General features: G+C 38.7%; 45 protein-coding genes (1 of these 45 running past the window's edge). 38 read left to right on the forward strand and 7 right to left on the reverse strand.

Translation table 11 applies throughout. The annotated features are described in order from the left end of the window. The first annotated feature begins 165 nt into the window (after window positions 1-165). From ABS768_RS07315 to ABS768_RS07345, 7 genes are all read left to right on the forward strand, one after another. On the forward strand, window positions 166-1,245 hold the full coding sequence (locus ABS768_RS07315; RefSeq protein ID WP_408074306.1) for an SMI1/KNR4 family protein: 1,080 nt from the start codon (window positions 166-168) through the stop codon (window positions 1,243-1,245). Window positions 1,246-1,626: 381 nt separating this feature from the next. Then, window positions 1,627-2,208, forward strand: a complete 582-nt coding sequence (locus tag ABS768_RS07320) for a helix-hairpin-helix domain-containing protein (RefSeq protein ID WP_408074308.1) — start codon at window positions 1,627-1,629, stop codon at window positions 2,206-2,208. Between the two features lie 3 nt (window positions 2,209-2,211). Continuing rightward, entirely contained in the window at window positions 2,212-6,009 is a 3,798-nt protein-coding gene (locus ABS768_RS07325; protein WP_408074310.1) for a zinc ribbon domain-containing protein, read from the forward strand. Between the two features lie 4 nt (window positions 6,010-6,013). Beyond that, a complete protein-coding gene (locus ABS768_RS07330; RefSeq protein ID WP_330443879.1) occupies window positions 6,014-6,679 on the forward strand; it encodes a DUF1266 domain-containing protein in 666 nt (221 codons plus the stop codon). 15 nt (window positions 6,680-6,694) lie between these two features. Continuing rightward, the gene (locus ABS768_RS07335) at window positions 6,695-8,962 is read left to right on the forward strand and encodes a tetratricopeptide repeat protein (protein ID WP_408074312.1); all 2,268 of its coding nucleotides are present in this window, start codon (window positions 6,695-6,697) and stop codon (window positions 8,960-8,962) included. 26 nt (window positions 8,963-8,988) lie between these two features. Beyond that, on the forward strand, window positions 8,989-10,959 hold the full coding sequence (locus ABS768_RS07340) for a tetratricopeptide repeat-containing sensor histidine kinase (protein ID WP_408074313.1): 1,971 nt from the start codon (window positions 8,989-8,991) through the stop codon (window positions 10,957-10,959). A 2-nt stretch (window positions 10,960-10,961) separates the two neighbouring features. Continuing rightward, the gene (locus ABS768_RS07345) at window positions 10,962-11,600 is read left to right on the forward strand and encodes a response regulator (protein ID WP_408074314.1); all 639 of its coding nucleotides are present in this window, start codon (window positions 10,962-10,964) and stop codon (window positions 11,598-11,600) included. Here ABS768_RS07345 and ABS768_RS07350 read toward each other — a convergent pair. After that, the gene (locus ABS768_RS07350) at window positions 11,597-12,577 is read right to left on the reverse strand and encodes a hypothetical protein (RefSeq protein ID WP_408074315.1); all 981 of its coding nucleotides are present in this window, start codon (window positions 12,575-12,577) and stop codon (window positions 11,597-11,599) included. The two genes, ABS768_RS07345 and ABS768_RS07350, sit on opposite strands and share 4 nt — an antisense overlap. Window positions 12,578-12,738: 161 nt before the next feature. Between ABS768_RS07350 and ABS768_RS07355 the strand changes: the two genes are divergently transcribed. Further along, a complete protein-coding gene (locus ABS768_RS07355) occupies window positions 12,739-13,134 on the forward strand; it encodes a hypothetical protein (RefSeq protein ID WP_408074317.1) in 396 nt (131 codons plus the stop codon). Window positions 13,135-13,216: 82 nt separating this feature from the next. Here ABS768_RS07355 and ABS768_RS07360 read toward each other — a convergent pair whose 3' ends face one another. Then, window positions 13,217-13,939 (reverse strand): hypothetical protein, encoded by a 723-nt coding sequence (locus ABS768_RS07360; protein ID WP_408074318.1) that lies wholly within the window; start codon window positions 13,937-13,939, stop codon window positions 13,217-13,219. 130 nt (window positions 13,940-14,069) lie between these two features. Here ABS768_RS07360 and ABS768_RS07365 point away from each other — a divergent pair, with 130 nt between their 5' ends. The 5 genes from ABS768_RS07365 to ABS768_RS07385 all read left to right on the forward strand — a co-directional run bounded on the left by ABS768_RS07365 (window position 14,070) and on the right by ABS768_RS07385 (window position 18,291). Beyond that, entirely contained in the window at window positions 14,070-14,528 is a 459-nt protein-coding gene (locus ABS768_RS07365) for a hypothetical protein (RefSeq protein ID WP_408074319.1), read from the forward strand. 3 nt (window positions 14,529-14,531) lie between these two features. Continuing rightward, entirely contained in the window at window positions 14,532-15,059 is a 528-nt protein-coding gene (locus tag ABS768_RS07370; protein ID WP_408074320.1) for a hypothetical protein, read from the forward strand. A 75-nt stretch (window positions 15,060-15,134) separates the two neighbouring features. Beyond that, window positions 15,135-16,037: an alpha/beta hydrolase gene (locus ABS768_RS07375; RefSeq protein ID WP_408074322.1), complete on the forward strand. Its 903-nt coding sequence runs from the start codon at window positions 15,135-15,137 to the stop codon at window positions 16,035-16,037. A gap of 66 nt (window positions 16,038-16,103) precedes the next feature. Continuing rightward, window positions 16,104-16,934, forward strand: coding sequence for an ATP cone domain-containing protein (locus ABS768_RS07380; RefSeq protein ID WP_408074324.1), 831 nt, complete (start codon window positions 16,104-16,106; stop codon window positions 16,932-16,934). A gap of 1 nt (window position 16,935) precedes the next feature. After that, window positions 16,936-18,291, forward strand: coding sequence for an MBL fold metallo-hydrolase (locus ABS768_RS07385; protein ID WP_408074326.1), 1,356 nt, complete (start codon window positions 16,936-16,938; stop codon window positions 18,289-18,291). Window positions 18,292-18,299: 8 nt separating this feature from the next. Here ABS768_RS07385 and trxA read toward each other — a convergent pair whose 3' ends face one another. Genes trxA through ABS768_RS07400 form a run of 3 tightly spaced genes read right to left on the reverse strand, consistent with a single transcriptional unit; the run spans window position 18,300 to window position 19,834 of the window. Then, the gene (trxA, locus tag ABS768_RS07390; RefSeq protein WP_408074327.1) at window positions 18,300-18,608 is read right to left on the reverse strand and encodes a thioredoxin; all 309 of its coding nucleotides are present in this window, start codon (window positions 18,606-18,608) and stop codon (window positions 18,300-18,302) included. A gap of 15 nt (window positions 18,609-18,623) precedes the next feature. Beyond that, window positions 18,624-18,917, reverse strand: a complete 294-nt coding sequence (locus ABS768_RS07395) for a chaperone modulator CbpM (RefSeq protein WP_408074328.1) — start codon at window positions 18,915-18,917, stop codon at window positions 18,624-18,626. A gap of 8 nt (window positions 18,918-18,925) precedes the next feature. Further along, window positions 18,926-19,834, reverse strand: coding sequence for a DnaJ C-terminal domain-containing protein (locus tag ABS768_RS07400; protein ID WP_408074329.1), 909 nt, complete (start codon window positions 19,832-19,834; stop codon window positions 18,926-18,928). 254 nt (window positions 19,835-20,088) lie between these two features. Here ABS768_RS07400 and ABS768_RS07405 point away from each other — a divergent pair, with 254 nt between their 5' ends. The 21 genes from ABS768_RS07405 to ABS768_RS07505 all read left to right on the forward strand — a co-directional run bounded on the left by ABS768_RS07405 (window position 20,089) and on the right by ABS768_RS07505 (window position 48,549). Beyond that, a complete protein-coding gene (locus tag ABS768_RS07405) occupies window positions 20,089-20,757 on the forward strand; it encodes a DUF4255 domain-containing protein (protein ID WP_408074330.1) in 669 nt (222 codons plus the stop codon). Between the two features lie 40 nt (window positions 20,758-20,797). Then, window positions 20,798-22,732, forward strand: coding sequence for a phage tail sheath C-terminal domain-containing protein (locus tag ABS768_RS07410; RefSeq protein WP_408074331.1), 1,935 nt, complete (start codon window positions 20,798-20,800; stop codon window positions 22,730-22,732). A gap of 35 nt (window positions 22,733-22,767) precedes the next feature. Continuing rightward, entirely contained in the window at window positions 22,768-23,208 is a 441-nt protein-coding gene (locus tag ABS768_RS07415; protein ID WP_408074332.1) for a phage tail protein, read from the forward strand. A gap of 6 nt (window positions 23,209-23,214) precedes the next feature. Further along, window positions 23,215-23,670 carry a phage tail protein gene (locus ABS768_RS07420; RefSeq protein WP_408074333.1) on the forward strand — a complete coding sequence of 152 codons (456 nt, stop codon included), beginning with the start codon at window positions 23,215-23,217 and terminating at the stop codon, window positions 23,668-23,670. Window positions 23,671-23,688: 18 nt separating this feature from the next. Beyond that, window positions 23,689-23,865 (forward strand): DUF5908 family protein, encoded by a 177-nt coding sequence (locus ABS768_RS07425; RefSeq protein ID WP_408074334.1) that lies wholly within the window; start codon window positions 23,689-23,691, stop codon window positions 23,863-23,865. Next, complete coding sequence (locus ABS768_RS07430; protein ID WP_408074335.1) at window positions 23,862-24,635, forward strand: CIS tube protein; 774 nt, start codon at window positions 23,862-23,864, stop codon at window positions 24,633-24,635. The genes ABS768_RS07425 and ABS768_RS07430 overlap by 4 nt, the downstream gene beginning before the upstream one ends. A 6-nt stretch (window positions 24,636-24,641) precedes the next feature. Then, window positions 24,642-26,327: a phage baseplate assembly protein V gene (locus tag ABS768_RS07435; protein ID WP_408074336.1), complete on the forward strand. Its 1,686-nt coding sequence runs from the start codon at window positions 24,642-24,644 to the stop codon at window positions 26,325-26,327. A 2-nt stretch (window positions 26,328-26,329) separates the two neighbouring features. Next, entirely contained in the window at window positions 26,330-26,620 is a 291-nt protein-coding gene (locus ABS768_RS07440) for a PAAR domain-containing protein (RefSeq protein WP_408074337.1), read from the forward strand. Window positions 26,621-26,634: 14 nt separating this feature from the next. Further along, entirely contained in the window at window positions 26,635-27,048 is a 414-nt protein-coding gene (locus ABS768_RS07445) for a GPW/gp25 family protein (protein WP_408074338.1), read from the forward strand. Window positions 27,049-27,055: 7 nt separating this feature from the next. Then, window positions 27,056-30,163 (forward strand): baseplate J/gp47 family protein, encoded by a 3,108-nt coding sequence (locus ABS768_RS07450; protein ID WP_408074339.1) that lies wholly within the window; start codon window positions 27,056-27,058, stop codon window positions 30,161-30,163. Between the two features lie 6 nt (window positions 30,164-30,169). Then, window positions 30,170-33,190: a hypothetical protein gene (locus tag ABS768_RS07455; RefSeq protein ID WP_408074340.1), complete on the forward strand. Its 3,021-nt coding sequence runs from the start codon at window positions 30,170-30,172 to the stop codon at window positions 33,188-33,190. 9 nt (window positions 33,191-33,199) lie between these two features. Further along, complete coding sequence (locus tag ABS768_RS07460; protein ID WP_408074341.1) at window positions 33,200-36,187, forward strand: hypothetical protein; 2,988 nt, start codon at window positions 33,200-33,202, stop codon at window positions 36,185-36,187. A 24-nt stretch (window positions 36,188-36,211) separates the two neighbouring features. After that, the gene (locus ABS768_RS07465) at window positions 36,212-36,808 is read left to right on the forward strand and encodes a hypothetical protein (RefSeq protein ID WP_408074342.1); all 597 of its coding nucleotides are present in this window, start codon (window positions 36,212-36,214) and stop codon (window positions 36,806-36,808) included. Further along, window positions 36,808-38,268, forward strand: a complete 1,461-nt coding sequence (locus tag ABS768_RS07470) for a contractile injection system tape measure protein (protein WP_408074343.1) — start codon at window positions 36,808-36,810, stop codon at window positions 38,266-38,268. Before ABS768_RS07465 ends, ABS768_RS07470 begins: the two co-directional genes overlap by 1 nt. Window positions 38,269-38,279: 11 nt before the next feature. Beyond that, window positions 38,280-39,446, forward strand: coding sequence for an eCIS core domain-containing protein (locus tag ABS768_RS07475; RefSeq protein ID WP_408074344.1), 1,167 nt, complete (start codon window positions 38,280-38,282; stop codon window positions 39,444-39,446). A 12-nt stretch (window positions 39,447-39,458) separates the two neighbouring features. After that, the gene (locus tag ABS768_RS07480) at window positions 39,459-43,676 is read left to right on the forward strand and encodes an eCIS core domain-containing protein (RefSeq protein WP_408074345.1); all 4,218 of its coding nucleotides are present in this window, start codon (window positions 39,459-39,461) and stop codon (window positions 43,674-43,676) included. Between the two features lie 9 nt (window positions 43,677-43,685). After that, window positions 43,686-44,660 (forward strand): hypothetical protein, encoded by a 975-nt coding sequence (locus tag ABS768_RS07485; RefSeq protein ID WP_408074346.1) that lies wholly within the window; start codon window positions 43,686-43,688, stop codon window positions 44,658-44,660. An 8-nt stretch (window positions 44,661-44,668) separates the two neighbouring features. Then, window positions 44,669-45,946, forward strand: coding sequence for an ATP-binding protein (locus ABS768_RS07490; protein WP_408074347.1), 1,278 nt, complete (start codon window positions 44,669-44,671; stop codon window positions 45,944-45,946). 124 nt (window positions 45,947-46,070) lie between these two features. Next, window positions 46,071-46,499 (forward strand): hypothetical protein, encoded by a 429-nt coding sequence (locus ABS768_RS07495; protein WP_408074348.1) that lies wholly within the window; start codon window positions 46,071-46,073, stop codon window positions 46,497-46,499. Window positions 46,500-47,122: 623 nt separating this feature from the next. After that, window positions 47,123-47,911, forward strand: coding sequence for a sensor histidine kinase (locus ABS768_RS07500; protein WP_408074349.1), 789 nt, complete (start codon window positions 47,123-47,125; stop codon window positions 47,909-47,911). 2 nt (window positions 47,912-47,913) lie between these two features. Then, a complete protein-coding gene (locus tag ABS768_RS07505) occupies window positions 47,914-48,549 on the forward strand; it encodes a response regulator (RefSeq protein ID WP_408074350.1) in 636 nt (211 codons plus the stop codon). Window positions 48,550-48,613: 64 nt separating this feature from the next. Here the strand turns inward: ABS768_RS07505 and ABS768_RS07510 are convergent, their stop codons facing one another. Together ABS768_RS07510 and ABS768_RS07515 are read right to left on the reverse strand one after the other, a co-directional pair. Beyond that, window positions 48,614-49,657, reverse strand: coding sequence for an aldose epimerase family protein (locus ABS768_RS07510; RefSeq protein ID WP_408074351.1), 1,044 nt, complete (start codon window positions 49,655-49,657; stop codon window positions 48,614-48,616). Between the two features lie 47 nt (window positions 49,658-49,704). After that, window positions 49,705-50,370, reverse strand: a complete 666-nt coding sequence (locus ABS768_RS07515; RefSeq protein WP_408074584.1) for an NUDIX hydrolase — start codon at window positions 50,368-50,370, stop codon at window positions 49,705-49,707. A 249-nt stretch (window positions 50,371-50,619) separates the two neighbouring features. On the opposite strand from ABS768_RS07515, the gene xylE reads away from it, so the two are divergent. The 4 genes in view from xylE to ABS768_RS07535 are tightly spaced (at most 45 nt apart) and all read left to right on the forward strand, a layout consistent with a single transcriptional unit that may run on beyond the window. Beyond that, window positions 50,620-52,239, forward strand: coding sequence for a D-xylose transporter XylE (gene xylE, locus ABS768_RS07520; RefSeq protein WP_408074352.1), 1,620 nt, complete (start codon window positions 50,620-50,622; stop codon window positions 52,237-52,239). A 26-nt stretch (window positions 52,240-52,265) separates the two neighbouring features. Then, entirely contained in the window at window positions 52,266-53,759 is a 1,494-nt protein-coding gene (locus tag ABS768_RS07525) for a xylulokinase (RefSeq protein ID WP_408074353.1), read from the forward strand. Between the two features lie 2 nt (window positions 53,760-53,761). Continuing rightward, on the forward strand, window positions 53,762-55,084 hold the full coding sequence (xylA, locus tag ABS768_RS07530; protein ID WP_408074354.1) for a xylose isomerase: 1,323 nt from the start codon (window positions 53,762-53,764) through the stop codon (window positions 55,082-55,084). 45 nt (window positions 55,085-55,129) lie between these two features. Next, on the forward strand, window positions 55,130-57,671 hold the 5' portion of the coding sequence (locus ABS768_RS07535; RefSeq protein ID WP_408074355.1) for a SusC/RagA family TonB-linked outer membrane protein. The gene runs 569 nt beyond the window's last position; 2,542 of the gene's 3,111 nt are visible here — the first part of the coding sequence; its start codon is at window positions 55,130-55,132; the stop codon falls past the right edge of the window.

Genomic DNA, 57,671 nt, shown 5'->3' on the forward strand with positions numbered 1-57,671 from the left:
AAAAGTAATCAAGTACAGGCCATAAACCTGAACCGATATAAAATTAAAATCCCCAACCGAATGGTTGGGGATTTTTTGTTATTAATAAAATCACTGCAATCAGGGATAAATAACTAAAGAGGCTGTTATAGTTTTACCTTATCATTTTGGGATAAAATATAACGCATGAAAAATTCCGGTATAACCACATCTTACTTTTTAGAATATAATAACAACCTTAAAAAAACTCAGTGGAATGATATTACCTTCTTTCCAATAGAAAGCTATGCTCTTTCGGGTAAGGAGTTATTGGATTCTGATACAAAACCTGGCACTTCAGAGATACTTGAATTTAGGGACAATCTAATTCAGGTATTTTCCATGCAGGTTGAACAAAAGGTAGAAAGATTATTCCTTATTGCTCCAAAAGAAATTTCGGGTATATATTACGGTTTCCTATTCCTTCAAAACAAACAGATATTACCTATAAAGATAGTCGGTTCTCCTCTGTTCTACAAATGGATGGAAATTGTTTTAAGAGATGATTATGAAGACAGAGATATGCAGTCACTACTACAGTTTGCGTCAAATGAATATTCCATAATAAGCATTGGTGGGTCAATAAAAATGAACAATCGCATTTTTAATGAAACAGGAAAATACCTTTTTGATAATGCTCCTAAAAAATACAATGAGGCTAAACTGGCAAAAGAGAAAGCTAACTACATGACAAAGTACTATCAGCCGGAAAGCCATGTTGATACAACTGCCATTAAAACTGCTTTTGACCAGATGATGAAACAGTTTAATCCTGCTTTTGCTCCACCTGCCGACAATGAAGAAGTTTATGAAGAGTTTGAAAAAACTGCAGGATTTGCTTTCCCTAAAGCTTTACAGGAATTACTCAAACTACACGATGGTATAGAAGATATCCCCTTTTTAACCGCCGAAAATATTTTAGAAGAATGGATTAACTGGAAAACCATTTATGACGGCTGGACATTGGGAGAACTAAAGAAAAGTCCGGATCGTAAAAAGAAAGTTCTGGGATTATATGTTACGCCATACTGGGTACCTTTTTTTGATTTGGAAGACGGTAACTTTATGGCTATGGATTTTGCTCCTGATAAAAACGGAACTCCGGGACAGATTATAGCATTTGGTGCTGACTATGAAAAAGGGGAATGGATAGCCGATAATCTTGCAGCTTTTTTAGACACTTTCAAAATTGACTATGATGATGACAATGAAGACTATGATTACTAAAACTTCATATATAAACATGGTTCTATTTAGTAATAGCTGGTAAAATCATACGATAGTAAAAACTTAGTAAAAATAGAGTTACTACTGATAGTATAAAATGAATTGGTTATTGCCCCCATCAATACCAAATGATCATTATATGACTTGTAAATACTATCTCAAAAATTTCATTTCAGGTTTTTATCATCTAAATAACGGGTAGGATATCGTTTTAAAAAAATATCAGTACAATAAGGGTAATAGATTATTCCTAAAATCAAAATTGCAATGCATTATTACCCACTACCCCCTTATCACTGAATTCAGGGATAAGCAAAAGTACTTCGTAATGGTGAAAAACCTGTTTGCGTTTTAAAATACTTTTATAAAAAAAATTCAAGCATGGATACAACAAACTCATTACCTAAACTTTTAAAGAATATATTAAAGTCAAAGGGACTTAACAACGACCATTTAACCGCACTTGCCGAAGCCGGTATACAACAAAAAGCCGATTTTGAAATGATTGGCGACACCCAAACACTTATAGACATTACCGGACTTGACGAAGAAACTGCTGATAAAATTATGCTATGGGCAGTGGATGCAAAAACACAACAGGAAGTTATCACACAACAAGAGAATGAAACCGCACAACAGCAACCTATAGTAGTAGAAAGTGCCGATGTGGTTAAGTGTGTACACTGTGGCACCAAGCAACCAAAAGATTATAAAACCGGAGACCTATGTTTATCATGTGGTAATCAGGCAGAACCGGTATTAAACTGCCATTGGTGTTTTAGCTCGGGGCCGGGTAAATTCTGTCGTTCCTGCGGTTCGGAGTTTGTACCTTCTGCTGATTTTGAAATAGCACTATTCCTTAAACGCGAAGGCGAGTCTAAAAACGCTATTGTAAAAATGGTGAAAGAAATGACTCCGCAGGAAAAAGAAAACATGTGGGCAAGAATTCGTAAAAACCGATAAATCATGGCCGAAGTCATTTATTGCGAAAGCTGCCATACTAAGCAGCCTAACGACTGGCAACAAGGAGATTTATGTATAGAGTGTGGAAGCTCGGTGCGTGCAGACGTACGCTGTGTTTGGTGTGCCGACCTTACTCCTTCATCAGGTAACTTCTGTAAACATTGTGGTACCGAAGTAATGGAAGATAAATATTTTGGTCCTGCCAGGATATTAAAAAGCCTTGGTGTAAGTCAGTTAGAACTGCCTGCCAAAGTTAAAGAATTGACTGATGTAAAGTTGTCACAGCATCAGCAAACCTACAATAAGCACTACAAGGTTATACAGTTTTCCAAAGAGCAGGCATATATGCTGGAGCCTTATCTGCTGGTAAAGGGTGATTATGCCGTGATGAGGGTGGAAAACGATATGATTTCCCAAATACCATTTCCGGATAATACCCTGAAAACCTTTGATGAGTTGCTTAAAAAGGATATTACAGTTGAAAAACTACTCCAAGATCCATTAAATAATTCGTTATCATCTACCGTGTTCAGATTGGCCGAAATAGCCAACAACCGTGAATATCCTTATAACTTTCATCCCTACTGGTGCAAGCGCGTACTATATGAGGTGGCAGATCCTGAATTTCCCGTTCGTATGGAAATGGCATTATGGCTTTCGCACCCTAACTCGTTTGACCACCGTTTTAGCTGGGAACCTATAAGGACTAATGACTGCACTAAACTTAAAGATAGTAAAACCTCCCTAGATGTATTTCTTGATGTTTTACTACCTGTACTTGATATTGCCTATTTAAAGCCTTATGCAGGGGTAGCGCTTGTCCATTTACTGGACAAACTGGAAATGAGCAATCATATACAATATGACTATTTTACCCAAATAGCTAAAGAAGCGCTGGATCATCATGACCCTGATTTGGTTTTAGGAGCCGCCCTGCTGTTTAATGATAAGGAGAAAATTATCCTTATTTCCAAAATGGATAAACCGGCGTGTTATAATGCCTATTCATGGTTACTTACAGACAACTCTGATTCGTATGAAAAGATATTAACCGATTCAAAGTTCAATGAGCATCAGCTAATCGCATTAATTGATTTTGTTAAGCAGGATGATATTAATTTTCAAAACGAACATGGGAAAAACGTTATAGGCGTATATCCTGATGCATTTACACAGGCAGCAAATGCGCTGATAAGGGAATGGGGTAACACAACCCTGTTTGGTAAACTGTTTAGCACCTATAGTGATGATAAAATCAATAGTTATTTAAACTATGCGGCACGCTTCTCTACTCCTACTCAGGAGGAATGGGATACCCTAATACACTTCTGCAAAAACAGAGATGACAGGGAGGGTTTAACCAAAATACTTTCCCATAGGGTAAAGAAAGACATAAACTACACTGAAGCGGCCAAAATGTTTTTTGATGTACCGCAATGCTACAGTGATGAGGAAAAAGGATATGAATTTATCGCATCGTGGTTGCCTGTTGTAGAGTCAGGTTACTACCCTGATGCAGAGGATATACAGAAACTGATAAACTTCCTTCGTTTTACTCAAACCTTCCTGCAATACAGGGCTTTTGAAAAGGTATTTGTACAAAGGATTTTTGAGGTGTTCCGTTTGCTGATTGTGTATTCTGAAACGGCTTCGGTTCCGCTTAGTAAATATATAATACATGCCAGCCTTGATATAAGAGACTATATTAATGCCGACTATTTTGGGCACAAGGCCTATCTATACGGATTATTTAGGGAAACTTATGTGGCAAAATCGCCCGAAGACGGTAACTATTACTCCTACCCTTTCCAGATAGACAAGGATTTTATCCGTAACTTTTTTGATGATGATAACGAAAAACTAGTAAACAGCTTTGTTAACATACTACCGGTAGGTGCTGGTTATGGTAATAATGCTTTTGACCTTATGAGCAACTGGATATTAAAAAATCCGTACGGTTTACCAACGAGTGTCATTGAAGGAAAAAAGGTAGACTTTACCCTTGGTTATAAAATACTTGATGTCTTTAAAGAAAGTATGAAATTTATTAAGGAACAGGGTAAGGAAATCCTTAACATGCAGGCCAACGGAAGTTATCCCTTTCTTAACTTATTACACCACAGGCAATGGGACGGTAACGATGTGTTCCTGTTTTATCATAAAACAGATGAGGCTGATGGTATAACTATAGAAAAGTGTTATGACAGGTTTGTGGAGTGGCTTACAAGAGATAATTCGGTAAACTTCTATACAGAGGTAATGGAAAAATACGGTAAGCACTGCTTAACGTTTAACGATACTAAAAAAACGCCGTTATCGCTGTTAAAGTTGTGGTACAACCAAGCTGACACCAATACCATACCTACTGAAATTGTAGAGTTTTATAATGAGCAGTTCTCTATTTTACTACGTGAGGAATATAGAAAGGAACTCCCAATAATGCAGCATAAAGGCATAGGATACCATATCAGCTTTTATTATGTTACAGAAAAGCTGTTTAAAGGCGAAGAGGAGTTCTTCAAATGGTTTATGAGCCATTATGGTAACGGGCTTAACGATCCGTTAGTGCGATTTGTATTGTTAGGGTTAAACCATGCGCCGCATTCCCTAAAAAATTACATAGCCGAAGAAAGACGTCTACAAATACACCGTGCCCTTATATACCTTGCACATAATGCTTATAAAGCCGACACCTATATACAGGAAACCTATATCAGGATTATTTATAATCTGCTTATAAACTTAAACGAAGGCACTGATGATATTGACATTATTGTTGATATATGGGGATTAAAGGATGTTCATTATTCCATATCTGAAGAATGTGACGAATATGCCGAAAAGATATTTATAGGAAATGAAAACGATCCTTTAACCAAAGAGCAGCTACCTAATCTGTATAATTATTTAAATGACTATTACTATAGTAGTGGTAAAGATGTAAAATGGGTTTCCAGCGTACTTAATATACACCATAACAGGGTTATTGATTACTTTAATAACTGTGAGGAAGACAGCAGCATAGTTCTAACCAAAATCTTTGAGTTATTGATGCGTTTTATGGACAAGGATGGTTTGTTACCCGAAGGAGAAAATGTACAGAAAAAGATTTGCAAAGATATTAGCGCCCATATTGCCAAATTAATAGAAGGTATTGATAACGATAAATTCCCTAAACCATTAGTAAAATACTTATATGAATATGTAACATCGGGTAAACTAGATTTCTTCCTTCAGGCGAAAATCGAAAATTATATAGAGAAGTTATATGAGTATCATTTTGATGAGGAAAAAGAAGATGATGAGGACATTTATACTAACACGGTAATAACATCTTCTACTAAGAAAACGGTAAATACTGCCGAAGCTATGGCTGCACAATCCTCATTGGTTGCCGAGCTAAGTACGTTTATGGCTACGTTTACGGTTACAAGGGAAAACATGCAAAAGGTAACCCAATATATAAACGGTTATAAAGACAGTGATACCGATAACCCTATGATTATAACCCCACTAACCATAAAAATAGAAGAGTCCAGAAACTGGCTTGCCGAAAATACCGATGTTGCCATGGAACTGTATCAGGCCATTTATATGGCTATACTGGATACAGATACTGAAATGGGTGCCCAATATTCCAATTTTGGAGCAATGTGCCGTATGGTATTCGGGCAGTTGGTTAAAAATACCATGTTTGCCCCTTCTTACCAGCAGGGGCTTGAAGCAATGGCCAACTCGGGTGCATACAGTCAAATTTTTACCGATGGTCTAAAACAGGTAGCAAACGAATTAAAGGGATAATGCAATGAGTACAAGTACAACAGAAATAACCGAAGAAATACAGGAACAGTTAAACCTATCGGCTGTGCTTATGGAAAACTTTCATAAGAACATAAAACACGACTCATGGTTTGGACTGGATCCCGAAAATGAAACCCATAAATATCTGGCTAAAAAACTCCTGAAAACCTATAATATAAAATCGGCAAGAGAGCTTCGCAACAGTGTTTATATTCATGAAGTTATCAGGAAAGCCTCTAACAACTTTCGTGATATAGCCTGTAAACTCAGGATATACAGTGAAGAAGAATATATCAAGCTATTAGAGAATCAAAAATATGTTATTGACCGAAACTATTACAGGATAGTATGGCCGCATCGTTTTTCGTTATATAAAACTTCCCTTGCCGGATATGATTTGGCTATGGCAGTATTCCTGCTTCGTATGGGTGGAGCTTCGGGTTTTATTGATGAAACCGAAATGGAATTAAGGCTTACAGATATTACCACCAGTGTAAAAAAGATTTTTAATAACTGGGATTCGTTTCATGAAAATGTACTTATAGGGCATCAGTTCATGACCGCAAATATGGCTTCGGATATGGCTTTTTTTGCCAACAGCGAACAATCGGTACTGCAAAGCCTCAGATATTTAAAAATCACTAACCCTCATTGGTTTACACAATGGTAATTTAAATTCATAACCATGGAGAACACATTAGAAAATTATATAGAAGTGGCTGAATTAGCCTATCGTGAAGGCCGTTGGGAAGAGGTTAATAAAGCTATAAGAGCCGCTCAGGAAATGGTTACCGGTAACGAAGGAAATATTGATGATTTAATAAGAATCCGTTTTTACCGCATAGGTATTATTTACTGGACTATTTATGACAATGATTTGGACATAGAGTTCATAAAAAAATACAGTGACTTACTGGAAAGACATAACACAATCACCCTACCCGACTATCAGTTAATATGCAGTTTTTACAATGAATGCCCTGAAGAGATTATGCAAAGGGCACTGCTAAAATATCCAGATGATTTAAGCCTGCTTAATGCCTATGCAAAAAAACTACAAGAGCTTGGTCAGCATAATAATGCTATTATAATACTGGAGCATTTAACCGAGCTGTATCCGGAAGCTTCATTTGCACAGTTAATGTTAATGCATAGCAGAGAACAGCTGTTAAAAGTAGTAATGGAGCAGTCTGAAAATATAAGTACAGATGAGGATATAGCCAGCAGCTGTTTTGACCTGGCTATTCAAAGTTGTAACATGACTGCTATTGATGAGCTGAAAGAGTATCATATTATAAACCAACAGAATAAAAAGCTTATCCATCTTGATATACAAACGTGTATATACAGGAAAGGGTTTGACAAAGTTTCCAAAAAATGGCAGGAAGGATGGAGAGATAAAGAGCTTGATTTTAACTCTGTTTTGTTACTGGCAAACTACTTTCATGCATACAGTGCTTATGGATTGGTAAAGGAAGTACTGGAAGGCTACTCTTTTACTGATTTAGAACAGATGGAACAAATAAACGAGTTTAATGACCTTGCTGCCTATTGGGAACTTGCCAACATTAATAAGGTTCAAAACCGTATTATGTATAACTTTTTCCTTGCAAATGCATACCATTATACTGGAGAAGCCGAAAAAGCGGCACACTACGTAAATGCGGGGTTGGAACTCGATCCAAACAATGCATTTTTAACAGTGCTTAAAAGTAATGCACAGCTTACTGTAGATAAAGATCCGGTAGAAGCATACAATACACTTAGTACAGCGCATTTACAGGGATTACCTCCTAAAACCTACTACCAGCAGCTTACTATTTTTTACAGACTGATGGCCGACTGGAACAATGTAATCAAAACAATTAACCAGTATGAGGTTAGAAACGTACCTAACGAGGCTACCATTTTTTATAAAGCCGATGCTTTTGCTCATTTGGGCTACCAGATAAATGCGTTGGAATGCCTTGAAGATGGTGTAAAGTATTTTAGCCATACACCTTATATCATCCCTATCTATCAGTTAAGAATGATGATTTACAAGAGTCAGAAAAAGTATAAACTGTTTTTTGACGATGTGAAACACAAACTTTCCTACTGTAGTAAAAAAGGGAATGAATACTGGAACACCATTAACCAATGTGTTGAGATTATATTTATTATTGGCGATTATCGCCGTTGTTATGAATATGCATCTGAAGCTTACAGGAACAACAGGCTACATACGCAACTGTTACCTATACTGCAATGGCTCATCGCTTTTGATTATGATGATTACCAGGAAATTCCGGAGGTGCCCGAAGTAACCAATGACAGTGTTATCAACAACCCTCAAACTCCTATGGATTATTTTGGTAATGCATTACGATTTTGGATAATGGGTTTCAACCTGGCATCGGCACAGGCTTTTGAACAGACCGGTGATATGGGCTGGGAAATCGTATATTGTTACAAGCGTGCCTTTTGGCGTGCCTGCAGAAGCGAAGGACACGAGGAATATACATTAGAATTATATGATAAAATAATGGCGTATGACCCAACCCAAAGGGAGTGGCTTATAGATTACCGTTATGCTTATATACTTTACACACTTAAAAAGTATGAACAAGCCATCAAAGCCTATAAAATGCTAATGGAATACTATCCTAATACGGCATTTGAAGAGGAAAAAGATTACAATCACAATGCGGCAGTTCTTTTAGATTGCGAAAGAAACTTAGGTAATATAGAAACTGCAACACGTTATACCAGTATGCGAATGAGCTGGCAAACACCACAAAAAACCGACTGTAAACGCCTGCAGGTAATGGCTGATGAGCACTATCCTGAAGAGTTGTTTCTTAGGTATAATCTTTTACGATTAAGTGAGGAAATAGAAACCGGATTGTCGCAAAATGAAAAAGAGAGTTTAAAGGATATTAAAAGAACGTTAAAGTCGGAGTATTTTTCCTAAATCAATTAAATTTGTGACTCTCATATATGCCAAGAATAGCCTGTAAAATATCTGTTTTAATCTGCCTTTGCTTACTGATATACGGTAACGCATTTGCACAGGAAACCCCTATTGATAAAAAAATAGATTCTTTACAGGCTATTTATAAAACTGAACTCAACAGTAATCCCAAAAAAGCGAAAAAAGCAGCACGGGAATGGCTAAAGCTTAGCGAAAAAAGCGGTTCTTCACTAAATGAAGCAAAAGCCTATTATGCCCTTGGTAACCTTGGCTCCATTACCGGCGATTATAACGCTACTATAGCCAACATAAACAAAGCCATTGAGATTTTAAAAAAGCTCGATTTTGAACAGGGGCTTCCGGCGTGCTATAACATTTTGGCATTGGGCTATAAAAACACAGGCAACTATCCAAAGGCTATGGACAACTTTATGCTGTGTATTGACTTTGCTAAAAAATCAGATAACAAACAGCAACAGGCCAATGCCTATCAAAACATAGCAACACTATACATCCTTCAGAAAGACTATAAAAAAGCAAGTGAAAACCTGGATAGGGCAGCCAATTTGTATCGTGCTCTTGGTGATGACGATGGCGTACTTATAACCCTTTTTAATTTTGCCAATATATTGAAGGAACAGGGACGCTATCCCGAAGCTTATAAACACTACCAAACCGTTTTAAAATACCGGGAGCGTGAGGGCAATAAAGCTGCCATAGCTTATGTTAAAATAAACCTGTCGCAGCTTTTGGTAGTACAAAAAAAGTATAAAGAGGCTATTCCTGAACTTAAAAAAACACTTGCCCTACTGGAACAGCTCAACTTCAGTTCAGACATGGCTATTGTGCTTAACGATTTGGGATTGTGTGAAATGAAGCTTAACAATACCCAACAGGCCATTAACTACTTTCAAAGGGCTTTGGACATAAGTGAGGAAAAATCATTACTTAGCTATAATGCTAACTTCTATAAAAACCTCTCTCAGCTATATGAAGAGCAGGAAGACTATAAAAATGCATTACTGTACTACCAAAAAGGAATTAGTACCGAGAATAAAATCAATTCGGTTGACAAAGAAAAATATGTAGCCGGACTACAGGAGCGTTATGAAACCGAACTGAAGGAAACCCGAATTGCCCTGTTAGAAAAAGAACAGAAACTGAATGAGGCCGAACTGCAAAAAGCCGAACTTACCGTAAAGCGCCAAACCGTACTACGTAATGCCTTTGTAGCAGGGTTTATACTGGTACTTATCACTCTTATTATACTGCGTTATTTTTATGTACTGCGTTTAAGGGTACAAAAACAATTGGTAGTACAAAAGGAAGAAAATGCCAAGCAGGAAATCAATCAGCTTATAAAAGACCATAAAATATCGGTTATTGAGCGCTATCAGGAAGGACAGGATGAAGAACGTGCCCGCCTGGCAAGAGAAATACACGACGGTATAGGCAGTGACCTTGCCGGTATTAAAATTGCTTTTGAGCATTATGCCGGTGATAAAAAAGATAATCCGCAAATAAAACGCATGCTGCAAAGCATAGATAATGCCTGCCGTGACCTTAGGAGCCTGTCACACCAGTTACACCCCCTTCCCTTTTCAAAAATTGGGTTTGCGAGTTTTTTACGTGACTTTTTAGGGCAGTTAAGCCTGCGTTCTGGATTAAAAATAACAGCTTTCTTTTACCCGGAGCAAGAAATAGATAACCTACCGGATGACTTACTTGCCGATGCCTACCGTATTGTACAGGAACTGGTAAACAACATACTGAAACATGCCAATGCCACCACAGCAGAAGTACAGCTAACCAAACACGAAGACTACCTCAACATTGTAATAAACGATAACGGAACGGGCTTTACCAAAAATAAAAAACAGGGAATTGGACTGCGTAACATAAGCGAGCGTATTGAAAAAGTACATGGTACTATTGATATAGACAGCTCTGCCAACAGTGGAACCTCAATAACCATTAATATCCCTATAAAAGAATAAACATGAAAACAGTAAATATCATTATAGCAGACGATCATCTTATGTTTTTAGAGGGGCTTCATACCATTTTAAATGAAATGCCGCAGGTTAAGGATGTACACCTGGCTACCGAAGGGAAACAGGTAATGAGGCTGTTAGGACAGTTTGAAATCGACCTGATTATAAGTGATATCAATATGCCTAAAATGGATGGTATTGAACTGCTTACAGAAGCTAAAAAACATAAATCGGATATAAAAATCATTATGCTTAGTATGCTGGATAACCACCGTACCGTGCACAAGGTAATACAAAAGGGAGCCGATGGTTTTGTACCTAAATTTACCAGTAAGGAGGAACTTCAAAAAGCTGTAAGAACTGTTATAGATGGTGAACAATTCTTTTCAGACATCATCAAACAACGCTATATGGAAAGTGTATTTGAACGAAAAAAATACAAAGACATCGAGCTTTCTCAAAGGGAGAAAGAAGTACTTAAACTACTTGCCGATGAGCTTACCTCAAAAGAAATATCAGAAGCTTTATTCATATCGGTAAACACGGTTGAAACCCACCGTAAAAACATACTGCTTAAAACAGGTGCTAAAACCACTACAGGAGCCGTTAAGTTTGCTATTGAGTCGGGATTATTTGAAGATTAATAATATTCGGCAGGGAGGTTCTTCCCTATCCTTTCCAGTTCATCCATGTAGGAATCAAAAACAGTACGTTTCTCTACAAACTGTTTTTTGACGGTTCTTGTATTGAGGTCATAATACACAAATATAAAAGCAATTACAGGATCCTGCCATCTCCCCTTATCATTAGGTACCGTACCTTTCTTTTCAAGGAAGTTTACCCATACTCCCTCGGCAAAATCAGTCTGTCTTAAAAAAAACGCATTCGTACCATGCAGTTGCAGGTCAAAATTATTACTGTTAAGGTAGTTTGACATTTCGGGCTTTAATGCCTCTTCTATTTTAGTATAGCTTTTACTTTTTCGCCATACTCCAAAACGCTGCCCTGTAAACTTATCTGACTCCGAATCAAAATCAACTTTAAGTGTTAGTCCGTTTACCTCTTCCATATCAAAAACAACCCTATGGGTATTACTTACTACTAAACTGTCCTTGTATAAATTTAGCTGCTGTTCAAAATCATCAGTAATACTTTTAACCTCACTTACCTCTGCCCTATGATTAAAAAAAGCTGTCGTTTCAAAGTAACCAAAGTCAATTTTGCTCAGTCTGTCTTTAAAGTGTTCTCTAATATGCTCTCTGGCGGTATAATCTGTTTTAGCATCCTTATATTGTTCGGGGATTGTTTTATGATAAACTGTTATGCTTTTTTCATCTTCTTGCGTTAGTATTTTCTTCGCATCAAAATAACTTACAAACAGTATTTCGGGGCGGGCTTTCTCATACACAACAACTCTAAACATATTGGGGTTCATGTTTCCTTCATTAAAAAAGCGGTCCAGCTCCTCAAAACCCAGTTCCCCCTTAAAATTCTTTTCTAAATATTGGGTTAGGTTTTCGGCTGCCGTTTTTTTACTCACTCCGCCCATAAGGCTTGGTATACACCCTCGACACACCACCAAAACAGCTATAATTACAAATACATATATCATTTTTCTCATAGTCTTAATTTACAAAACCAAGCTACGGCAAAACCTTAAGTGTCTAATCCCTGAATTCCGTGAGTAAAATATTTACCGTAAAGAGGTCATGTGTAGCAGTAACTGAGAAGCTAATTTTGGCAGTAGTAAAATATTTGAAAATCAATAAAAAAATAACATTTATGGGATTACAGGAAAAAAAAGCCATCCAAGGCATTAAAGAGCAGTATTTCGATAACTATCAAAATGAGCTTAACGAGATTGTAGGTAAAGAACTTCCTATTGACATCACTTGGGACTCTTTTGATATGGAAGCTATCAAGTTTATACCAAGCGTATGTTTACAGCGTACGGTAGATGCTTTTAAAGAACTATGTTCTGACACGGTAGGTAAAGAAGCCGTACAGGAAAGCATAACTAAAATTGTAGTAAACAATATACCTGCCGAAGGTGCTGAGGAAAAGAAAAACCTTAACCTTAACAGCGGTATCCTAACAATTGAAGCAAGTTATGGAGGGCATCATAGTGGTTATTATACAGATACAACTATAAGAGAGTACCTTGAAAACAACCTATAGTAGTAGTTTTTGTTGTTTCTAATCCTTCATATAAAAAGCTCCTGAAATTCAGGAGCTTTTTAATTTATATCAACTTTGTATTTTATAAGCACTTTTCCATCATTTCCTGCAGCATAATAGCCGATGGTATTGTTTGCCAGTTTCTCTCCAAGTTTACAGTTACTAACATCTCTTCTCCGTTAAGTATTACTTTATTCTCTGTACCAAATTCATAAACCAGTTTCTTTACACTTTCTGCAAAAGCTTCCCTCCCTAAATTATCGGCACAAATACATGCCACAGCATTTTTAAGGGTACTTAAAAACTCTTTAGCATAGTACTTATCGGTATCGCGTGGCACTTCGGGTTTGTTCCATTCTATTATCACGTCATGCGGAACTTTAAGGGCAATTTTAAGTGCCGCTTGGGTATCTTTTATTGCTTCTTTTAATTTAAGCATGGTAGGCACATCACCTTCGGCTGGTACAAATGGAATTTTCCCATCTGAGAACAGGTAGGCGTACTTGTTTGCTCTACTTACAGTTATTCCGGTAACGATACCATAATCAATATAATTAAGCTCTGACTGGTTATCAAACCAGTTGCCTAAAAGTATAGCCCTATCGTCTTTATTATAATCAATAAAGTAACCGGCATACGAACCTGATGCTCCTGCTGTTATCCTTACCTGCGGAATATCGGGATTATCGCTATCTCTCTCTTTTTCAACTATCTGTTGTAGTATTTCTATAATTTTTGTCGTTGGCATAGCCGGAAGTTGCAACATTGTTTTAAAGTCCATTTCAATATATAATTTAGAGTTCATCACAAAATTCAGGCTTTTAAAAACGGCTTCCCTCACGGTATTCGGTGATATATAAACTTCATTGTCACAGTGTACTGTAGTACAATTGGTTCGGTTTAATTTTGTACTACAGCCCCTAAAAACAGAAACAATGATGAAAAGGATACAACTAGCTATAACAATACTGATGCTAACAGCAGTGAGCTGTAAAACACCCGAGGAGAAAAGCACAGCTACAGGTCAAATAAGCTTCCTTAATTTCACTTTTACCGGATATACAGAAGACGAACTCAATAACATAATGATTTATGAGTATGACAGGAAAAAGGTAAAAGACTCCTTTGCTCTAGAAGCTATACCGGCGCTGTCACTGGAAACAACAAAATACTGGGGAAACATACAACGTAATATGCCTTTAAATAACAGTTATGAAGTACGTATTGATAACCAAACGGCCTTTAAACTGGATAGTCTTACCATTAAAAAAGAAATTACAAACCCTATGCTTCATAGTGAAGAAAGCTGTTTTTTAGAAAGCTATCACATTAATGGTGAATACTTTATAAATAATACCGTAATTTTAGAAAAGAAAAACGATTTACGATCATAAGCTATGATACATTTAATCAAAACGACCATATTAGCCTTAACTATGCTGTTTAATCAGGATGTAATGGCACAACAGGAAAACGACTGTGTAAGGGGTGCTGCCGAACCTACTCTTACCAATAAATACTTTAGTAATCATAAGTTTACCCTGCAAAGTGACGGACTTTCTGCCATAGAAACTGCTTTACTGCCCAACGGCAGTATATTAAAGGTATACAACGAAGGTTGCGAATATGTAAACATTACTTTTGAGTTTAAAACCCGGCTGATATCTGATTCCATACAGGAAAACTATATAGAGGCCATTCGGTTTATGGAAAGTATTTATCCTTATATCAATGTACCTCTTGATGTAGAAAGTGGGATTCATCTTTTAAAGCATGAAACCGAACAGGGCGCATCGCTATCCTACAATCAGGAAATACCCTATGGTATTGATGATTTTCCCGAATGTGTTGTGCTAAACTACGTAGAAAAAATAAACGATACAGAACAACTGATGAGCCTATCGTTTATACTCGGCCCTCTGTAATGGTCAAATTAACCAATAATATTTTTTGAGATACGCGAGTAAATATTTAATTTCCCATCTCAAATTACAACCATTATGAAAACCGCATTTTTACTACTGGCAGCAATATTTACAATTAATGTTACTGCCCAGCAGGTTATTCCTTTGTACAAAGATTCAATTCCCAACAGCATACCAGGCGAAAATAAAGAAGAGACTAAATACAGTGGCTTCCTGCTTACTCAAAACGTATCAATCCCTACCCTTACGGTATTTAAGCCTCAAAAACAATCTGATAAAAAATCGGCTGTTATTATTTGCCCTGGTGGCGGATATGCCGTGCTTGCTACCGGACACGAAGGTAAAGATGTAGCCGAGGCATTAAATAAAATGGGGGTTACGGCATTTATGCTAAAATACCGCCTACCAAACGATACCATTATGAAAGATAAAAAAATAGCTCCGCTACAGGACGCACAGCGTGCTATACAAATGGTTCGTGAAAATGCCGAACTATGGAACATCGACCCGAATAAAATAGGCATATTGGGCTTTTCTGCCGGAGGACATCTTGCCGCCACAACCTCTACCCAATTTGAAAGAGAAGTTATTGCCAATCCGAAACATACTTCCCTCCGTCCTGACTTTTCCATACTGCTATACCCTGTTATCAGTTTTACCGACAGCCTTACACATATGGGTAGCAGGATAAACCTCATTGGGAAAAATCCTTCAAAACAACTGATTGAACAATACTCAAACGAATTACAGGTTACGGCCAAAACCCCGCCTGCATTTTTGGTTCATGCTGCCGATGACGGTCTCGTACCTGTAGGTAACAGTATTGCTTATTACGAAGCTTTACTAAAAAACGGAGTGCTGAGTGAAATGCTTTTGTATCCGCATGGTGAACACGGTTTCGGAATGATAAACCGCTCCACCGACGACCGATGGATGGATAATCTTAAAAACTGGATGAAGTCAGGTAACTTTTTATAATATCAACACAATCCCGTCATAGTAATGACGGGATTTTTTCATTACATTTATAGTAAGATTCCTATTATGAAGGTAGTAAAAAATTCAGGGCATATTGTTGAGTTCAATCAGGATAAGTTAAGGCACTCCCTGTTACGGTCGGGAGCCCAACCACACAAGGTGGAGTTTATACTAAAAGAGATAAACAAAAACCTTTATGATGGTATAAGTACAAAACAGATTTATAAAATGGCTTTCAGCCTTCTTAAAAAAGAGGCTAACGTGCACGCTGCAAAATACAACCTGCGTAGAGCTATAGAGATGTTAGGTCCTGCCGGATTTTTCTTTGAGAAGTTTATAGCCCGCCTATATGCTTCCGAAGGGTTTGCCGCAACTACAAATATTACCTTACAGGGAAAATGTGTTACGCATGAAATTGATGTGGTTATCAAAAAGGAGGATAAGGTTGGGATTGTAGAATGTAAGTTTCACGGTAGTCGCGAAGTACGGTCGGATGTTAAGGTCCCTATGTATATACTCTCAAGGTTCAACGATGTAAAATATAATACGCATACTATTTTCAAAACTGAAGAAACTATTGATAACTGTACCATAGCTACTAACACTCGCTTTACAGGAGATGCGGTAGCTTTTGCATCCTGCTCGGGGTTATCCCTTTTAAGCTGGGATTACCCTGAAGCGAACAATATTAAAACCAAAATAGATAATAACTGCCTGTACCCTATAACCTGCCTTACATCTCTTACGGCAGCCGAAAAAGAAAAACTGCTCATACTGGATATACTACTGGTAAAAGAACTGGTTAATAACACTGAAAGCCTTGATAAGATAGGACTTAGTGCCAACCGTATGAGAAATGTTATAAAAGAAGCTTCGGGCATTTGTAATTATATATGATATGAAAATAAAATTCCTAGGTGGGGCAGGTACGGTAACCGGCTCCAAAACACTTGTAGAGAGTAATGGTATCCGTTTTCTGTTAGATTGTGGACTTTTTCAGGGATTAAAGGCACTGCGTGAACTTAACTGGGAAGTACTGCCCGTACCTGCCGAAACCATAGATTATGTATTGCTTACACACGGGCACTTAGATCACTGCGGATGGCTGCCCAAACTGGTAGCACAGGGGTTTAAAGGAAAAATATACTGTACAAGGCCTACCAAAGAGATATCAAAACTGATATTACTAGACAGCGCCAAGATACAGGAAGAAGAAGCCGCAAAAGCCAATAAAAAGAAATTCTCTAAACACAAGGTTGCAAAACCGCTATATACTGTAGAACAGGCCGAAGAGGTATTCCCGCTATTCAGGGTTATAAAACCTAACGAAACTTTTAATATTGATGCCGAAATCTCGGTTACCTATACCAATGCCGGGCATATTATAGGTGCCTGTAGTATAACGGTTGAGGCAGAGGGTAAAACACTGGTATTTTCCGGCGATGTAGGCAGGGATAATGATGTACTTATGTTTCCTCCTACCAAGCCTAAAAAAGCTGATTATGTGTTTTTAGAAAGTACCTACGGAAACAGGCTTCATCCTGACACCGACCCTAAACTGGAACTGGAAACCTATATCAACAATACCTTTCATAAAGACGGTACGGTTATTATACCCGGTTTTGCGGTAGAAAGGGCGCAGTCTATTATGTACCTGCTATGGGAGCTTAAAAAAGAGAACAGAATACCCGATATACCTTATATACTGGATACTCCTATGGGGGCTAATGTACTGGGGGTTTTTAATGAAAATCCGCAATGGCACAAACTTTCGGCTCATGAGTGCATAGAAATGACAAAAATGTTCTCTGTTATAACCGATTATGAAGACACTATAAAAGTAATATTTGATAACAGGCCTAAGGTTGTGATTGCCGCGAGTGGAATGGCTACAGGAGGACGTGTACTGTCTTACTTTGAACGTTATATAGGATTACCAAATACAACTGTAATATTTGTAGGCTATCAGGGCGAAGGTACCCGTGGACGCAAATTATTAGAGGGATATGAAACCATCAAGATATACGGACAACATTACCCTGTAGAAGCTAATATACTACAGATTGAAGGCTTATCGGCACATGGCGATCAGCATGATTTGATAAACTGGCTTTCAGCGTTAGAAAACAAGCCCGAACGGATTTTTCTTGTACATGGGGAAAATGAACCTGCCGATGAGTTACGCATAAAAATAAAGGAACGTTACGGCTTTGAGTGTAACATTCCTTTTATGCATGGTGAAGCCGAAATTTGATTTCGCCCTTATACCTTTGCGTGTTGGTTTATCGTCCTTATAATATCATCCTTTTGTAACACCCCTGATTGCCTCCAGAGCATCTTACCGTTTTGGAACAGCATAAGTGTAGGAACACCCTTTACCTGAAACTGAGGGTTTGCCATTAACTGTTGATTTTTATCCACATCTATTTTGATAATGGTAATCTTATCGCCCATATCGGTTTTTACCTCGTGTAGTATGGGTGCCAGCATTTGGCATGGTCCGCACCAAGTTGCAAAAAAGTCGACCAGTACAGGTTTGTTTCCGCTTATAAGTTGATTAAATTTATCCATAGTTATTTCGTTTTATCAGGGTTCGTAAAATCGTAATCTGTTTTTAAGGCCTTCAATTTCAGTTTGCATGTTCTTCATTTTTTGCAGCAAATGAAAAACAGCATCCAGTCCCTCCATATTAATATTAAGTTCATTGTGCAGCCTTATCATTCGTTCTGCTTCGCTTACCTCGCCTACAGGCAGGCACTCTTCCTGCTCTATTGTAACTACCTTTACCAGGTTGTATTCCTGTAAAGTATCTATAAAAGTTATTTCTATACTGTGGTGCTGACAAAATACCTTTACCGGTATGTATTCGTTACTTTCCATTGTCCTGATTATTTAGATTCGTTAGACAATTCTTTAAACAATTCCTTTTGCTTATCCGTAAGGTTTGTAGGTATCTTAACGGTATAGGTAATATACAGGTCACCAAAGCTACCTTCTTTCTTATACACGGGGAAACCTTTTCCTTTAACCCTAACCTTTGTACCGTTTTGTGTACCGGGGCTTACCTTCAGCTTTATGGTACCCTCCATAGTTTCAAACATCATCTCTCCGCCAAGTACTGCAGTGTACAGGTCAATTTCCTTATCGGCATATAAATCATCACCTAACCTTTTAAAGTTTGGTGTATTTGTCACGGTAAATGTAATATACAAATCACCGTTAGGGCCACCATTAGCGCCTTTACCTCCCTGCCCCGTCAGTTTAATTACCTGACCGTCGGCCACACCTGCCGGAACGGTAATCCTGAGGCTTTTGCCGTTTACGGTAAAGGTTTGTTTATGGGTGGTATAGGCCTGTTCCAGTGTCAGGGACATTTCGGCATGGAAATCCTGACCTTTAAAACGTACCTGCCTGCTACCGCCTCCGCCACTGCGGGTATAGCCGCCTCCGCCAAACATCGATTCAAAGAAATCAGAGAAATCACTTCCTTCAAAATCCTGTCTGCCAAAACCCTGGGATGATGACTGCCTTTGTTGTTGGTGTTGTTGCCTGTACTTTTCATACTCCTCACCATGTTCCCAATCCTTTCCATACTTATCGTATTTCTTTCGTTTCTCCGGGTCACTCAGCACCTCATTGGCTTCGTTAAGCTGTTGAAATTTTTTATCGGCCTCTTTGTCGTCGGGGTTCAGGTCGGGATGTAGTTTTCTGGCCAGTTTCCTATAGGCCTTTTTTATCTCATCGGTCGTAGCATTTTTATCAACGCCCAATATTTTGTAGTAATCTATAAACTCCATAAATACAATTGGTTTACACTATAAATTTAAGGCTAAAATGGTATAATATCAAAGAACAGGAAATGATTTTGATCATTTTTTAACGCTATTCCTACATACAATCACCCGAATATTTTAAGGGGTATTTCCCCCTATAAAACAGGGCTATAACCTCACAACTATCTGATTATATACAAGTTACTTTGTATAAACAAAACCAACCAACAGCATCACCCCCATGCTGAACAAATTAAATGCTAAAAAAGTTCAGAGTGATGGATATTAAAATTATTATAGAAAAACTTGCAGGGCTTATCGATACTGACAACAGTCTTATCGATATTACCAACATAGCCACACTTAATGACGGCGATGAGTTTTTAACCTCAAAAACACCTATAGTAATGTCTATAGTTAATATTGAGGAAGACAAAACACTCAAAAATCAGTCGGTATACCTTAAAAGTACTGCCGATGATACCAATATATCCCGTTACAGGCATCCTGCACAAAACCTTATCCTCTCTGTTCTTTTCAGTTCCTACAATAAAGACCTTTCCAAATACCTTGACGGACTGGATAAACTCAAAAACATTATAAGCTATTTCCAGCAAAACAACACCTTTTACTATAAAAACGACGATAGCGAGCTTATAGATTATATAGCTTATCTGGCAAAAAGCGAAGCACAAAAGGAGAACTACTCTAAGGTGAGCATGGAGCTGGTTAGCCTGTCTATGGAACAGCTTAACCAAATGTGGTCGTATCTGGGTTCCAAGTACATGCCTTCGGTATTGTATAAAATGAGATTGTGCGCTGTACAAAGCTCACCAACTACTCAGGAAAAAGTAATCAATAAAGTAAAAATCAATCTTTGGGAAAACGATAAGAACAGCCTTATAGGGCAACTGGAATCACACGAGTTTCAGGCAGATAATGATTAAACAATTAATAACCATACTTAAGAACTAAACCGAAAAAGTTATGAATATAAGTTCTATTAAAACACCGGGGGTATACATCAATGAGATTGATGCCTTCCCTCCTTCAGTTGCTCAGGTAGCAACCGCAGTACCTGCTTTTGTAGGGTATACAGCAAAAGGGCCTACTGTGCCTACCAGAATAACTTCTTTCATGGAGTTTGAAGAGCTTTTTGGCGGCGCACCACAACCTGCTTCAGTAGCAGTGGAGTTAGATGCAAACCTAATGCCTACAAACAATACCACCGTAACCGAAAGTAAGTACAAACTGTACAATTCGCTTAGGCTGTTTTACAGTAATGGTGGCGGTGTATGTTATATTGTCTCTATAGGCAGTTATAGTGATAACATAACAAGCGAAACGACATTTACCGACGGACTTAACCTCCTTAAAAAATTTGACGAGCCAACACTATTACTTTTTCCCGATGCCATTAACCTAACGGCACAAAAACTGGGACTTGTACAGCAACAGGCGCTAATGCAATGTGCCGAACTGATGGACAGATTTACTATAATGGACGTGAAACAGGACACCGGATTAGTTGCTGACAGTGCTGAGTTTAGGGACAGGGTTGGCAGCCAAAATCTTAAATACGGATCTGCTTACTATCCATACCTTAAAAGTTCGTTCCCTTACAGTTTCAGGTTTAAGGATATCAACGGAACAGGAACCGGTAAGGTAAACTTTAAAGGTATATATTCATCAAACACATCACTTAAGGACTCGATTGAAGAGTTTGAAAAGAAAAATGCTGATTACGATACCCTAAATACGGTATGGAATCCTTCGCCTGCTCCTTCAGATGCCTCAAACCCTAAAAAGCTACACCAAATTCCTATTGATACCCACAACAAGCTTAAAACAGCTGTAGACAAAATGTGGAATATGCTTAAGGTATTGGGCAAACCCGGGGATCTTACAAGCACTGCAGCACAAAGCTTTACGTCTGACCTTATTACCAATTTCCTAAAGAAATATGCTCAGGAACTGGTAGACTTCAAGTTTGCTTATGAGGTACTGAAACAATCAGACGGTACGAGCGATGTTGATGATCTTTCTGCATTAGATAACGACACTAACTTTAAAGGTGCCTGGGGTAATATATCAACTTATACAGAATCTGTAGGCAACCCTTACACAGGTGTTATAAAAATGGCTGTAGCTACCCCTACACCACATGATGAGCCCGATTTTGAAAAAATTCAGTTGGTTGTACAAAAACTGCACGCAGCTATAATGAATGCAATGGACAACGCCGTTAAAAGTCTTAATGACTACATACTTTTTGAAGAAAATAACCTTATCTCACAAATTCCTATTTATCCTTCTATTGTAGAAAAACTGTCTCAGTCCATGAATACGGTTCCGCCATCAGGGGCAGTAGCGGGAATATATGCCATTACCGATGCCACACGTGGTGTTTGGAAATCTCCGGCAAACGTGAGCATTAATGGTATAGTAGGTCTTACAGACGATGTTAACGATGCCGAACAGCAGGATATGAACATACATGAAACCGGAAAATCAATAAACGCCATAAGGAAGTTTACAGGAAAAGGATTCCTGGTTTGGGGTGGCAGGACATTAGCCGGAAACAGTAACGACTGGAGGTATGTAAATGTTAGAAGGCTGGCAAATATGATTGAAGAATCAGTTAAAAAGGCATGTATGCAATATGTTTTTGAGCCAAATGTAGCGCAAACATGGGTTAGCGTTAAGGGTATGATAGACAATTATCTCACCACTCTTTGGAATGACGGTGCTTTGGCAGGAAGCAAAGCAGAATATGCCTTTTTTGTTCATGTAGGCCTTAACGAAACAATGTCGGCTCAGGATGTGCTTGAAGGCAGGATGGTCGTTAAAATAGGCTATGCACCTTCTAGGCCTGCCGAATTTATCATACTTGAGTTCAAGCAAATGCAGCAACGATCTTAACCTTAATTATTAGATAACCTTAAAATTATAACAAGATGCCAAATATAGATTTTCCGCTACCTAAGTTTCACTTCAGCGTACAATGGGGTGGCAGCAAAATAGCCTTTACGGAAGTATCGGGCTTAAATAAAGAGATGGATGTTATTGAACATCGTGTAGGTTCCAGCCCCGAGTTTTTCAAAAAGAAAATGCCCGGGCTTCAAAAACTAAGCAATATCACCTTAAAACGCGGAGTGTTTTTAGGGGACAATGAGTTTTACGAATGGTACAATACCGTGGCACAAAACACGGTAGAAAAACGTACTATAATCATATCCCTATTGGACGAGAACCACGAACCTAAAGTAGTATGGACCGTAAAAGACTGCTTTATAGTGTCGCTTAAATGCACCGATTTAAAATCAGACGCTAACGAGGCAGCTATAGATACTGTAGAACTAGCCAACCATGGCATTACTGTAGAATCTAAATCATAAAGAACTATGCCGGGCAGCGATCCTATAACAGGCTTTCATTTTTCAGTCGTTTTTGAACTGGTTCCCCAGTTTTCCATTGACACCAAGTTTCAAAGTGTCTCGGGACTAAAAGTTACCATGGAAACCGAACCCTATACCGAAGGCGGACAGAATAAGTTTAAACACAACCTGCCGCTTCGCTCAGGGTATCAGGACCTGGTACTTAAAAGGGGACTGACTAACGACTTGTCCGGATTGTCATTATGGTGCAATCAGGCAATGGACGATTTCATTTTCTATCCGGCAAACCTTATTGTCTCTTTACTTAACGAAAAGGGTAACCCTGTAAAGGTTTGGTATGTTGCAAAGGCTATCCCTTTAAGCTACGAGTTTAGTGACTTTAATGCCGAAGAAAGCAAAATAGTGATTGAAACCATTACCCTTAAGTATAACTTTTTCAAAGAGATTCCCATTCCCTTTTAATTATTAAAATCTTTAACCATGGCAATAGAAATCAAAGAATTAAGAATAAAAGTAACTGTGGCCGAAAATCAGCGGGAAAGTTATACTGCAGCACCAGAATCTGATAATGTTGTACGAAAGGAAATGATATCGGAAATAGTGAAGGAATGTACCCGAAGTGTACTTGAAATAATGAAAGAAAGGGCTGAACGATGATAACCGGAATTTTAGGAAGCATAGACAAAATGCGTATTGAGGTATTCCCTACCAAGGAGTATACCGAACCGCCACGCAAAACCATATTTGTACAGCTAAACCCAGAGAAGTATAGCATGAGGCACAATGTGGTGTTTTGTGACGGACAGGCAATGGGAACTACCGGCAGCGACCTTAGATTTAACCGAATTGAAGGCGAAGAGGTAAGTTTTGAGTTCCTGTTTGACAGTACCGGTATTATCCCCCCGGGGAAAATAAAGGACGGGAACGGTCAGGGATCTGACTTACTGGATGCACTTGGCGATGTTGCCGATGCTTTAAAACCAGCCATAGTAAATCCCTTTGGCGAAGTACAAACCGTAGAGAAAGAGGTGGAAGCGTTTAAGGACCTGCTAATGGGCTTTGATGGCGAAACCCACCAAACTTCTTACCTAAAGCTTTTATGGGGCGGTTACAGCCTTACCTGCAGGTTAAAGAGTATGAATATTGATTATGTTCTTTTCAGGAAAGACGGCAGGCCCATAAGGGCAAAGGTAAACTGCACCTTTAAGGGCACTGTAGACTACAAAGTTATGGTAGCCCGCGAACAACGTAGTTCACCCGATCTTACCCACGAAAGGACAGTGAAAATGAATGATAAGCTTCCTCTTTTGGCCGAAGACATTTACAGGAACAATACGTTTTACATAGATGTAGCCAAAAACAATAAACTGTTAAGTTTCAGAAACATCAGCCTTGGTCAGAAAATAAAATTCCCACCTGTAAAATAACCCACTATGCCTGATTTACAGCCATATTACCCTTCTTCAGACACCTTGCTCAACCTTGAGTTCCTTATTAACGGAGTAAACACGGGGCTGGATGTCCTGCTAAAGGAAGCAACCATACAGTTTGAGCTTAATAGAATTCCGTTGGCTAAGTTCACTTTTGTAGATGCGGCTAACCATGTGGAGGAAGAAGAGGAATTGCCTATCAATTCGCTTACGCGAAATGCAGGTGATCCTCCTATAGCAATAGAGGTAAAAGTAAATTTTGAAGGCACTAGTGAAACTATTTTTAAGGGGATTATAAAATCACTGGACAAACGCATTGAAGGCGACCAAATAACAGCTAAAGTGGAATGTAAGGATATTGCACTTCAATTAACACAATCGTCTTCGGAAGAAGAAAACAACAACCAGACTTTTGGCGATAAACTAACGCTCTTTACCAGAGATCTGACAGTTAGTGATAATCTTACCAATCAGCCCTGGAGTGAGGAACAGATAACACACAATACCTCAACCACACCTTGGGATTACCTTATAGGTTTCCTGGATTCCATAGGGATGATGGTCGCATTACGCAATACCGAATTTACCGGAATTGACATACTGGATACCAACCACGAGCCCTCCTACAAGGCAGAGAACGGCATTAATGTTTTTACATTTAACGGTCGTATTGACCCTGAAAGGAGAAGATCGTCGGTTACCATAGAGCGCTGGGATATAGAAAGCCAGTCGGTGAGTCGTGTGTCAAGTGAGCAGAATGCCGATGATAATCCGCATACGGTAAGGGTTAGTCAAACCTCATTACAGGAGTCAACATTGGAAAAAATTGCCAATGCTACGTTGGAGAGAAGTAATATTGCCGCTATTCAGGGCAGGGTAACCACCTTTGGTAATCTAAGTGCCAAACTGGGCGATTACATTACCTTCAATAAGGTAAATAACGACATAGATGATATACCATTGCTTATTTCACAGGAAGTACACTCTTTTGAAAACGGCTGTTGGAAAACAGAATATACTTTCGGACTGGAAAACGAACGTTCCTTTACCGAAAGTACTTCACCGGGAGTTAACAACACCCAGGCCCAGATTGGGCAGTCCAATACCCTAAACGGATTACAGATTGGGGTAGTCACACAAATAGAGGAAGACCCAAACAATCAGTTCAGGATTAAGGTACGCATCCCTATCCTGTCGGAAAACGGAGAAGGCATCTGGGCAAGGCTCGCAACCCTTAATGCATCAAACGAAACGGGTAGCTTTTTTATCCCCGATGTGGATGACGAAGTTGTTGTAGGATGCATAGGCAATAATCCCGATACCCCTGTAGTACTGGGTTGCCTGTATAGCAGCAATAAACCAACGCCCTTCCCTATTGATGCCAATAATTACAAAAAGGGATTTGTAACCAAAGAAGGTACCCGCATAGTAATAGACGGGGAAACCAAAAGTATTGAAATAAGCACTAATGACGGAAACAAGGTTCTTATAAGCGACGATCAAAAAGGGATTACCCTTGAAGATGCCAACAGTAACAAAGTAATACTTAACGATCAGGGAATTACTATTGAAAGCTGTAAGGACCTGAATATAAAAGCAAACGGAAACATTAAGGTAGAAGGCATACAAACCGGCATTGAAGCAAGTAGCCAACTTGAACTAAAGGGTTCAATCATCAATCTAAACTAATTATGGGAGCAGCAGCCAGAACAACAGATATGCATACCTGCCCAATGTCAGACGGGCCTAAACCTCATGTAGGCGGTCCTATACTGCCGGGAGGTAACACAACTGTACTTGTAGGCGGCATGCCTGCTGCCGTGGTGGGCGACAACTGTGTATGTGCCGGAGCGCCCGATGCCCTTACAACGGGTTCTTCAAGTGTTTTTATTGCCGGTAAACCTGCTGTGAGAATGGGAGACCCTACAGCTCATGGCGGTACGGTAACCGTAGGCTGCCCTACTGTAATGATAGGCGGATAAAAAACCAAACAATCATGAAAAAGGATTCTTTTTTAGGGACAGGATGGGGCTTCCCTCCTACCTTCAATAAACATAAAGCAACGGTAGAAACGGTAAGTGACGAACAGGACATTTACCAAAGCCTGCAAATACTGCTTACCACCCAGTTAAAGGAAAGGGTTATGCGATCGGATTACGGATGCGACCTTTCGGCTATGCTCTACGAAAACATAACGGTAACCCTGCTTACCAAAATAAAGGGGATTATTGAAAATGCCATAGTGCTGTATGAACCCCGAATTGAACTTCTTGATACCGACTTTAAAACCGAAGGAAACAATAATGGTGTGGTATACATTGAGATTACCTATCGCATAAGGGCTACAAACTCCAGAAAGAACTATGTATTCCCTTATTATCTGGAAGAAGGAACTTTTGTAAAACAATAACAACAAAATGGGAAACTGTAGCTCCATATTATCAATACACAGCGGAATGGGAACCACTCAGTCTAACAGGGTAAATCCCGCGTTAGACCCCGCTTACTTCCGTTTGGATGAAAGGAACGAACAGGACTTTATCCTTTTTGTTCAGAAGCTTTCGCAGTATGTAACGTTTTACAACGAGTTTAATATTCCAGAAGGTACATGGGCCGAGTTTTTCGGCAGGGAATCTACTTCCATACTTATACTGATTGCCAACTGGAATATAGAGTTGCTGCAAAACTCTTTTGAAAACAAGAAGAATGAAATACTTATTAATACCGATAATGCTTCACAAAAGGCAATATTACTGGAGTATTTCACACAAATAGAAACTCAGTTTAATGAACTTAAGGAAAAGACAGCATTACTGGATGACAAGATCCTTGAAAAGGAAGCCCTGATTTCCTCTACCTATACAATTACCGAAAGATTTATCTATATAATCAGTATGGTAAACACTTCGTCTGATATAGCCTCACTATTAAAAAACTATGTATTCAATAAAACTATACAACAGCTTTTCGGGTTATTACTGTCCTGGAAAAACTTTACCCAAAAAGCAGTAGACAATCAGTTAAGTAATTACCCTGACCACTCTCCGCATTATACTTTGTTCCTGTCTTTTGTAAAACTGCTACAGGTAGCAAAAGATAAGTTTAATGAGTTTACCAAAAAACACCTTGACTTTTACTATAAAAGCGTACTGAAGGTTGAAAACCAAAAGGCTAAACCGGATTATGTACACTTGGTAGTACAATCTCATAATACCAAACCGTTCCTTATACCTAAGGGGACTGTTTTCCCGGCGGGGAAAAATGGCATTGGTCAGAAAAAGTATTATACCGCCACTCAGGATCAAACCGTAAATGGTATAAAACTCAGTTCTTTTTTAAGCAAATATTACAGTAACAACAGGTTTTATAAAACCAATCTTACTGATTTTAATGCTACAGGAAAAGGATTTGACGCCTTTACCACAAATGCTGAAGAAACGAGGGAAGGAATTTTGATTGCGAGTCCGTTATTATTTCTTCAAAGCGGTGAGCGTTTCATCTATATTACGCTCAATAATAAGCAATACAATGCTACCGACTTAGATTTTTATATCACAGGTGAAAAAGAACTTATAGAACTGACCGTAAAAGAGAATGAAAAAGTAAACAGTGCCGACGCTGTAGAAGCTATTAAACTAAGTATTCCTGCTAACGAAAAGGCAATTATACCTTATGATGCCAAACTGCATAAGGATTTAGAGGTAAACACTTCTTTCCCTGTATTAAAAATAGTACCTAAAAGTACAGAGGTCATAAGCAATGTAAGCCATATAGATATTACAATAAGGGTAGCCGGTTTCAAATCGTTTAAAATTGAATCGGACTTTGGTACAATTGATCCCGAAAAATCCTTTTATCCGTTTGGAGAAATTCCTAAAAGCGGTAATAGCTTTTACATAAGTTCTAACGAGCTGTTTATGAAAAAGAATGCCGAAGCCATATTTGGGTCTTTCTATTTCAACTGGAGCTTTTATAGCAGAGTTATTACTTACCAGTTGCAGAACGGTTCATGGATAAAGTTTTCCAACAACTACAATGCAATCAAAAACAACTATCCGTTAACAGATTACCGGTTTAATGAAATAGCGAGTAGTGATATAAAATCTAACGGTAAGTTTAAAATCCAGTTTAATGATAGCAACTATGCTAATGAAAAATATATGGAAGCTTATATTGATGCCACTAAAAATGACGGCACACTTCCCTATAAACCACAATACAACGACTTTGGTTTTTGGTATAATGTAAGCGAATCCATAAATCTTAGTACCAGAACAAACGAAGCAAACCCGATAGAGATCTTTAAATCAACTCCGTTTGGGTATGAAAAGTTCAGTAAGGGACTTTTTAAATTCTCTACTGCCAGTGATCAGGAAGGGTTTGTGTACCTGGGGTTTGAAAATACCTCTTATGAAGACGGACTAAACTTCCTTATACAATTGGAGGAAGGTACGGCTAATCCAAAGCTGGAACCTGCAAAAATAACCTGGTCCTACCTTAGCAACAACCAATGGCAGGATGTAGAACCTCAAAATATAGGTGACGAAACCCTTTCCCTTACCCAATCGGGACTTGTAAATATTACTATTCCAAGCTATAACAGTGACAATACACTATTGTCGGCTAAATTGTTTTGGTTGCGTATATCGGTTTCAAATATACAGGCAGTTTGCCGCATTTTAGGCATCCATGTACAGGCACTAAAAGCAGTCATAACCGATTATGAAAATACAGGCGCCGAATTTTTGGAACAAACTCCTAAAGGAACCATCAGTAAAACTTATACTGCCATTAATCAGGTTAAGAAAATAATACAGCCATACCCCTCTTTTGATGGCAGAAAAGCCGAAGCAGACGAATCCCTTTACACAAGGATAAGTGAAAGGCTAAGACATAAAAACAGGGCTATAACCGTATGGGATTATGAGCACATAGTATTACAGGAATTCCCTGAAGTATACAGGGTAAAAACACTAAACCATTACAGGTATGATACCCAAATATCTAATGTAGCTGCCGGTTATACTACAGTAATACCTGTGGCAAAATCACAAAATACCGAAAACATAAGCTGGAAACCACTGCTTAGCCTCAATAAAATGCTTTTAATAAAAGAGCATTTAAGTAAAAAAGCATCGCCACATGCCCGTATTAACGTTAAGGCTCCAAAAGCAGAAATGATTAAGGTTGAGTTTAATGTTAAGTTTTGGGAAGTACCCGGTATGGACAGCAGGCTCTATATCAGCCAGCTAAAGGAAACCATAAACAGGTACCTGAGTCCGTGGGCTTATGATGATTCCGAACTGAACTTTGCCAATGAGATTGAGTTCTCATCCATTATTCAGCTGGTAGACAATCAGGAATTTGTAGACTACATAACTGATTTTAATATTACACAATACCTGCTGGATGAAAATAACCAGATAACAGGCTCCTATATCCAAAACCTAAACAAGATTACACCCCCAACCGATTTTACATTATTCATCCCTAATGAATCACACCTCATAGAGGAAATAAAATAAAAAGCCATGCTGCAGGACTATTACATAGAGAAAGACAGAAAACTGAACCCGTCACAGGATTTTCAGTTCCTGCTACAGGAAGGGTTAAGGCATATAGAAACGCTTGGTCATAAATTTTGGACCGACTATAATGTCCACGATCCCGGTATAACCATACTGGACGTGCTTTGCTATGCCATTACCGAACTGGGTTACAGGGCCGATTTTGATATAAAAGACCTGCTTACCAATAAAGACGGTGTTATACAAAATAATACGTTTTTCAAAGCATCGGATATTTTTACCAATGCTCCCCTAACCCAAATTGATTACAGAAAGCTGATAATAGATATAGAAGGCATTGCCAATGCCTGGGTTATTGCTACACAAAAAGCAACCGATGAATGCGGGTACAGGCTGCCTAATGATACCGAGGCCAAGCTGTATATCAATAAAAGGGAAGATAAACTAAGTCTTAAAAATACTGACAATAAAAACAATACAATCCCCGAACTGAAACTAAGAGGACTTAATAAGGTTCGTATTGAACTGGAAGATGACCCGGTTTTAGGCGACCTTAACAGCCTTATACTGGAACATGCTTTTTGGAGTGAAGACCACTGGGTGAAACTTAAAATCGTTCCGCAGTTTACTAACTGGAATCATCCTAATACGGCACTATTTAAAAAAATGGATAAGCCGTCTAAAATTACTATAGATAGTATTAAAATAACAAATGGTATAGTGTATTTGGTAGTGAACAGGTACAGTAATCCTACCGATTCGCTTCATTTCAGGATTTTCCCGGACGATTCCCGTGAATTGGATATTGCCCTGAATTACTTTGGTAAAGAGAAAAATATATGCGAGATAATAGCTCTGCTGGCTTCCAAAAAGGAAAAGATTGAAACTGTTACCGCCAGTGTAGCAAACAGTCTGCAACAAAACAGGAACCTGTGTGAAGATTACCTGTGTGTTGAGGTTATCCAAAAAACAGATATTGGGATTTGTGCCGATATTGATATTGTACCGGGCAGCGATGCCATAGAGGTAATGAGCAAAATACAAATCGCCATTGATAATGTTATCAGTCCGAAAATAAACTTCTATACCCTGTCACAACTGGTAAACGAGGGATATCATTCAGAAGACATTTTCCTTGGGCCTAAACTTATTCACGGTTTTCTTAAAGATGAGGAGATTGAAAAAGCGACCCTTCCTGAAGAGATACATGCGTCAGACATTATCGCTGCCCTAATGGAAATTGACGGTGTCAAATCGATTAAAAACCTCATGATGACGGCCTACAATGCATTAGGAAAACCTATAACCGGATCCAGCAATCAAAAATGGGTATTGCCATTACCCGGAGATATAAAACCTGTATTTAATGCCTCAAAATCAAAGCTGTTACTGTTTCAGCAGGGCATACCATTCCTGCTTACCGAAACACAACAAATGCTTACTGAACAAAAGGTTATAATGTATAAATCGCAGTTTAGCCAGAGGAAACTGCAAAATATTAAAAACGATTTTGAGGCAGAAACAGGTAATTACTATCCGTTAAACGAGTATTACAGTATTCAAAATGACTTCCCTGCCAATTACGGGCTGGGTAAAAATCCTGTGTCGGACAAGGCATCCGAATTGCGTAAGGCTCAGGTAAAACAACTAAAGGCCTACCTGTATTTCTATGAGCAATTACTGGCCGATTTTTTCAGTCAGCTATACAATGCTAAAGATCTTTTTGATACTAACGGTGCTGCCAAAACCTACTTCCCTGCATTTCTCGATAAGAACGATGCCGAAGATGACGATTTCTATTCTAAGGAAGTATATGATACAGGTTTAGAATCTAAACTAATGAACGGACTTACTGCCGACGATGTATCACTATACGAAAGTGAAAGTCTGTATTATACAAGGAGGAATAAAGTGTTGGATCACCTTATAGCCCGTTTTGCCGAAAGTTTTAACGATTATGTGTTTATGATGTATCGTATGGCAAATGATACCCAAGGCATGGGCGGACTGGCTTTTGACTACGCCAACCTAATTACCGATAAGGAGAACTTTATAAATGCCTATCCTGAAATAAGCAGTAAAAGAGGACTTGGTATAGACTACCTTAATGCAAAAAGCAATACCATCCCTCCTCAACTGAATGATTTTTGGAATACCGAACATCGTGGCGGTTATGAAAAACGAGTTGCAGGGCTATTGGGTATAAATGAAATTGGGCTCCGTAATATCGTGACCGAAGATGCTCCGCAAACACAATGGACAGTTGAGACCGAAACAGAGGACTTTCTTTTTAAAATTGTCTCTCCGGCTACTAACCTACAGGAAAAATGGGACTGGTCACAACTACATTTCCTTGACCAAAACCTGTACAAAATAGACAGTTATGGCAGTAAGTTTATACTATACCTGGTAGATAACACTGCAAAAATAGCCCGACTGGACAAAAAGTTTGATACCGAACAGCAGGCCTACGATTACTTGGAAAGTATGATTGCCAAACTCAACATCTATTATGAAAACTTTTATTGTTTGGAACATATTTTACTAAGACCTTTTGACAATAAACTGTTTACTGATAATGATTTGCTTTCGGTTTGCCTTAACGACGACTGCAACGACCCTGCCAATAATGATCCTTATTCCTTTAAGGCTACCATAGTGCTGCCGGGTTACCTGTCACGCTTTAAAAACCTTGTTTTTAGGGAATATGCCGAGAAAGTGTTCAGGCAGGAAGCTCCTTCACATGTACTGCTTAAAATATGCTGGGTAGGCATAGAAGATATGCTACTGTTCCAGCAAAAATACAGGGAATGGCTTGATGCCTTCCGTAAATACCGACTCCTGTTTTGCAGTAACCTGCTAACAGATACAGAAACCAAGAAATACCAAAAAGTATTAAACCAACTCATTTTGGCCTTAAAAGAGCTTAATACCATTTATCCTGAAGGCAACCTTTACGATTGTGAGTTAAGCGAATCTAACAGGCCTATTACTCTGGGAAAAACATCATTAGGAACTTTATAATAAAACATCATGGAAGCTTATAATACAACTATTTATCCGGTTTTTGAAGCCGATCAGGTTTTAAGCCAAAAAGACCTCAACCTGCTGATGAGCCATCTTGAAGAGCAGGACCGCATAACCCGTAAAAACCTTATTGGGCTGGGTATAGTGTGTGGGCTTGAAATTTCTTCCCCCAGTGAAAATTCAGTGAAAATATCCTGCGGTACGGCAGTAACATCACTCGGATTTCAAATCAACTGGAAGGAAAATATATTTACATATTACCATGATTATGAAATCTCCGAACAGTTTTTAAAACCTGATTCCTTACAGGAATCCCATCTGGATAGTATCTTTAAATATGCTACACAGTATGAACCTGTTAAAAACTGTATGGAACTGGTAACATCGGCATCAGACGACAATACTAAAAAACCCCTTACAAAAGACTTTCTAAGTGATAAAATAGTTGTACTACTGCTCGAAGTTTCTCTGATAGACCAAAAGAATTGTGTAAATACCAATTGTGATGATAAGGGCAAACGCATGGAGTTTAACCTGCGTCCGCTTATATTTTCTATTGAGGGCCTTAACACCGATGTTTTCCATGAGCATACTGTTATGGCAAAAGCCCCTAAGCTTAACTTTCCGCGATATAATGTTGACCCATACATTAATATCATTACAGGAAATGATGTTTTAAAACAGTTTGATAAAGTATACAACGACAGTTTTATCATCTCGATTTCAGATGCTGTAAGTGTACTTTATAGTGATTTTAAAAATAACTACGGCAGCGATACTAATTTCCCTGTACTTCAAAACTGTAAAAACAAGATAAACGAGATTGTAAACAATTACAAAACAACCATAAACATACAGTACCTGTGGGACTGGATTTATGATATAACCGAAGCCTATAACGAAATCGCAGCCTTCAGGAAAATCAATCCGGCTATATGCTGCGTAAACGAAGAGCTGTTTCCTTTTCATGTTGCATTAGGCAACGGTACCGAAACCGGTATACAATACAGGACTCCCTTTATTGCAACACTAAACAAATCACAGGAAGAGCAATCCAAGTTAAAACAACTGGAACTGTTGTTTGACCGCCTTAACCATATTATCAACTCATTTAGCGTTCCTGCAAACGGAAAGATAAAAGTAACCCCATCGGTTTACGGGAAGGCAATGTTAAGCGAAAAGGCTATTCCGTATTATTACGGTAATATTCTTCAGCTTAATAAAAAATGGAATCCTGAGTTTACGGCAAATCAGGAAAACGATTCTATACTTTCCTACCATTCTGATATTGCCGGATACAGTAATATTAAAGCAGTAAAACAACCTTTGCTTTTTGATATAGAACCTTATAATTTCTTCAGGATTGAAGGGCATTTAGGCATGAATTACAAAAGTGTATTAAAAGACCTTACGCTTATTAAAAACAGTAACAGTCTGCCTTTTAAAATAACAGCTGTTAATGCTGTTGATTTTACAGATAAGGAAGTAGACATTATGAAGTTTGAAGGACGTTGGGATGATCTTGAAACCGATTACGACCTGGCTCGTAAAAGGCTTTATAACATAACCGAGTTTGTGTTTAACTGGATGAATACCCGCAGGAACAAACTAATTAGCGAGAACATCCTTTCTGGGCAAACCATAGATAACTTTAAGAATATATTACAGGAAATCAAAAACCTGCTAACAAACGATCTAAAAGAATTCCTGCCTAATTTCACCAGCTTCTACGAAATTTTCAAAGAGCTTAATAACGTATTCCTGCTACACAGGTGGTGTATACAGCTTAACAGGGAAACCCTTTCGGTACTGGCAGAGGATTTAATAGACAGGCTGGATGACATTAATGAACTGTTCCTGGAAGATCCTTTTGCGGTAATATATGAAGAAGCTTATGTAAGATGGCAAAATGTGTATAAAGATCTATTCTTTTCAACTTTCATAAAAAAACATTCAGGACTTGAACATAAGGCGGGGGTAACTAAAGGCGGTACGTTTATTTTGGTTTATGTAGACTCCTCCATCTTTAAGGCGGCTGCCCCTCCCCCTTCTTATGCTAACCTGCTGGCTTCGGTAAAGGCTTATAAACATAATATTCCAATAGCCGATGATGTTAAGGCAGAGCTTGAAAAAAGTATAAAATTCAAGGATTACAAATCGCAAATCAAAACAAAGCCTACTACAACAACTAATCCATGTAAGGACGAAACCGATAATATTAAGGCTAACCTTATGGAAATAGCCAAATATAAACTGGATGCTACTTACACTGCCGAAATGAGCGGGTTTATACTGGAAAATTTTAAAGACCTGTTACAATTTGCACCAACTGTTACCGGAGACAATCAAAACAACTCACTGGAGCAGCTTGTTATTGCCGATTTCTTCCTGCCATATACCTGCTGTAGTGAAGGCAATACTATAGAGATAAAACTGGAAACAGCAGCCCCTCCAAAAATCGAAATGGAAACACTGGAATACTGTAATAATGATATGGAAGGTGAGTATGAAGTATTTATTACAGGGAAGTCAGGAGGTAGTTTTTCAGGCACTGCAAAAGATGCCATTGTACAACACAGTGACAGGTATTTCTTTACACCGGGTCATAACAGTATACAAACTCCGCAAACTTATACACTTCAATATGAAGTGGGCGGAGAAGTAAGCAACACGCTTGAACTTACAATACAGAGTCCGCAGGAACTGGCGTGGAGCTTTAAACGTGACGCCAACAAGCCAAGTGTATTTATGTTTAAAAATACAAATGCCGATGATACCCACAGTTATGAGTTTGATTTTGGCGATGGCAGTGATACGGTAATTGCAGACAATGGCACAACTGACTACAACTTTGATTTCAGTAACAGTCAGGAATTTAACGTGACCATTACCCAATTGGGTGAAATATGCCGAAGCACACAAACTATTGTAGTAACAGCTGTTGGGGATTTTAATGCTAACGATTTCAACTCAAATGATTTTTATACTGATTAACAACAAGCAAAAAACGACATAATTATGGAAACTGAATTAAAAGAAATACTGGAATTAATAGCCGGGCTTAAGGACAACGGCAGCAATACTGCCGCACAGGTAAGAGAAGTACTTACTAAAATGACAAATTACAAAGCCGGTGGTACTAATGCTTTTGAAGTAGCTACAGAAAATGTAGTGACAAACGATATACAAAGTTATCACTACTCTTTTAAGGGGGGTGACAACCAATGCTGCAATGCATATTTAATGCTCAAAAACAATAGTGGTTCTGAAACAGCTGCTGGTGGTCGTTTCCAATTGGAAATCAGTGAGGAGCAATACAGCTTATTAAGGAGTTTTATGCCCGACTTGGATGAAGATAAAATAGCCCTTTTTTACAGTGTACCGCTATATGCAAACATAAACCAGAGTCCTTACAGGACAATTACATTATACATACAAAAAGAAGGACCATATTTCTTACTGGTTATACACACAAATCTTGCCCCCGGCGAAATGATAAGCACTTCAATAGCAGTAAGCTTTAAAAAATTCACTGTTGAAAATATAACAGGGATTAATAAAGATAAAGTGTACATAAAAGCTATGGATACCATTAAAACCCATCTTACCCGATAATGCATTTAATTAAACAAAATACTGTTGATGTTCAGTGTGCATCACGTTCGTTCAGTAACGTGGTGCATAACGAGCTTAGTGTGGTACTGGAAAGGCAGTTATACCCTAAACTGGCTGTACTTCTGGATAAATATGCCGTTAAAAATCACATTTGGAACATTGATTTACTGGAAATCAATATTCAGAACCTTTCCGAAAAAAACTGGAAAAACGAACTGGTGGAATATACCCTTTTCCAAATAGAGCAGTATTTAAAAGCCAATAAACCATTAATACACGAACAGGACAACAACAGTAACAGGTTTAATAATCTTTTATCAGACAGTCAACATGCCGAAATGCTATTATACCAATTCCTCAAAACAGGTATTCTACCCGAAAACGGCGTAGCTACCAACCCTGAAAAACTTATAAGGAAAGTAACGGTTAATGATAGTTTTGCCAAACAGCTCTTACAGTATTTTCAAAACGACCTTAATACCTTAATCCGCTGGATTTTTACCATGCCCGATGCCTTTAAGGAAAAAGTACTGACTACATCACTACTATCAGGGTATTATCCTGAAGCAATTGTAGATATAGTTACAGCTTACCCGGCAAACGCATTTACAGGAAAAAACAAAGCCTCTATACAGCAATGGATGCGTTTTTTACAATGGATTTATGTTTTGCAGCAACAATCGCTAAATAAAAAACAGTTCTACTTTGAAGAGTTAGTACAGGCATCAAAAATCCATTGGGATATTAGTTTTAATGAGATTAAAGAATTTCTTTCTCAAACCACTACTCTGTTAAAAGCAGAAAAAAAAGGTTGTCCTTCCCAGGCAAAAGCTTTTTTTAAAGGTCTTGAAAAAAAATTGTACAAAAGCCAGTCGGTTCCCTTATACAAAAACCAAACTGAGGCACAAGCAATAACCGATACTACTGAGAACCAATCCATGTTTACAGATGGTGGTATCAATTCTGTTTTCATAAAAAATGCCGGAGCTGTAATACTACACCCCTTCCTTATTTCCCTTTTTGAACAGCTTAATCTTTGCAACGATGGAAAATGGCTTAAAAAACAAGATCAGCACAAAGCTATATTGCTTATTCAATATCTGGTAACAGGAAAAGAACAGTTTTTTGAGAATGAAATCACACTTAATAAAATACTATGCGGACTTCCTGCAAACAGTACTGTAAACACTAAACTAAAGCTTACTAAAAAAGATAAAGATAAATGCCACAGCCTGCTGGAAGCGGTAATTGAATACTGGAAACCACTAAACGGATCATCTGTAGAGGCATTACAGCAAACCTTTTTACAACGTGACGGAAAAATAGACCTCAAAAACCCCGATATTGAGTTATGGGTTGAAGAGAAAGGATATGATATACTACTGGAAAAACTTCCGTGGGCTATTAATATGGTAAAAACCCCATTTATGGAAGACTTCCTTATTTGTAACTGGTATTAAAATGAGAGATTATGGAAATGATGTACCTGCAAAACCAAAAGAATGCTGTAACAACAAAACACAGTAGCTTTTTTAAACCTGCCATACAACGAAAACTCAGTATTGGCAGTACTAACGATGTATATGAAAAGGAAGCCGACAGTATGGCTGCAAAAGTAATGAGGCAAAAGGATACAGGACAAAACATTATGCAGTCGGGACAATCGGTACAAAAATGTGCCTGTGAAGAGGAAAAGCTACAGAAAAAATCATTAAACGAAACCATCGCACCTCTTGCTCAGCGACCCTCGGACGAAACCGGAGGCTCTGCCCCAAACCATATAGAATCGGGTGTAAATAGTTCTAAAGGTGGTGGCAGTGTTATGGATAACAGCACTCTCAACTTTATGGAATCGCGATTTGGCAACGATTTCTCAAATGTGCGTATACACACCGGGGCAAATGCCGTACAAATGAGCCGTGAACTCAATGCACAGGCATTTACCGTAGGTAACGATATTTACTTTAATGAAGGTAAATACAACCCCGCTAGTGATAACGGTAAACACCTCCTGGCTCATGAGCTTACCCATACCATACAGCAAGGCGGTATTAAACGTAAAATGATACAGAAATCCTGTCATGACGGTAATTGTGATACCTGTGGTGGCGGAATAAAAGAGCTTTGGGTTAGTGTATTTTTTAGGGTAAGAGCCACCAGGACAGCTATGGCAAACCTTAGGCAGAAAATTAACAGTGCTAAAGCATTACTTAAAAAATGTTGTATTAACCTCAAGTTTGATTTCAACTGGAACAGGGTAAGAGGAGCATCCTCAATGGATGCTTTTACTCCTGCAACTGCAACCGACAGATGGAGATATACTGCCGATGAAACAGCCTTAGGAACAGGCACTACCTTTTCGGGAGCACGTGGTATCCCAATGCTTATAGTGGACGATGTGCCTTTAAGTGGCGGTGGTGTGACTGTTAGCTCCACCTTTGACCTTAACTACACCGGCAGTGATTATTTTATAATTGCCCTAAACCAAACTAATAACACTACCAGTAGCATTGCACACGAACTCTCTCATATAATAGGACGAAATCATAACCAGGCAGGAAATACAAGTTTGGATGACGGCAACGGAAGAGCTGTGGGAGCTGCTTACTGTAACTCGCTTAGGGCTATATCATCATAACAGATTATAATAATGCATCAACAGCTTCAAAATAACGAACCAAAAGCCAAGGCAGCAAAATCTAATGCTCCGGTTTTTACACCTGTGGTACAGAAAAAGTTGACCGTAGGTGCAGAAAATGATGCTTTTGAAGCTGAAGCTGATACTATGGCCGACAGGGTGATGCAAATGCAGAACATCTCACTACATAGCTTTACCCCCACACCTCCGTCCATACAAAAAAAATGCACCAAATGTGAGGAAGAGGAAAACAAAATACGAAAAAAATCACTCTCTACAGCTTACACTTCCATACAACGCAAGTGTTCTAAATGTGAGGAGGAAGAACAAAAAATACAGAAAAAATCACTTTCAGAAACCATAACGCCATTTGTTCAACGCTCAGGTACAGGTGAAACTACATCTGTCGCTCCATCTCATGTAGAAAGTAATATCCTTTCTTCAAAAGGTACAGGAAGTCCTATGGATATAAGTACTAAAAGTTTTATGGAGAATAGATTTGAAGCTGATTTCTCGCAAGTACGTATCCATACAGGCAGCCAGGCTGTACAAATGAGCCGCGAACTCAACGCACAGGCATTTACCGTGGGCAACGATATTTATTTTAATGAGGGTAAATACAACCCCAATACCCACTCTGGGAAACACCTGCTGGCGCACGAACTTACCCATACTATACAGCAAGGTGGCAGTATTTCAAAAAAAGTACAAAAAAAACCTGCTACAATCCAGAGGAATTTACTTGACGACATAGGTAGTGGCATAAGCAGCGCCGCATCTACAGCATGGGATTATACCGGTGGCGCAGCGATACGTTTTGGCGGACAGGTTATAGAATGGGTGGAAGACCAGGCGGTAGATATTATTAATAGAATTGCCCCCGGGTTACTTCCCTTTTTAAGAGGTAACATTTGGGAAAACATCAGGGACATGATAGGCCGGGGTATTGATGCCCTTACCGGAGGTTTATTTACCCGACTTCAGGAAGAAGGGCTCGACGGGGTACTATCTTCCTTTATTGACGGAATTGTACTGAGCCTACAGGGACAGGTTGAAGAAGCCTGCCGTAGTTTTGCCATACTTGCCGATAAGATTTTTAACTTCCTGAAAAGCATTGGCGGGGCAGCATTAGCAAGGCTAAGAGCTGTGTTTAATAAAGTAAGTGGTTTCTTTAGTTCTTTATGGACAAATTACGGAAAGCCTGCCATAGATGCCATTAAGCACTATGCAAGAGTCGCTTGGGACTGGATTGTTGAAAAGGCCAAATGGGTATGGAATCTTATAAAACCAATTATAAACGGACTTAAAAAAGCTTGGGACTGGATAAAAAAACAATTTAATATTGCCTGGAGCAGTGCAACATCAGCCTGGGACTGGCTTGCAGAAAAAGCAACACAGGCATGGAACTGGATTAAAGAAGCTATTGAGCCCATAAAGACCCCGTTAATGATTATTGGGGGTATTATACTCATGCTCTCCCCTGTTGGTCCGTTTTTACTAATAGGTGCAGCAGCCTATGGTATATACAGGGCTGTGGTATGGATTAAGGAAAACTGGGATAACGAGGTTTTTGTAAAATTCAGGGAAACCATACGGGAAACTATTTTAAACCCTATACAAAGCGGACTTCAATTACTTAAAGGGTTAGTAAACCGGGCTGTACAATGGCTAAGCAGTCAGTTTGAACGACTACAGGCTGCCTTTGGTTCATTGGTTAGCGCCGTAGCAAGGTCAACCATATTCAGGGCATTACGTGCTGCGGTAGTAAGGGTAACATCTCTTATAAGACGCGTAGGTAACATGGTAGTTACAAAATGTAAGGAAATTGGAACTGCTATTGCAGGTGTGGTACAAAGTGTATGGCAGGTTATAAAACCTTATGCCATAATTGTAGCCAAACTAATATTCCTGGCACTAAACCCATGGTTATTACCTATAGTCATAGCTGCATGGTTTTGGAGACTGTTACCAGATTGCTTTAAACCTCCTATTATTAACTTTGTATTAAAGGTAATGATAGCTGTACTGGGAGCTATGCCAAACTTTGCCATGTTTGGCGATACATGGGTACAGGTAAAAACATCTATAATACAGTTTTTACAACAAACACTTGGAAAATCAGACGAGGAAAAAGTAACAGCAGCTAACAGGGTGGCAAAAATGGTATCAGAACTCGACCTGAGCCTTATTAGTAATCAGGTAGCTGCCGCAATGGGAGCACCTGCCGAATTTGAAGGGCAGATGGAGGAAGAACTGGTTGGTGCCAACCTTACCATACCATTACCTTTCGAAAAAACCGATTTTAGTGAACCATCATTAACGTCGCAATTACAGGCATCAGGCATACAGGATTTTGTAAGTGACGAAGATGCAGCATTATTTAGACAATCGGTTTATACGAATGAAGATATTGACGTTGACTCTGTAGGTCAGTTCACTCCTTCCGAACAGTTACAGGAAACAATAACAGACAGAACCGGTAACGATGGTACTATAAATCTTGGATTCTCTGAAGACCGTTCACGAACTGTTCACGGAATCCTATCGGAAATGGTTAACCCTGCTCCTGTTGGCGAGGGTACCGAAACAGACGGAACAGCAGAAACGGCTACAGAACCATTAAGCCATGAAGAGGAAACTGAGCTACGTTTACAGGAATTTATGGCACAGGGTGATGAAGAAATGGCTGCACAGGCCTGTACCCCTCCACAGAAGGAAGCCGGACAACAAGCTCCCGAAGGTGCACAATCATCGTTCCCTGAAGAGGCTAAATTCGGTCCGCTTACAAGAGGACAGCGTTTCCGCTACACCATGCATCAAATGAGTAATGGTTTAGGGCATTGGTGGCGTTGCAACCGCAACTGGCTTATTCCTACCATTATAGGCGCCATTATTGTACTTGTACTTGCCGAAGTATTAACCGGTGGAGCGGTTACCGCTGCTTTACCTGCCATTATGGGGGTATTAGGCCCTATAATGATTGGAGTAGCAGTAATAAGAGCCGGTGTTTATTTGGGTGAGTATGTTTATAAATCCATTAACGGAGATATACCCGGTGCCAGTAAATCGTTAGCAAGGGCATTTGCAGTAGCTGCTGTAGAAGCCATTTTTGCCCTGCTGGGAAGCTCTGCCTTTTGGAGAGGTATTGCAAAAGGAATGAAAGGTGCTGCAAAGGCTGTAGGCAGTGGAGCGAGGGCTTTAGGGAGAGGGTTAAGAACAGTAGGTCGCGGAACCGGAAGGATATTAAGTGCCACAGGGCGTGTTGGAGCAAGAGCCACAAGGACAATCATATCTGGAGGGCGTGCAGTATTAAGAACATCAAGAGCAGTTATACAACGAGGGAAACTTATTTTAAGAGGAATAACAGGGCGCATAGGTCAGGGAATTAGAAGTTTAGAAGATCTGTCTGAAAGGCTTTTTGCCCGATTAGGATTCAGGGGCTTCCGAATTACTTTCAGAAGAGGCTGGTTCAGAATTGAAGGATATATCAACCCATGGGTACTACTTGCAACCGGACAGGTACAGTGGGTGGATGATGAAGCACGTGTTGGTAGCCATATAGGTGATGCAATAGTAATAGGCCATAATAAAGCCCCTTCTGCCTTGGTAAGAGCACTTCAGGGTGATGCTCAGTTAGCAGCAAGAGTACACTCGTTAGCTTCCCTCCCGCATTTTGCCGGAGATACCCGCAGTATTATATTGGCATTAAGAACTTATGAAGGTTTTAACCCAGGTAGGTTACAATCGGTAATGCACGCTTTGGAAACATTAGGCAATACGCCTGGGGTAAAAACCCTTATAAGAAATTTGGCATCCAGAGGAAATAGTAGTGTAGGTTCAAGATTTATTTTATCATTCCTGGAAAGGAACCCGCGTTTACTTGCAAGTGTTAATGCATTTGAAGCAAGTGTCCTTGATGGATCAAGGTTTATTGATGTTGTTATAGACGGAGTACATTTTGAATTTAAAAACTGGCCTAGTATAGTTACTTCCAGCCTTGCTAGCCAGATAAAAATGGATTTACAGTTAGGTACTGATTTTAGGTGGATATTCAGTGAAAGAATATTAGGGGCTGCCATACATAACGGAGATGATTTAGGGGAGGCTATCGCAAAAATATTAAGGAATTCAGACGATGCCTTTTTTAAAGGGCCTGCAGGTGATGCCAGAATAGATTCTTTTGTAGATAAGGTATTTATATATGCCGAATCTACCGGACGAATTTTATAAATTAGTAGGATGATGAAAACAGATAATTTCTTTACCGTAAATAATATTCTTTACGGTATTACTGATAATCAGGAAGTCATAAAACTGAATGATAACAGCCATGTTTACGATTTACCTCTTAGTCACAACATATCGCTTGACAGCCTTGTTATTTCCTTTAACGAAAAAAATATGGTTGCTCTTGATGCCTCATCTAACTTTAAAACCATATGGAAAAAGACCTTTGACTTCGAAATAAACAGCTATGATGTACGCATTGTAAACGGGTACTTATACATTGGTTTTAATAATGACACCTGTACAGTACTAAACCTGTTATCGTTTAATGAAACCACATTTAGCCAACCGGAACTGGTGTTACTTACAAACGGTATATCTATTATATCCTTAAAAGGAAAAAACACATTAGTATATCAGGATAAAAACATCGTACTAAATTATACTTTTAAGGATACATTTACAGACATTGTTACTAATAGCGAAAAAAACATCCGTATCAAATCAGTGCTATATGGTAATAAAGTCAACAGTTATATCATTCAGGCTGATTACAACTATCTGTATTATATAGAAATCCATGAAACTATTGAGATTTCGGCTAAAGTGATCATTCCGAATACATTTTTAGGAGACACTACTATAATCAATTATACATGTTACCATATAACCAACCGCGATATTTATAAAATTGATTTCAAAACTGAAACTGCCGAAGTAAAGCTAAACTGGACAAATATTACAGGCGATATTGATTATTCCGGTATAAAAATACTTCACACAGCAGATGATTGTATCATTTTTATGGCTTCAAAAAAAGGGACAATAATGGTTTATGATACTATTACCAATGCTATCATAAGTCATACGGTATTAAATAAATTGGTTTCTGTTGAGAGTCGTTCTCTTATAATCGAAAACATACTATATATAAATGATATAGATAATATTACACATAGTATCAAACTACCTTTAACAACTAAATAGTATTGGTTATGTTTTTCAATTCGCTCAAATCGTACTTAAGGTATATACTGAAGTCCAACACATCAGAAAACGGACAGCATAATTTTCAGAATACTTTCTCTGAAGTACTTAATCACAATACTACACACGAAGAGGCATTTACACTACTTATGGCACTTGTACCTCATGTACTTCCTAACTTTTTTGATGAGACAATCAGGGAAGTATACCCTGAAGGTGGTGAGTTTCCCGAATTGGCCGGTGTTAAGGAAGGAAACCACAGAGGCATGATATGTACAGGAGAAACTATACTTTATCTTCTGGCAAAAAACGATGTAAATTACAGGTTACAAATTCAGCAGTTATTCTCTCCCGGTCATTGGTTTTTCAAAAAAAACATCCTTATGCTGGAGGATGTCAAGCCGGGTGAACCGCAAATGAGCGGTAAACTCATACTCCCCGAAGATGTAATCCACCTACTTTGCTATGGAGAAGCCATTAAACCAAAGTTTGGAGTTAATTTCCCTGCAAAAGAGGTACATACCGAAATGGAATGGGAAGACCTTGTGGTTAACGAAAATATTGATTCTCAAATAAATCAAATAAAACTTTGGCTGAAACATCATGATACACTACTGCACGAATGGGGAATGAAAAAACACATACTACCGGGCTATCGTGCTTTACTTTATGGTCCTTCGGGAACCGGTAAAACCCTTACGGCAACATTATTGGGTAAGGAGTTTAAGCGTGAAGTATATCGTGTAGATTTATCTCAGGTTGTATCAAAATACATTGGTGAGACCGAACAAAACCTTGAAAAAATATTTACTCAGGCAGAGAATAAGGACTGGATATTACTTTTTGATGAGGCCGATGCTCTTTTCGGGAAACGTACAAGCACAAAATCGTCTAACGACAGGTATGCCAACCAGGAAGTTAGTTACCTCTTGCAAAGAGTAGAGAGTTTTAGCGGACTGGTAATACTCACCTCAAACTTTAAAAATAATATTGATGATGCTTTCCTGAGGCGATTCAATTCGATTATAAGATTTTCCAAACCAACTTTCGAAGAGCGCATTAAACTTTGGACCAAAATTCTCCCGGAAAACATTGAAGTTGAAGAAGGCCTCATACCACAACTGGCAAAGCAATATGAACTAACTGGAGCCCAAATCGTTTCGGCTATCATGCACGCTTCCCTCCTTGCGTTAGGAGAAGCCAGTAAAACATTATCTAAAGAAAATTTACTGCTTGGTATTAAAGAAGAATTCAATAAAGAAGAAAGGCAGTTTACAACAATTTAAAATGGTTTTTCCTTATTTTTAAGTCTGTTATTAAATAATACCCTTACAAAAAGGGGTTATTTCCCCTTGTAAGATAAGGTTTAATAGACATAGATTTGTGGGGAATCAAAAAACCAAATTAATCATGGAAACAGAAAACTCTAAATCACTTACACATCCAACACAGCTTATAAGTCATTCTAAAGCAAAAGAATTAAGTGCAAACTTTGTTGCTCAAAAATCAGGTAAACACGTTACATCAGCAGGTCAGGAAGATGCAAATGCCCTTTGGTTTTCACTTGAAGAACTTGAAAAATTTATTGAATATATTAAAACTGAAGGTAGTAACCAGGGCTTTACTGTTGACGGAGTAAGAATTTATCTTGGTGTATACTCAAACAATGAAACTGTAGGAAGAGCCGGTTATACAACAATGTTTATGTCTGCTACGGGTCGTAAGGTAAATTCGGCTACTCCTATGTCAGGAGGAGCTACATCACAGGATCTCACCACTGTTAACCCGCTTAATTATGGCTCAATGGGTAATCCTCCTAAAATGCAATACGGGATTTAATTTATGTTAGAAGATTTAAGATTTGGTATAGTATACTTGTCTTTGTTATCGGGTATTTGCGGACTGGTTTTTTTACACAAACTACCCGGTAATAAAGCTAAATCCATTTTATTACTTATATGGTTATCTACAGCTACAGAGCTTGTAGGGAAATATTTTACTACATGGACAGGCTTATTAAACTACTATGTCTTTAATCTTTATATATTAATGTCATTTTCCATATACATTTTATTATTAAAGTCTCTTATAAAGACCAGGACACATAAAAATCTGGCTTCACTCTTACTCGTTATATTTTTAGTATTTTATTTTATTAATTACTTTTTTATTCAAAACGAATTTGGTCAGATTTTAACTAACAGTTATACTGTAGGGGTATTAAGTATAATTATCCTTAGCTTTCTCTATATGTTTGAGCTATTTAGCTCTAATTTGGTACTCAGTTACAGTAAGTCAGTCTTTTTCTGGTTTGTGTTGGGTATACTCATTTTTCATGTTCCCTTTTTACCATTTATGTTGTCGCTAAAGTGGTTTTTGATAGATTATAATCCATCTATCTACGGACTAATAATATTTTTCTTAAATTTACTAATGAATTTTTGCTTTTTAGTAGGGTTCATATGGAGCGAGAAGAAATACAACTACTAATCATATCATTTAGCATTGTACTTTTTACACTGTTATTAACGCTGTTTATACTTTTTTACTTTTTTCAGAAAAAGAAGTCTAAGTTCTTAATAGAAAAGATGACTGCCGAACTGGTTTTCCAGTCGGAACTGACCAAGTCTAAAATTGAGATAAAAGAACAAACGTTAACAACCGTAAGTAAAGAGCTGCATGATAATATATGCCAAATACTGTCGGTAGCATTAATGCAGGTGAACATTATATTGTCTGACGAGTCCAAGTACACAAAGGCAAACATGCTTAACCTAAAAGATCTTATAAATAAATCGTTAGGTGAAATAAGGATGTTATCAAAACTAATGAACGGTGATATTGTACTGGAATCCAGTTTTATTGAGGCGCTTAACGAAGACCTTGAAAGGATAAAGCAACTCAAAACAATTAAATGCAGCCTGGACATAACCGGAGAGGTTCATGAAATAGACAAAGAACACGAGACTATTATATACAGAATTTTACAGGAATCTATTTCTAACATATTAAGACACTCACATAGTGAGACCATTGATATAAATATTGCTTTTACAGATACCAATTGTAACATTATTATTACGGATACAGGTAAAGGATTTAGCCTGGAAAATATATCAAAGGGTAACGGGTTTACCAATATGGAAACAAGGGCACAGCTTATAGGAGCTACTTTTAAAATCGATTCTGAATTGGAAAAAGGTTCACAGGTAACTATAAATTATCCAATCGCTATAGAAGAATATGCTTAAACATGAGTAAAATAAAAATTATAATAGTAGATGACCATTTATTGTTTTCACAATCACTCTCCTATCTTGTAGGATCGTTTGAAAACTTTGAGGTTGCCGGGATTTACAACAACGGCAAAGAGTTTATTACTGCCGTAAAAGGAGGTATAAAACTTCCGGATATTGTTTTGCTCGATGTGAATATGCCAATTATGGACGGCATTGAAACCATGAAATGGATTAAGCAAAACCATCCTGATCAAAAAGTGATAGCACTTTCGGTAAATAATGACGAGGATACTGTAATGAGAATGATTACCAATGGTGCCAAAGGTTACCTTTTAAAGGATACCGACCCTAAGAATTTTAAAGAAGCTCTGGAGGAAGTATACAGCCGTGGCTTTTACTACTCTGAAATGGTATCGGGTTACCTTATCAATAAGCTCAATAATGACAATAGGATTGTACTGAAGGAGAGAGAAATAGAGTTTATAAAACTAGCCTGTACCGAAAAAACATACAAAGAGATTGCCGATGGTATGTGCCTTAGCCCAAAAACCATTGACGGCTATCGTGAAAATCTCTTTCATAAACTTGAAATCAAAACACGCATAGGCTTAGTTCTTTATGCGATAAAAAATAAAATAGTTTGCATATAGAGTTTATCCCTACATTAAACTTTATGTTTAGAAAAGCAGCCCTAAGGCTGCTTTTCGTTTATTATTACTTATTATTTTCAAACTTAAATACGGTTTTCTGGTAATACTTCTCCTCTTTCCTTAAAACGGCTGATGGGAAATTATCCATGTTTGGGGCATCGGGAAAATTTTGGGTTTCAAAGCATATACCGCTTAGTGAATGGTAAACAGTTCCATCTTTACCTTTTAATTTACTACCACAGTTACCGCCTACATATATATGTACCGATGGCTGATTGGTTTGTACCGTCATTTTCAAACCTGATTTCTCACTGGTTAAAACGGCTGCAACCTGATTGTTATCCTTAATTACAAATGAAGTATCAATAACTTCAGGACAAGGATTTGGTGTTAGGAAATGGTATCCCTTATCTGCAGCAGCAATAAAATTACCTGTTGGTATATTCAGGGCATCTGTTTCAACAATGGTATCAGTAAAAACCTGTAGTTGTTGGTCTTTTACATTTCCTGTATGTCCGTCAAGATTAAAATAACTGTGTTGGGTAAGGTTAATTACTGTATCCTTATCGGTAACGGCTGCATACTCTGCAATTACCTGGTTATCTTCGGTTAATGTATAGGTAACTTCAATTGTCAATTCTCCCGGGTAATGTTCTTCCCCGTCAGGACTTATGTATTGCAGTTTTATAAAAGGACTCGCTGCAATTCCGGCTTCGGTCATTTTCCAAACCGCTCGTCCAAAACCAACATTGCCTCCATGCAGGTGATGGTTTCCTAAATTAGTATTAAGCTGATAACCCGTACCGTTAAGAGTAAACTTTCCGTTTTTTATGCGTCCGGCATAACGCCCCATCACAGCTCCAAAATAAGGAGCCGATGGCAGACTGTATGAGTCTATATAGCCCTGTACATCATCAAAACCCAGTACAACATCAACAAGATCATTATTTTTACCAGCGACTTTTAGTGATGTAATGGTAGCTCCATAATTGGTTACGGTAAGCTGTGTTCCTTTTAAATTGGTAAGTGTATAACTTTTAATTTCGGTACCGTCGGGCAGGGAGCCAAACGGCTTTTCAATAAAATTGAGTGAGGTTGTATTATTCATTAATGCGGTGAGGTTAAAATAAAAAAACAGGCCCTGGAGCCCGATTATTAAAATTCAAAATTGAAGCCTTTTTTAGTTAGCTTCTCATATATTTTCTGGTCAAATTCATAAAGTTTGGCAGCACGGTGGGAAACATCTTTCTGTTTTTCATCAAGCTCAACCAAAAGCTTCATTCTTAATATTTTACGTCTAAAGTTTGACTTATCCATCTCAATACCCAGTATTTCCTCATACAGCTTCATCAGTTCAAAAAGTGTAAACTTTTCCGGCAGGAGGTTAAACCCTACAGGAGCCTGCCTTACCCTGTTGCGAAGGTGTTCAAGGCTGTAGTCTAAAATGTCGTTATGGTCATAAATAAGTTTTGGAATATCGGCTATTTTGTACCATTTAGCGTCAGATGCCGTAAAACCGGCCCTAACATCATAATCTTCTTTTTTAATAAGTGCAAAGTAGCCTATGGTAATTACACGTCCGAGCGGGAAACGATCGGGTTCTCCAAAAGCCTTAAGTTGTTCAAGGTAAATACTGTCAAGGCCGGTAAGGTCGGCCAAAAGCCTATGGGCTGCATTATCAATACTTTCTCTCTCTCGTATCCATCCGCCGGGTAAACCCCACTCACCTTTCCTTATACCTTCACCGTGCTGAACAAGTAATACTTCCAGCGATCCTTTATCGAAACCAAATATAACACAGTCAATCGTAATGGAATTCATTACTGAACGCTCAATTACTTTTCCCGACTCTTTATCGATAATTTTTTTCACCTTCATATCTTTTAAAACGTCAACGAATATAGGGATTTTTTTGAAAATGCTAATATCTGTACTTTATTTTCAATTCTGTTACATATAGGGGTATAAATTATTAAATACAAATTTTTTTAGACATTATTTTGTTAATATTAAAAATAAGTTTTATACTTGTGGTCAAATAAACCATAAGTGAAAACGTTTTAGTGCTTTATGAATTTAACATCACAAATAAGTAAAAGTAGTATTTATCTTATAACAGCTGTTGCTAGTTTAGGCGGGTTGCTGTTTGGTTATGATACTGCAGTAATCTCTGGAGCAGTAGGTGCTCTTGATGATTTTTTTATTAATAAAATTTCAAACGATGTAATCGCTGCTTCAGCAGCAATAACCGAATTTAAAGTTATAATTACATTATGCACAGTAGCAGTTATTGGTTTAACTGCTTCTTTTATTTTAAGGTTTTACAAACGTAGTACTGCATTTGCCATTATTACAGGATTAGTGGTTCTTGGTGGGGCGTTTTATTATTACCAGTTCCTAACACTTCCTCCGGTACTTACAGAGAACCTTCAAAATTCGATTTTAGGATTTATGGTGAGTAGCGCGCTTGTAGGATGTATTATTGGTGCCGCTGCAGGCGACAGAATCGCAAACTCTATAGGTAGAAGAAATGGGTTGCTGTTATCGGCAGCCCTATTTATTATATCTGCCACAGGATCGGCTTTTCCTGAGGGAATGAACATTTTCTTTGGGAGCAGCAGTCTTACTTCCTTTATTGTGTATAGAATAATAGGTGGTATAGGTGTTGGACTTGCCAGTATGCTTGCTCCGCTTTACATTGCCGAAATGGCTCCTGCCAATATTCGTGGTAAGCTGGTATCATGCAATCAGTTTGCTATAGTAAGTGGTATGCTTATAGTATACTTTGTAAACTATTTTATTGTAAAAGGACAATCTACCGAATGGATTAATACTGACGGATGGCGTTATATGTTCCTATCGGAAAATATTCCTGCTACCCTATTCTTCCTTTTCCTGCTATTTGTACCAAAAACACCTCGTTTTCAGGTAATGAAAGGGAAAGAGGCTGAAGCTTCTGCCGTACTTACAAAACTTAACGGACCGGAAAAAGCAGGAAGTATATTAACAGAAATTAAAGGTTCTTTTAATGTAAAAAAAGCGCATTGGCTAACTTATGGCTGGGCAATAGTAATAATAGGTATTCTATTATCGGTATTCCAGCAATTTGTGGGGATTAACGTAGTGCTTTACTATGCTCCCGAAATTTTTAAAGGTATGGGGCTGGGTAATGATGCTTCTATGATACAAACCATAATTGTGGGTGCCATTAATATGCTGTTTACCGTACTTGCCATATTTACGGTAGATAATTACGGACGTAAAAAACTAATGCTTATAGGCAGTATTGTAATGGCTATCAGTATGCTTGGATTGGGTTCTGCACTTTACTCACAAAGTAGCCAAACACTGTCCCTACTACTTATGCTACTTTATATTGCTGCATTTGCCATGTCGTGGGGGCCTATAACATGGGTACTACTATCTGAAATATTTCCTAACAAAATAAAAGGGGTTATGGCAGTGGCAGTGGCAGCTCAATGGCTGGCAAACCTTGTTGTATCATGGACGTTCCCTATGATGAACAATAACGAATCCCTTACACAAATGTTTAATCACGGCTTCTCTTACTGGATATATGGTATAATGGCATTGCTTTCGGCAATTTTCATCTGGAAGTTTGTACCCGAAACCAAAGGAAAAACCCTGGAAGAAATGGAGCAGTTGTGGCTAAAGGATAAAACAGAATAATAATTATCATCTATTAATAATAACAAATGTATTTTCTAGGCATAGATTTAGGAAGCTCGTCAATTAAACTTTCGGTACTGGATGCCGAAAGGGGAACTACTGTATCATCTGTAACCGTTCCGGAATTTGAAATGGAAATCGCCGCCCCAGAGTTTGGGTGGGCAGAACAGTATCCGGAAAACTGGTGGCAGTATGTAAAAAGCGGGATTGCTTTACTTAAAACAAAACATAATACCGATATCAGTAAAATTGCAGGTATTGGTATAGCATATCAAATGCACGGACTGGTACTTACCGATGAAAAACTTAATCCGGTAAGGCCTTCCATCATATGGTGTGACAGCCGTGCGGCACAAATAGGAGACACTATATATAATAGTATAGGGGCACAAAAATGCCAGTCACAAATACTGGGCAGCCCGGGTAACTTTACCGCATCAAAACTTAAATGGGTAAAAGACAACCAGCCTGAACTGTTTGACAAGGCAGCACACATGATGCTTCCCGGCGATTATATCGCTGCAAAACTATCGGGCGTGGCACAAACCAGTACATCAGGACTATCAGAAGCTGCACTTTGGAATTTCCCCGAAGGCAGGTTAGCTACCGAAGTTTTAGATGCAATGGGACTGCCGGAAAGATTAATCCCTGAGATTGTACCAAACTTTGGCAATCAGGCACAAATACAACCTGATGTTGCTACCGAATTAGGACTTAACCCACAGGTAAAAATCACTTACCGTGCGGGAGATCAGCCTAACAATGCCTTATCGCTTAACGTATTCAAACCGGGAGAAATAGCCACCACAGCAGGGACATCTGCCGTGGTTTATGCCGTTTCGCAAAACGATATTTATGATGCGACTAACCGCATCAATACCTTTTTACACGTTAACAATACACCGGAAGACAAGCATAATGGTGTAATGCTTTGCATAAACGGATCGGGTATTTTATACCAGTGGCTTCGCAAAATAATGAGTACCGACAGGAACGGACTTATTTCATATGAAGCATTGAATGCCGAAGCTGCAAAAGCACAGCCCGGTAGTAAAGGACTTCGCTTCTACCCTTTTGGTAACGGTGTGGAAAGAATATTCAACAATAAACAAGCAACTTCAGGTATACAAAACCTGAATTTTAACATACATCAGTCGGCACAACTGGTACGCTCTGCCTGCGAAGGGATAGTGTTTGCCATGAACTATGGTTTTGATGTAATGAAATCTATAGGTGCCGGTGGCGATTTGGTTCGTGCCGGAAAGGCCAACCTGTTTTTGAGTCCGGTTTTCAGGGAAATTTTTGCCAATACTACCCAAACCACAGTAGAACTGTACAACACATCGGGTGCCGAAGGCGCTGCCCGTGGTGCTGCATACGGTTACGGGTATTATGCCTCAATTGGCGAAGCTTTCGAAAAACTGGAATGCTTAGAACGCATCGAGCCTACTGCACACCTCACTTCGCAGTATGCTGATATATATAATGAGTGGAAGAATAACATTAATTTACAGGAATAAAAATGAGCACAAAGACCCAATCTTTTTTTAGTACAATAAACAAAATACAATATGAAGGCAGAGAGAGCAGCAATCCGCTTGCTTTCAAATGGTATGATGAGAACCGCATAGTTGCAGGTAAAACCCTTAAAGAACATTTACGTTTTGCAATGGCTTACTGGCACACGCTATGCAATACCGGAGATGATCCGTTTGGTAGCTCTACCGAAACATTTGCATGGAACAAAAACGAAAATGCCATTGCAAGAGCAAAAGATAAAATGGATGCCGGTTTTGAGTTCATGTCAAAACTATCTATCCCTTACTACTGTTTCCATGATGTGGATATGGTTGACGAAGCCCCTACCCTTGCCGAGTTTGAACAACGCATCCAGACTATGGTAGAGTATGCTAAACAAAAACAACAGGAAACAGGTATCAAACTATTATGGGGTACTTCTAACCTGTTCACTAACCCACGTTACATGAACGGTGCTTCAACCAACCCTAACTTTGACGTGGTGGCTTACGCCGCAGGACAGGCAAAAATAGCCCTTGATGCTACTATTGCCCTTGGCGGAGAAAACTATGTATTTTGGGGTGGTCGTGAAGGTTATATGAGCCTTTTAAATACCGATATGAAAAGGGAGCAGGAACACCTTGCCATGTTCCTTAGTACTTGCAGGGATTATGCAAGAAAACAAGGCTTTAAGGGTACTTTCCTTATTGAGCCTAAGCCAATGGAGCCTACAAAACATCAGTATGACTTTGATGCTGCTACATGTATTGGCTTTATCAACAAATTTGGATTACAGGACGATTTTAAACTGAATATAGAAGTAAACCACGCTACACTGGCTGGACATACTTTTGAACACGAACTTCAGGTTGCAGCCGATGCAGGCCTTTTAGGAAGTATAGATGCTAACAGGGGGGATTACCAAAACGGCTGGGATACAGACCAGTTCCCTATTGACATTTATGAGACTACACAGGCTATGATGGTATTACTGCAAAGTGGTGGCTTAACTAGAGGAGGGATAAACTTTGATGCTAAAGTACGCCGTAACTCTATAGACCTTGAAGATAAATTTATTGCACACGTTGCCGGTATGGACACTTTTGCCCGCGGACTTATTTGTGCTGAACATGTACTTAAAAACACAAACTACTTAAAATTACGCAAAGAGCGTTACCAATCTTTTGATGGTGGCAACGGTGCTAAGTTTGAAAAAGGAGAGCTCACTTTAGAAAACCTTAGTGAAATTGCACGTCAGCAAGGTGAACCACAACCTATAAGCGGAAGGCAGGAATTATTTGAGCAAATAATTGCTAACGCTTACTAGGTAGCAAAAACAAACAACGAACACTAACTAAACATTCTAACTATTATGGAAAGTAAAAATTGTCTTTCGTCAAAAATACGTACAATTTGCTTGTCATTGCTCCTTTCTGTATTACTGGCTCCTGCGGCTTTTGCCCAGCAGTCGGTTGTAGTAAAGGGGCAGGTTATCTCTTCTGATGACGGCCTTGGGTTACCCGGGGTAAACGTTATGGAAAAAGGAACCAGCAATGTAATAAGTGCCGATATTGACGGTAACTACCAAATTAGCGTTAGTCCGGACGCAACACTGGTATTCAGCTACATTGGCTTTTCTTCACAGGAAGTAGCTGTAGCCGGCCAGTCTACTATTAACATTACCTTACAGTCTTCAGCTTCTGAGCTGGATGAAGTAATCCTTGTAGGTTACGGTACCCAAAAGAGAAAAGTAGCTTCTGCTGCCACCTCTGTGGTTAGCGGTAAAGACCTGCAGCAAACTAATAGTATCGATGCTGTTGGAGCCTTACAGGGACAAAGCTCGGGTGTATCCATTACCTCTACATCGGGTCAGCCGGGAGCAGGTATGCTGGTTAATATCCGTGGTACAGGTACTGCCGGAAACAGCACTCCGCTTTATGTGGTAGATGGTGTTGTGGTAGACAACGGTATCGGCTACCTTGACCCCTCTGTTATCGAAAGGGTTGATATCCTTAAAGATGCCTCTGCTGCCTCTATTTATGGTGCAAGAGCTGCAAACGGTGTTGTTTTAGTAACAACAAAAAAAGGATCTCAGGGTAAAATGAACGTATCGATTAACAGCTACACCGGTTTTCAAAATGCATACAAAAAACTGGATTTACTAAATGCCCGTGAGTATGCTACAATTATGAACGAAGCCCGAGTAAACTCCGGTTTCGCTCCGCTTTACTCTCAGGATCAGATAAACAATATGGTTGACCATAACTGGCAGGATGACCTGTTTACTGATGATGCCGTTAAACAAAACCATTCCCTGTTTATTAACGGTGGTGATAAAAAAGCTACTTATGCCACAGGCCTTTCTTACTACGGTCAGGATGGTTTAATAGGTGGTGAAAACAATCAGTCACACTACGATCGTATTACTTTTACAATGAACTCAACTTATAACCTTATTGACGATCATTTAAAAGTAGGTGAAAACTTCTCTTACGCCAGGACAAAAAGCAGAGGTGTACAGGATGACGGAATATACAACAATTCAATAAGAGGGTTTATGAACACTCCGCCAAACTTCCCTACTTTTGATGAGAACGGTGAGTATGCTTCTTCAAATATAAGTTCAGACATTACAAACCCTGCCGGATTGATGTACTACAACAACTTTAACGAAAACAAGTTAAACCGCTATGTAGGTAACATTTTTGCCGAAGCGAGCTATGCAGGATTTACATACAGAACAAGCTTTGGTATAGACATTAACGATTCAAACTATCGTTCATTCACTCCTGAGTACAACCTTTCCTCTGTATCTTATAACAACATTTCATCTGTTACTCAAAGTGCTAACCAAAACTTCTCATGGATTTGGGAAAATACTTTAAACTACAAAACTACTTTAGCCGATAAACATAACATTGATGTATTAGTGGGTATGTCGGCAAGGGAAAGAGTATCAGAATATCAAAGTGCTACAGGTCAAAACCTTATTTTTGATGATTTTGAGCATGCTTACCTTAGTAATGCTACTAACCAGCAGCAAAATATCGTATCGGGCGGACGTACAGATTACAACATCCTTTCTTATTTTGGCAGGTTATTATATGATTACGATAACAAATACCTGTTTACTGCTACAATCAGACGTGACGGTTCTTCAGAATTTGGTCCAAACAACAAATTTGCTGTTTTCCCGTCGTTCTCTGCAGGTTGGAACATTGATCAGGAAGAGTTCTTCCCTACAGATGCTTTTGTAAACTCCCTTAAATTACGTGGTAGCTGGGGTCAAAACGGTAACGACCAGTTTGACAAAGGTTTTGCTTATATGTCAACCATCAGCTCTTACGACAAGAACTACCATTTTGGTACAGGAAATGACGAATTACCATTAGTGGTAGGTTCCAGCCCTGATAACCTAAGTAACCCTGATTTGAAATGGGAAACTTCAGAACAGTTAGACCTTGGTTTTGATGCAAGGTTATTTAATGACTTTACTTTATCTTTCGACTATTACGACAAAACTACTAAAGACTGGCTTGTACTAAAGCCAACACCACTTATTGCAGGTGCAGGAGCTCCTTTTGTTAACGGTGGTGACATTAACAATAAAGGTTTTGAGATTGCTGCAGGCTATTCTACAAACATGGGTAGCGACTGGAGAATAACAGTTAACGCTAACTTCTCTCATAACAAAAACGAAGTTACACGTGTTGCTACACAAAACGGAATCATATATGGTGAATCTAACCTGTTATTCCAGGGTATTGATGAGATTAACCGTGTAGAGGAAGGCCAGCCTATTGGTTACTTCTACGGATTACAAACTGATGGTGTTTTCCAAAACCAGGCAGAGATTGACGCTTATGCTCAAAACGGAAATCCTGTACAGCCAAATGCACAACCTGGTGATGTAA

The sequence above is a fragment of the Flavobacterium rhizophilum genome, from assembly GCF_046000485.1.
Taxonomy (GTDB): Bacteria; Bacteroidota; Bacteroidia; order Flavobacteriales; family Flavobacteriaceae; genus Flavobacterium; species Flavobacterium rhizophilum.

Bases quoted from the DNA above. Each gene is read 5' to 3' on its own strand.
- ABS768_RS07345 (WP_408074314.1), top strand. From the start codon at position 10,962: ATGAAAACAGTAAATATCATTATAGCAGACGATCATCTTATGTTTTTA.
- ABS768_RS07355 (WP_408074317.1), top strand. From the start codon at position 12,739: ATGGGATTACAGGAAAAAAAAGCCATCCAAGGCATTAAAGAGCAGTAT.
- xylA (WP_408074354.1), top strand. From the start codon at position 53,762: ATGAGCACAAAGACCCAATCTTTTTTTAGTACAATAAACAAAATACAA.
- ABS768_RS07460 (WP_408074341.1), top strand. From the start codon at position 33,200: ATGGAAGCTTATAATACAACTATTTATCCGGTTTTTGAAGCCGATCAG.
- trxA (WP_408074327.1), bottom strand. From the start codon at position 18,608: ATGGATAAATTTAATCAACTTATAAGCGGAAACAAACCTGTACTGGTC.
- ABS768_RS07400 (WP_408074329.1), bottom strand. From the start codon at position 19,834: ATGGAGTTTATAGATTACTACAAAATATTGGGCGTTGATAAAAATGCT.
- ABS768_RS07425 (WP_408074334.1), top strand. From the start codon at position 23,689: ATGGCAATAGAAATCAAAGAATTAAGAATAAAAGTAACTGTGGCCGAA.
- ABS768_RS07415 (WP_408074332.1), top strand. From the start codon at position 22,768: ATGCCAAATATAGATTTTCCGCTACCTAAGTTTCACTTCAGCGTACAA.
- ABS768_RS07445 (WP_408074338.1), top strand. From the start codon at position 26,635: ATGAAAAAGGATTCTTTTTTAGGGACAGGATGGGGCTTCCCTCCTACC.
- ABS768_RS07455 (WP_408074340.1), top strand. From the start codon at position 30,170: ATGCTGCAGGACTATTACATAGAGAAAGACAGAAAACTGAACCCGTCA.
- ABS768_RS07320 (WP_408074308.1), top strand. From the start codon at position 1,627: ATGGATACAACAAACTCATTACCTAAACTTTTAAAGAATATATTAAAG.
- ABS768_RS07495 (WP_408074348.1), top strand. From the start codon at position 46,071: ATGGAAACAGAAAACTCTAAATCACTTACACATCCAACACAGCTTATA.
- ABS768_RS07470 (WP_408074343.1), top strand. From the start codon at position 36,808: ATGCATTTAATTAAACAAAATACTGTTGATGTTCAGTGTGCATCACGT.
- ABS768_RS07480 (WP_408074345.1), top strand. From the start codon at position 39,459: ATGCATCAACAGCTTCAAAATAACGAACCAAAAGCCAAGGCAGCAAAA.
- ABS768_RS07335 (WP_408074312.1), top strand. From the start codon at position 6,695: ATGGAGAACACATTAGAAAATTATATAGAAGTGGCTGAATTAGCCTAT.
- ABS768_RS07510 (WP_408074351.1), bottom strand. From the start codon at position 49,657: ATGAATAATACAACCTCACTCAATTTTATTGAAAAGCCGTTTGGCTCC.
- ABS768_RS07380 (WP_408074324.1), top strand. From the start codon at position 16,104: ATGAAGGTAGTAAAAAATTCAGGGCATATTGTTGAGTTCAATCAGGAT.
- ABS768_RS07490 (WP_408074347.1), top strand. From the start codon at position 44,669: ATGTTTTTCAATTCGCTCAAATCGTACTTAAGGTATATACTGAAGTCC.
- ABS768_RS07440 (WP_408074337.1), top strand. From the start codon at position 26,330: ATGGGAGCAGCAGCCAGAACAACAGATATGCATACCTGCCCAATGTCA.
- ABS768_RS07505 (WP_408074350.1), top strand. From the start codon at position 47,914: ATGAGTAAAATAAAAATTATAATAGTAGATGACCATTTATTGTTTTCA.
- ABS768_RS07385 (WP_408074326.1), top strand. From the start codon at position 16,936: ATGAAAATAAAATTCCTAGGTGGGGCAGGTACGGTAACCGGCTCCAAA.
- ABS768_RS07375 (WP_408074322.1), top strand. From the start codon at position 15,135: ATGAAAACCGCATTTTTACTACTGGCAGCAATATTTACAATTAATGTT.
- ABS768_RS07525 (WP_408074353.1), top strand. From the start codon at position 52,266: ATGTATTTTCTAGGCATAGATTTAGGAAGCTCGTCAATTAAACTTTCG.
- ABS768_RS07325 (WP_408074310.1), top strand. From the start codon at position 2,212: ATGGCCGAAGTCATTTATTGCGAAAGCTGCCATACTAAGCAGCCTAAC.
- ABS768_RS07485 (WP_408074346.1), top strand. From the start codon at position 43,686: ATGATGAAAACAGATAATTTCTTTACCGTAAATAATATTCTTTACGGT.
- ABS768_RS07315 (WP_408074306.1), top strand. From the start codon at position 166: ATGAAAAATTCCGGTATAACCACATCTTACTTTTTAGAATATAATAAC.
- ABS768_RS07515 (WP_408074584.1), bottom strand. From the start codon at position 50,370: ATGAATTCCATTACGATTGACTGTGTTATATTTGGTTTCGATAAAGGA.
- ABS768_RS07430 (WP_408074335.1), top strand. From the start codon at position 23,862: ATGATAACCGGAATTTTAGGAAGCATAGACAAAATGCGTATTGAGGTA.
- ABS768_RS07435 (WP_408074336.1), top strand. From the start codon at position 24,642: ATGCCTGATTTACAGCCATATTACCCTTCTTCAGACACCTTGCTCAAC.
- ABS768_RS07405 (WP_408074330.1), top strand. From the start codon at position 20,089: ATGGATATTAAAATTATTATAGAAAAACTTGCAGGGCTTATCGATACT.
- ABS768_RS07330 (WP_330443879.1), top strand. From the start codon at position 6,014: ATGAGTACAAGTACAACAGAAATAACCGAAGAAATACAGGAACAGTTA.
- ABS768_RS07420 (WP_408074333.1), top strand. From the start codon at position 23,215: ATGCCGGGCAGCGATCCTATAACAGGCTTTCATTTTTCAGTCGTTTTT.
- ABS768_RS07395 (WP_408074328.1), bottom strand. From the start codon at position 18,917: ATGGAAAGTAACGAATACATACCGGTAAAGGTATTTTGTCAGCACCAC.
- xylE (WP_408074352.1), top strand. From the start codon at position 50,620: ATGAATTTAACATCACAAATAAGTAAAAGTAGTATTTATCTTATAACA.
- ABS768_RS07475 (WP_408074344.1), top strand. From the start codon at position 38,280: ATGGAAATGATGTACCTGCAAAACCAAAAGAATGCTGTAACAACAAAA.
- ABS768_RS07500 (WP_408074349.1), top strand. From the start codon at position 47,123: ATGGAGCGAGAAGAAATACAACTACTAATCATATCATTTAGCATTGTA.
- ABS768_RS07370 (WP_408074320.1), top strand. From the start codon at position 14,532: ATGATACATTTAATCAAAACGACCATATTAGCCTTAACTATGCTGTTT.
- ABS768_RS07340 (WP_408074313.1), top strand. From the start codon at position 8,989: ATGCCAAGAATAGCCTGTAAAATATCTGTTTTAATCTGCCTTTGCTTA.
- ABS768_RS07350 (WP_408074315.1), bottom strand. From the start codon at position 12,577: ATGAGAAAAATGATATATGTATTTGTAATTATAGCTGTTTTGGTGGTG.
- ABS768_RS07450 (WP_408074339.1), top strand. From the start codon at position 27,056: ATGGGAAACTGTAGCTCCATATTATCAATACACAGCGGAATGGGAACC.
- ABS768_RS07365 (WP_408074319.1), top strand. From the start codon at position 14,070: ATGATGAAAAGGATACAACTAGCTATAACAATACTGATGCTAACAGCA.
- ABS768_RS07465 (WP_408074342.1), top strand. From the start codon at position 36,212: ATGGAAACTGAATTAAAAGAAATACTGGAATTAATAGCCGGGCTTAAG.
- ABS768_RS07360 (WP_408074318.1), bottom strand. From the start codon at position 13,939: ATGAACTCTAAATTATATATTGAAATGGACTTTAAAACAATGTTGCAA.
- ABS768_RS07410 (WP_408074331.1), top strand. From the start codon at position 20,798: ATGAATATAAGTTCTATTAAAACACCGGGGGTATACATCAATGAGATT.